We start from the raw sequence: 57,671 nt of genomic DNA, 5'->3' as shown, positions 1-57,671 counted from the left end.
ATGACCTGGAACGCCTCATCGGTAAACGTCCTTACGACGCCCACCGTGAACATAGGCCTATTAGTGATCTGACCGTGGACCCCGTAAGCCCGGCAGACCTGATCAATCCTCAGCCATCTAACGCTAACGCCTAATCGAACATGAACATATCTCCGGCAAAAGAAAACATTTTGAAGCGTGTCCGTAATGCGCTTAGCCAGTCTGTACAACTGCCGTTTCCCAACGCAGAAGGTAATAATTCTGTGTTTCAATTGGAGCACGATGGATTGGAAATGAAGTTTGCCGAAGAGTTTAGCAAGTTGCAGGGAAAGTTTATCTTTTGCTCAAGCAAAACGGAGCTGCTGGAAAACTTACAGGCCTTAGCCGAGCACAAATCCTGGAACCAGGTGCTGTGCCAGACACCGGCCTTGTTAAAGTTTCTGACGCCGGCAGGCATGCCTTTCCTGAACCGGGATGGCGGCAATGCCAGCGGCGAATTCCAGGCGGCGATCACGGATTGTGAATATCTGGTGGCTCGTACCGGCAGCATCATCATGAGTGCCGCACAGCCTTCCGGACGTGCCTTGCCGGTATATGCGCCGGTACACGTGGTGATTGCATATACTCACCAGCTTGTGTTTGACGTGAAAGATGGTCTTGCTAAAATGAAGGAAAAATACCCTGGTAAATTGCCTTCCATGATCAATTTTGCAACAGGGCCAAGCCGTACGGCAGATATAGAAAAAACGCTGGTTGTAGGTATTCATGGCCCCCGCGAAGTATATGTGTTCTTGCTGGACGAAGAAAAATAAATCTCCGGCTCTTAAGATAATGAACAGCGCATGAAGTAAATTCGTGCGCTGTTTTTTTATGACGTGAACCAATTTAATTACATGCACATAGAACTACCTACAGGCAAACGTATTTATTTTGTGTCCGACTTTCACCTGGGCGCCCCCGATGCGGCCACCAGTCGTATGCGGGAGCAGCGCATTATCCGCTTTCTGGACATGGCCGAAAAGGATGCCGCCCACATTTTTCTTGTGGGTGACCTGTTTGATTTCTGGTTCGAATATAAAAATGTGATCCCTAAAGGCTATACCCGTATCCTGGGCAAGCTGGCATCGCTCACAGACCGGGGCATTGGCGTATCTGCTTTTATTGGCAACCACGACATGTGGATGGATGGCTATTTTGAAGCAGAGTTGAACATACCCGTGTATTTTGAGCCGCAGACTTACGATATAGCCGGCAAGCAATTTTATATCGGCCATGGCGACGGTCTGGGGCCGGGCGACCATGGATACAAGATGCTGAAGAAAATATTCCGCAACCCCGTATGCCGCTGGCTGTTTTCCTGGATACACCCTGCGGTGGGGATTTCCATGGCCAATTACTTCAGCAATAAGAGCCGCTCCGCCACCGGCATGGAGCTGGAACATTTCCTGGGAGCAGAAAACGAATGGCTGGCTATTTATGCCAAGGAGGTACTAAAAAAGGAATACTTCGATTACTTCATCTTCGGCCACCGCCACTTACCGATAGACATGCCCGTGGGGCCTCACAGCCGTTACGTTAACCTGGGAGAATGGCTCAACTATAACTCCTATGCCGTATTTGACGGGCAGGAACTGAAACTGCATTACTTTGAAAATGAAAACGGGCCAAGGGGAACGATTATACGCTGATTATGCATCAAGTATCTCGTGCAGAATGGGGGGTGAATGCAGATCAGTAAATTCTGGCAGGTGTAATTTGTAGAAGTCGAGATAGGCGTACAGCAGCTTGCGGCGCTGATCTTTGTTCATGCTAACACCCATTATCCCGGCAATGTCTGTTGCATGCAGCAGTTGAGAAGTAAATTCACTGTTTTGCGCATCGAGGTGAAAAGGATGGTGGGGCGGCAGATCCTTAAAAACGCCTTCCTTCAGATCCAGGTAATGCGTATATTCTGAATACTGCCCGCTGATCTGAAAACCCATGTGGCTGCTGAGTTGCAGCGTAAAATACAAGGGAAGGTTACCCACTACGTTCATAGGTGCCTGGTCTAACAACTGCAACATATGCTCCGCGAAATAATACAACTCCGATTGTTGTTCCGGCTGGCGCAGGCACTTCTGCAGCAGCTCTATCATGTACATAGACACGGTGTTTTTTACTACGTTAAAGGATAGGCTGGAATAAATATAACCCAACTTAAATTCAGCAATACGTTGCATGTTCTTCTGTTCGTGATGGTATACCACCATATCGAGGATATTACCCGGCTGCAGAAGATTACCCTTTGTGGCTTTGGGCTTGGCAGAGCGGGCGCCGTTTACCATGTACGACTGCACGCCAAACAACTCTGTGAAGATGCTGACGATTAAACTAGTGTCGCCATACTTTACCTGGCGTAATACAATGCCGCGCGTTTTATGTAACATGATATAAGTGCAAGTTAGCCCTTTTGACAATAGTGGACGATGAGCGTACCTTGCACCGAACATATTGTAATATTTTGTATGTGTTTAAGGCCTGATTTTCATGCATGTGCTGGCCTGGCATTGTTTCGGTTACCCTACTTACAGTAAGTTTTCAGGCCATCCGGGCTGGTATGGTAAACCCGGTGCGCAGTTTTAACTATGACTAACGTAAACGGGTATACGATAATTAAAATACGGTAAGTGTACCCTGATTAATGAATGAAAATAATTTTAGTTACCAGGTGTTCACTACCATTGGCATTGCTGGCAAACACCAGGTACACGCCGCTTTGCGGGCGATGGCCGGTATAGTCTTGTCCATTCCAGGTGGCCTGGCCGCCGCTGGCCTTGGTTTCGTACACTAATTTGCCGCTGATGTCGGTAATCTTCACGGTGGCATTGGCAAAAAGGCCCCGCACTGCGATGATACCGGTGTAGCCGGGAGGCACGGGGTTGGGGAATGCCAGCACGCTGCTGGCTATTACATTGCTGGTTTCGGTGGCGGTACCCCGGTAGGAAATAATACCATTGTCCGTAGCAAAAAATACTTCCCCGCTCAGTGGGTCTATTGCAATCTTGTACACGATGTTGCTCAACAGGGGGCTATTGCTTTCATCGAAGTGCTGTAACACGGTATCGCCGCCTTCGGCCACTAGCCATACACCGTTGTTAGTGGCCACCCACTTACGGTTGGCCCCATCTATGGCTATCGCATTGATCTGTTCCTGCTGAAAAAGATAACCTGCAAAATTTCCTTCCTGAACAATGGGCAGGTAGGCCGGACAGCCCGCGCCAAACACTTCCTGTCCGCAGGCAATCACAGCAATGCCTTGGGCGGTGCCGATCCATATCCATCCATTTTTATCTTTAGCCAGGCAACGTACATCGTTGCTGGGCAGGTTGCCACTGTTAGCCCCTGTGCTGTATTGCAGCCATTTATCATCCGCAGCATTGTCGAGGGTCGCGCCGGTATTGAGTACGAATAAGCCGTTTTGCTGGGGCGATACAATCCATTTTTGATTGTAATCATCTACCAGCACCTGGCTTACCGCATTTTGTGCATGATAATAGGGAATTGAGAAAGTGAGCCATTGGCCGGAGGCTTTTTTTACCACTACATCGGTAGCGGCGCCATAGGCGGATATCCAGAGATTGCCGGCTGCGTCGGAGGTAAGCCCGCTCACATTATAAGCGCCATTGTTTTCTGAGGGCGGTAGTAAAGCATTTTTCTTATACACGGTGAAATGCCCGTCGGGACTCATCTGTAGCAGGCCGCCTCCAAAGGAGCCGGCGTATAACGTGTCGTGTAGCACGGTGGCGGTGATCAGGTCTGGGAGGGTATCAAGACCCGGTTGAAAGGTAGACCAGGTATCGTTGGCAAAGCGGTAAAAGCCGCTGTGATTGCCGGTGGGCGCCCATTGGCTGGTAACGCTGCCAGCCATGGCCCAGAGCGTATCATGGTTAAAAATAAGATCGCCGGTGGCAATGCCTTGCGGGGCATTGGGAGAAAGATTCTCAGATTGGCCGTCGTGATACCAAACAAGGCCGGCGGTGCTATCGGCTATCCAAAGTGTATTGTCTTGCAGAAGAGCGTCCGCAGGGGCGTTAATATTGTTGCTGGTGGCGGATAGCAGCGTACCGGCAGTATTGAGGGTAATAATGCGGCCAGGCGTTTCGCATACCAGTACCTGCTGATTGCTGGCGCGTATATGGGATATATGATTCCCAGGCGCGGTATACCAGGGCTGCCAGCGCGCATTGTTCCATTGGTATAGTGTGTCGCCCTGGCGGGCAATGAGTTGATTGTTTACCTCAATGATCTCCGCTACCGGCCCAGGTTGCAGGCCGTCGTTGCTGCTGGCCCAATTGTGATAATCGGCCAGGTTCACCCCTTGCAGCGGGGCGCGTTTTACCCCTGTTGCGGTGGCGGCGTACAGATAACCGGCGTTAGTAGCGCTGGCAATTACGCTTAGGTAATTACCGGTATCTCCTATCACATAGGTATCCGTGATCTCCAGCCGGTCCAGGTTTACGACAATGATACCCAGGCCAGACGCCAGCAGCGCCGTTTCGTTGTAGAAGCTGATGCTATGAATGCTTTTATCGCCTGCGATATTTTTTTGCAGGACATCGGGCAAATTATAAAATTGTTTGTCTTTGAGAATATCCAGGTTACCATTGCGGTAGGCGATCACCAATGCGCTGGCATTGGCGTTCATGCAACTAATGCCGGCATCGTGCAAACCATTTATTTTACTGTAAGTGGTAAAAGCGTGTTCATCGCTACTCACGGAGAACACGGTGTAAGGTGTGGCGCAATACAGCTCGCCATCCAAGAAGGCCAGGGCCAGTGTGGGCGAGGCCGGGAGGTGGCTGCGCCAATGCCCGATGGGTACGGGCTGTGCAGCCAGCCGCAGCGAAATAAGCAGCCAAAATAAAACGACGAACCGATGCATAGCGTAAAAGTAATATTTGATTATCTTTAGCGAATACCAAATCAGAAAAATCTTTTATGTGGCAACGTCTGGCAGGTTTTGTTCTCAAGTTTCGTTTACCACTACTGATCTTATTGCTGGGAAGCACTGCCTTAATGGGGTATTACGCCCAGAAAGTACAGCTGTCCTATGAATTTACCGGTGCTATTCCCACGGATAATCCTAAATTCCAGGAGTATTTACAATTCAAGCAAAAATTTGGGGAAGATGGCAATATGTTGGTCCTTGCCGTTCAAAATCCGCAATTTTTTTCCCTAAAACATTTTACTGCCTACCAGGCCCTTACCCGCGATCTGAAAACGGTGGAAGGGGTAGAGAACATTCTTAGTGTGGCTGGTGCGGTAAATCTCGTCAAAAACGACAGTACCCACAAACTGGCACCTGTGGCCATTTTCCCGGACCCTATCCGGGATGTTGCACAGTTAGACAGTGCTGTTACCTTGTTCAGATCATTGCCTTTTTACACCGGGCAATTATACAATCCTGCTGCAAACAGTTACCTGATGGCAGTGCGTATCAATAAAGATGTAATGAGTTCTGCCAAACGGAATATAGTGGTGCAGCGCATTACCAAGATCGCCACGGATTTTGGGAAGGGGCAGCAGGAAGAAGTTTACTTAAGCGGTCTGCCGCTCATCCGTACTACCATGGCTACCAAGGTGGCAGATGAGCTGAAATTTTTTCTGAAACTTTCTTTTGTACTCACCGCATTAATCTTATTTGCCTTTTTCCGCTCGGTAAGTTCCGTAATCATGTCGATGATCGTGGTGGCTATTGGCGTGATCTGGTCTGTGGCTACCATTGTGCTGTTAGGGTATAAGATCACTTTGCTCACCGGCATTATTCCGCCGCTGATCGTGGTGATTGGTATTCCTAATTGTGTGTATTTCCTCAATAAATACCACACCGAATATGCGAAGTGCAACAATAGGGAGGAGGCGCTGGTGCGTATGATACAGCGCATGGGCATCGTCACCTTATTTACCAACATTACGGCGGCCATTGGCTTTGGGGTATTTTATTTTACCAAAAGTTCCATCCTCAAGCAATTTGGCGTAGTGGCAGGTATAAACATCCTGTGGATCTTCGTGATCTCTTTCATATTCCTGCCGTCCGTACTTAGTTACCTGCCGCCGCCAAAGAACAGACATACTACCTACCTGGACAGCAAATTTTTCAATAAAATGCTGGGAGGTATTACCTATCTCGTCTTTCATTACCGCAAAGCGATATACGCAGTTACGATCGTGTTAGTAGGGCTTGCGCTGGTGGGCATGTCCAGGCTAAAGTCTGTTGGATTTATCGTAGATGATATCCCCCACACCGACAAGCTGTATACCGATCTGAAATTTTTCGAAAAGAATTTCAAGGGTGTGATGCCCTTGGAAATAGCCATTGATACGAAAAAGAAAAATGGGGTAATCAACCTTAACACACTGAATAAAATTGATACCTTATCTGCCCGCCTAGCAGCCTTGCCTGAATTTGCCAAGCCATTGTCTGTTGCGGAAGGTATTAAATTCGTAAAACAGGCTTACTACAATGGCGATAGTGCCAGTTATTCCATTCCCACCCAGTTTGACGTACCTTTTTTGTCGCCTTACCTGCGGATGAAAAATGCGGGTAGTGAAGCGGGCAGCGGTGGCAATACCATGTTCAGCAAGCTATTGTTGTCATTCATGGACAGTACCCGGCAGATAGCCCGGATAAGCGTAAGCATGGCCGATGTAGGCTCCCAGCGCCTGCCCCTGATCCTGGATTCTTTGCGTCCGCAGGTAAACCAGCTTTTCGACACCACCCAGTACAAAGTAAGTTTCACCGGTACCAGTATTATCTTCCTGGAAGGCAGCCGTTTCATCATCCATGGGCTGATAGACAGCATCCTGCTGGCTTTTATACTGATCATCTGCTGCATGTTTTATTTGTTCCGTTCCTGGCGTATGTTACTCATTTCCCTTGTTCCAAACCTGATCCCCTTGCTGGTTACGGCGGGGGTAATGGGGTGGCTGGGTATAGCCATCAAGCCTTCCACCGTATTAGTATTCAGTATTGCGCTCGGCATAGCCATAGACGTTACCATCCGTTTCCTTGTAAACTTTAAGCAGGAGCTGCCGCAGCACAATGGAAACATTAGTGAAACGGTGCGGCAAACCATCCGGGAAACAGGGTTGAGCATCATTTATACCTCACTAATCTTATTTGCCGGGTTCATGATCTTCAGTTTTTCAGAGTTTGGAGGTACCAAGGCCTTAGGCTGGCTTACTTCGCTTACGCTTGTGCTGGCTATGGTGACTAACCTCACCATCCTACCGGCTTTCCTGTTATGGATGGAAAAAACCTTATCGAAGAAGTCGCTGGAAGCGGAGTTGCACCGCGGAAAACCTGGCTTAGCGGAATAGCTATATCCCGCAGTTTATACCTAGCTGCTCATAGGTGAAAAATTATTGATTCAAAGTCTAAACTATTGGTACAGCAAGGGTTTCGTGTCTTTTTATAAAATAATCTTGTGGCTTTCGTTCGTCACTTACATAGTGCCGTTTGTAACAAAGGGAGGAGGATAGTAATAAAAAAGTATGATGTTTATTACGCCATTCTTAACCACAGATTAATGAAAAATAAGTACTCGAAAGGAGCGCACCTTTCTGAACGCAAGTTTAGAGAGTTGCTGAGCCTGTTTGCGGAAGATTTAACCGCAACACAGATCGCGGACATCAGTGCCGTGAGCAGGGTAACTGTAAATAGTTACCTGAAGAAGATTCGTCAGCGTATTGCGTTGCACAATGAATCTTTACTACAGCGGTCCATGCCTCACCGGGCATCCGCGCTGATATTGACTTCAGATTCTCCTGGCGACACCTCGCCACCACTCCCGCTGCGTAAGCCCGTTATTGTTGGTATTTTCAAAGTGGACGAACGTGTTCACACCGAGATCATTTCCGATGCCGGGCCTGCTTTGTTGCAGGGTTTGGGCAAGGGGCGTTTGCATCCGGACCATGCTGCCCTAGTGGAAGAGTTTGAAGGCATAGCGGACCTGAGCCAGTATAGGTTGTATAATGTACGCAAAGGTTTTACTGCGCCGGCTGTCCAAGCGTCGGAAGGAATAGAGGCTTTCTGGGGGCTTACCCGCCACCGGTTGGTGAAGTTCAAGGGGCTGAATTCTGGAACTGTATACCTGCATTTGAGAGAGTGCGAGTTTCGTTACAATCACCGGGAGGATGATTTATTCCCGATCTTGTTAACACTGCTAAAGGATCATCCGTTGCACTTGCTAACCGCTTAATCCTGCTTTCGCGTATATTTGCTAAATGTGTCTACCGGGCCGCATGGTCTGACAAGGTGAATTCGTATAGCCGGTGCCGGTAGCCGGCAAAAAGGTATATGTTAATAATGATATTTTAATATAAAGACTTTTCTTCTAAATCGAGAGATTTAGATTTTGGTTGATGAATTACGGGCGGCATTCCTGTTGCCCGTTTATTTTTTAAGATTATTTTACCTCAAAAAATTTCAGCACCTTTCCCCCTTTCCCCAAAAATAAATGCTAATCATTTGTTAAATAAAGGTGAAATTCCTATATTTGATTAGGATCAACAATCTAGCATAGTAAAAACTCCAAACAGAATTCTCTCGTTGAATTTACATTTAAGGAAGTTACGCAAATAAAAAAAGACTGCACTTATTTGTAAGTTAAAGGACTGTTTAGCATTTGTAAAATTTCAACATGTTTTAATTAGATGGTCATCGCTTAGATAGGACCTGAATAAGTATTTTAAATTAATATAAGTGTTACCAGTAAAATAGGGACGGATCACCCAAAATCGCCTTTATAAAATTTCATATTCTTTATAATGATAGGACTTCTAACAAATTACTGTCAGTAGATATTTCCATGCATTATGTAGTTCTTGTTTGTCGGATCAGTTAAGATTGAAAATAAAACCAAAAATCAACATCGCTTATGAAAAGAGCATTACTCTTGTGGGTGCTGGCAGTGTGTGGCATATTACATGCCAACGCCCAGTCGCAGACGGTTACAGGAAAGGTTACAGATGCCGTAGATGGCTCGCCTTTACCTGGAGTAACCATTACCCTAAAAGGCACTTCCAAGGGTGCCGTAACCAGCCCTGATGGCACATACCAATTGACTGCTGAACTCAATTCAACTTTAGTTTTTTCTTTTGTGGGTTATGAATCCAAAGAAATAAAACTTACCGAAGGTGGTAAGCTGAATGTTGCGTTGAAGACAGACAACAAAAAGCTGGATGAAGTGGTAGTAACTGCACTTGGTATTAAAAGGGATAAACGTATTCTGAGTTATACTACCCAGGAGGTGAAAGGTGATGTGCTGACACAATCCAAGGAAACCAACTTCCTCAATGGTTTGCAAGGCCATGTAGCTGGCGTACAGATTACCAACAATACGGGTATGGCTGGTAGTGGTGCCAGGATACTGATCCGTGGGGCGTCTTCCCTGACCGGTGAAAACCAACCCTTGTTTGTAATTGACGGTGTACCCATCGACAACAACCAGAATCCTGCCGGCACAGACGACCCATTGGAGGTGGGTGGTTCTACCCCCAACCGTGGTATTGATATTGATCCTAACATTATTGAAAGTATTAACATCCTGCGGGGTGCTTCTGCTACCGCTTTATATGGTTCTCATGCCGCCGGTGGCGCCGTAATCATAACAACAAAAAGTGGTTCGGGTGTAAAAGGTGGTAAAGGCGTTCGGGTAAGCATAGCCAGCAGTCTTTCTTTCGATGATCCTATACTACCTAAATTTCAGACGAAATATGCACAAGGTACAGGTGGCGTCTTCTATGATGGCAGCCTTGCTGAGCAAACCTCCCAGTCATGGGGTCCCAGAATAGATACACTGAAAGTGAACGGTGCCCCTGTGAAAACATATAACCCACGCAAAGACTTCTTCCAAACCGGTATTACTACCGATAATTCTATTAGTGCAGCAGGAAATACTGAAATGTCTAACTATCTGCTGTCTTTTTCCAGCCTGAAACAAAATGGTATCGTGCCGCACACAGATTACCTGCGTAATAGTTTCTATGCCAGTTTTACAACGAAGCTCACGGATAAGTTTACGGCTACGGTAAACATCAATTACATTAACTCCAGTAATAACCGCCTTCCGGAAGGAAATAATTCCGGTTATTTATGGGGCGTTTACAATGCGCCTGTTACATGGGATATTAAGCCTGTATTCGATTCACTGGGCAACCAACGTGTATTCAGGGCCGGCCTTAATAACCCCTTATGGTCTACCCAGAATAGTCGTTTAAAACTTGGGTTAGAACGTTTTATACCGAACGTAACATTGAATTACACACCGGTGAAATGGTTGACCCTGACAGAAAGAATTGGAGCGGATTACTACCAGGATACGAGGGACTATCATGAAGCCATTGGCTCTATCACCAGGACACAAGGGGCGCTGTATAATGAGCAATACACTTATAAAAGTATTAACCACGATTTCTTTGCCCAGTTTCACAAACAACTGGCTTCCAAGTTCGACCTTTCTGTAATGTTGGGTAATAATATACAGGCTATTTCTTCCCAGGATAATTTCCAGTCTGCCAATGGGTTGGATGTAGAAAACTTCTACAATATCAGCAACTCCGGCTCCATATCTAATAGTGCTAACGCTTTGCTCCGCAGAAGAGTGAGTGTGTATGGCCAGGCAGTATTGGATTACAACCGTATGCTGACCTTAACCGTTACCGGGCGTAACGACTGGTCATCTACGTTGCCCATTGCCAATCGTTCATTTTTCTACCCATCGGTATCTGGTGCATTTATATTTTCAGAGCTGAAAGGCCTGAAAGGAAGCAAGGCATTGACCTTCGGTAAACTAAGAGCGGCTTATACTGCTATTGGTAATGATGCAGGCGCTTACCAGACCAGTACAGTTTTTTATAAAGCCTCTGTTGGTGATGGGCTGGGAGGTACTATAACCGTTCCATTTAATAATAAAAATGCTTTTGCGATTAATAATGTAGAGGGTAAGTCTGACCTGAAGAGTGAAAGCATTAAAGAATTTGAGGTTGGCCTGGAAACCAAATGGCTTGATAATCGCATTGGCCTGGAAATAGATTATTATCGCAAGAAAAGTACTAACCTGATTTTCACGACGCCCGTTTCTGCATCTACCGGATTCAACTCTTCTATTATCAACGCTGGCGACATCCGTAATAATGGTGTGGAAGTAACCTTGGATCTCACGCCAATAAGAACTAAAGACTTTACCTGGAATATTCATGTGAACTGGGCTCAGAATAAAGGGGAAATTAAAGAATTGTATCCGGGAGTAAGTGAAATTCAGACCGGTGGTTTTGTATCTCCAGGTATTTACCTGATCCAAGGACATTCTTTCGGTTCTATTAAAGGAACTGCATTCGAACGTGATGCCAAGGGAAGAAAACTAGTAGATGAAAATGGTTATTACATCCCTAATCCAATTGATACCATTATTGGTGAAACTACGCCGAAATGGATAGGTGGGTTATCAACGGACCTAATCTATAAAAATTTCACATTGTCTGTTACGATGGACAAGCGGCAAGGGGGCGATATCATGAACCTGGACCAGTATTATATGACTACCGCTGGTGTAAGTCCGGTAACATTGAACCGTGAAGGTACTACCGTCCTGAAAGGGGTAACGGAAGATGGTAAGGAAAATACAAAGCCTATTGCTACTAATCAGGCATACTACAGAGGTAAGGGCGCTGGCGCATTTGAGACATTCGTACAGGATGGTTCTTTTTTTAAACTACGTAATGTGACGCTGGCGTATAGTTTTGGACAGAAAGTGCTGGGACATTCCCCGATTAAAAATGCCACTTTTTCGCTCACCGGCCGTAACCTTTATATTCATGCCCCCCACTTCACCGGTTCAGATCCTGAGCTTGGTCTGTATGGAGCTAGTAGCAATGCACAAGGTTTCTATAACTACGTTACGCCTAGCTCAAGATCATATAATGCAACCTTGAAGTTAACTTTCTAAATGTGAAACAATGATGAATAGATATATCAAAAATATTGGTCTGGCTGCCGGTATCAGTTCACTGGTTTTTATTACAGGCTGTAAGAAATTTCTGGATGTAAACGATAACCCTAATGGGGCAAATACTGTACAGGAATCACTATTGCTTTCCTACGCGGAATTAAACGGTGCATATAATATCACCGGTGGTTATCCTGCGCGCACCTGCGCTTTCTGGACGCAACAGATTGCGTACAACGCGGAAGGTCCTGATTGGGATTCTTATCAGGTATTACCCACAGACGTAAATAATACCTGGCAATACGACCTGTACCCTGGTATTTTAAAAAACCTAAAACTGCTGGAAACTGAAGCGCAGGAAAAAAGCCATTTTCATTACCTGGCCATCGCAAAAATTTTATTAGCTTATAACTTGGCGGTAACTACAGATCTTTGGGGTAATATTCCTTATTCTGATGCATTTAAAGGGATAGCCCATCCAAATCCTTCCTATGATACCCAGGAGCAGATTTATACTACGATAGGGACCTTGCTGGACGATGGGATTGCTAATGCGGCGCAACCCGTTAGTGGTACAGAGCCTGCAGACGATGACTTCCTTTATAATGGGGATATGGATCAGTGGACTAAATTTGCATACCTGCTAAAAGCACGCTATGCATTGCGCCTCAGTTATGCGCCGGGTAAAGATCCCAAAGTGCAGGCTCAGGCCGCGCTGGATGCATTAACACATAGCTTCACTGCAGCTAGCGATGCTGCCGCATTTCCCTTTTCCGATGCAGCCGGTAGCCAAAGTCCCTGGTATCAGCTATTGGTTAACTGGGGAAGCATTCTTACTTCTTCCACATTTATAGATCGCCTGAAAGCTAGTAGTGATCCTCGTTTGCCGTTGGTAGCCAAGCCGCTGAAGGATAGTTCGTATGTGGGCAGGGTAATTGGCTCCGCCAGTTCATTAGCAAATACTGTATCTGAGTTAGGTGATGCATTGACCACGGGTGGTTCTCCGGTATATTTTGCTACCTATGATGAAGCACTCTTCATTAAAGCGGAAGCTACCTACCTAATAGATGGTTTTGCTGCCGCCCAGCCAATCCTGAAAGATGCTGTAACCGAAGATATGATCCGCCTGGGTTTAAGTGCCACCAATCCCAAAATTGCCGTCTACCTGAACGCAAATACCAACCTTACTGCTGCTAATGCATATGAAACGATTATGAACGAAAAATACATTTCTAATTACCTCTCTTTGGAATCGTTCAATGACTGGCGCAGAACGGGTTTTCCTAAACTGAATTTAGTAATGAATCCATATAATAATTTGACAGCCATTCCCCGCCGATGGTACTATGCTTCTTCCGAGGTGCAGACCAATCCGCAGCCTGGCCAGGACGTAAAACTCACCGACCGCTTATGGTGGGACACTAAATGATAAACATTGCAACCAATACTTATCCCATAGCCGCTGCTCCTTCCGCAGCGGCTTTTTTGGGCCTTTATACCACTGTTTTTTATAGAAAACCCATTAAATGACTCTTATTTTGTTAATAATTTGTTAAAATGATCATAATTTTTCCACAAATTTTTCGCTATTAATTCTGTTAACGTAGTGTTAAGGAATTGCAGCAGGGGCAAGGGTTTTATAGTTATCATGTTCCATAGAACAATAGTATATTTACTCCATTCATTTGGTATACTGTCGAGCTAATCATAGGGTGCCTGTTGTTTTTGTTAACGTATTTTCCATAATTTGCTGCCGGTTAGAAAATGTATAACCATTGCCTAAATTCAATAAGAAAAAAGAAGTTTATTGTATAGCAAAACCAGATCAACATTGTATCAAAGGTCAACAATATAGGGTTACACAGCAATTTTACTAACGAGAAAAGGTCAACAAAACAGTAACGATCAACAAACGTTTATCAACACGCTTTTAGCAGAAGGGTGTTAGCGCCAAATTTCATTTTTCAGTCTTGGTTCCCAGATGTGACTGACCTCACCGGTTGTTTTAAACAGCAGGTTTGTCATTCTTTACCAAAATCTAATTTACAAAAAGCTTGTCCGTCCCAAACGGGCCTGGCATTGTACCGTTCAGTTATATAGTTAACACATAAATCAAAATCTAAACATGCTTATGAAGAAAGCATTATTTGTCTTTGTGCTTGCAGTGAATGCTATACTGCAGGCGGCAGCGCAAAACCGAACCGTTAGTGGTAAGGTTACGGATGCTAAAGATGGCTCCCCCATTCCCGGAGCATCTGTTGTTATCAAGGGCACGCACAAAGGTACCGTGGCTGGCCCGGATGGCAGTTATTCCCTCGTGGCGGATGCCAACGCTACACTCGTGATCTCTTTTGTAGGATTTAACCAGCAGGAAATACCTGTTAGTAAAGCCGGTAGCATTCAGCTTGCTGCCGATAACAAACAACTGGGCGAAGTATTGGTAACAGCCCTGGGTATTCAACGCTCCAAAAGAGCGCTGGGTTACTCTGTAGGCGAAGTGAAAGGTGCCGACCTGGTACAAGCGCCCACGCCCAATCTGGTAAACGCACTGGCCGGTAAAGTGGCCGGTTTGCAGGTTACTGAAAGTGGTGGAGCGCCAGGAGAGGCTTCCCGTATCGTACTTAGAGGTGGTGCCACTTCTTTACTGGGCGATAACCAGCCGCTGTTCGTAGTGGACGGTATTCCCATCAGTAACAGTAATGATGGCAACGGCGCTTCTACCACCAGCGGTGGACAGGCCACGCCAAATCGTGCGGCCGATATTAACCCTAACGATATTGAATCGATCTCCATACTGAAAGGTCCTGCTGCATCTACCCTCTATGGTATCCGCGCCGCAGCAGGCGCCATCATTATCACTACCAAATCTGGTAAGAGTGCTGCCAAGGCAGGACGCACTTTGGTAGACCTTAATTCTTCTTACTCCATTGATGGTGTACTGCGCCTGCCTGATTACCAGACCACGTATGCGCAAGGTAATAATGGCAATTTTTCCAGCGGTACATCTTCCTCCTGGGGGCCTAAAATTGAAGGCCAGACTGTTACTAACGTATTAGGTGAGCAGGATAAGCTAAAAGTGTACAATCCGCGTAAGCAATTCCTGCAACATGGTGGTAACCTCAATAACAATCTGAGTATCGCTACCTACAACGATAAAACAACCTACTATTTTTCCGCAGGTAATAATTATACAACTTCTTACATCCCTAACCAGGATTACAAGAAAACCTCCCTGCGCGCGAATGCGTCTACCAACTGGTCTAGCAAGTTTACGTCTTCCTTTAACCTAAACTATATCAATACCAATGGAAAGGTGCCTTTCTTGGGACAAGACGGTAATAATCCGCTCTTTGCCCTGATGCACACGCCTGTGAGCTATAACCTTAAAGGCCTGGGTTACCAGCGTCCCGATGGTACTGAAATCAACTTCCGGGGTGGTTCTTTCGATAACCCATACTGGAGCATTAACAATACCAGTTTTACGACTAACTTGGATCGTATGATTGGTTCCGGTCAGTTGTCTTATAAACCACTGAGCTGGATAGACGTGACCTATAGAATTGGTACAGACTTTTACAACGACTCCCGTAAAGAATTCCGCGACATACATACCGGTGGTAACGCAACCGGTTTCATTGCCAACGATAACATTTATCGTAAGGAAGTAAACTCCGATCTGTTAGTGACCTTAACACCTAAGATCGGCAAGGACTGGACTTCTACCATCATTGTTGGTAATAACGTGAACAACAGGGTGTACCGTGAAACTTATGCATCCGGCCAGGGCCTGATCCTGCCGGGTAAGGCAAATGCCAACATCAGCAACGCCGCCAGTCAATTTCCTTCTTCCGAATCAGACAGTAAACACCGCCTGGTGGGCGCTTTTTTAGATGCTAAATTTGCCTATAAAAACCTCCTGTTCCTGGGTGTATCCGCCAGAAACGACTGGTCTTCCACTCTGCCTAAAAACAATAACAGCTTCTTCTATCCCTCTGTGGATGCGGCCTTCGTATTCACCGACCTGTTGAAAATCGATAAAAAGATTCTGTCATTTGGTAAGATCCGCGCTAACGTGGCCCAGTTGGGTAAAGACGCCGATCCATATCAATTGGCTACTACTTATTCTACCGGCAGTGTCTCCGATGGTTTTACGGACGGTATTACCTTCCCCTTTGGTAGTAACCCCGGTAAAGTACTGAGCTCTTCCCGTGGAAATGCTAACATTGTTCCGGAAAAAACTACTTCCTACGAAGTGGGCGCAGAGCTGAAATTCCTGAACGACCGCATTGGGCTGGACTTCAGCTATTTCAATTCTAAGTCTAAAGACCAGATCATTCCCATCTCCGTGGCTAACTCCACTGGTTATAACACCGTAGTCGTAAATGCTGGTCAGCTCAATAAATCCGGTATAGAACTATCGCTAAATTTGGTGCCGGTGAAAACGCAGAATTTCCAATGGGACATGACGGTGAATTATTCCCGCATCCGTTCCAAAGTGGTATCACTTTATCCAGGTGTATCCCAGATTTACCTGGGTGGTTTCAGCGGCAGCCCTGCCGTGGAAGCGATTGCAGGACAGCGTTATGGATCCCTTTTTGGTACCAGCTTCCTGCGGGATGATAAAGGCAATATTGTTGTAGACGCCGACGGCAATCCAGAAACCGGTGATACCAAAAACCTTGGTTATACAGAACCAGACTGGATCGGTAGCGTACGTTCATCCTGGACTTACAAAAACCTTACCCTGAGTGTACTGTTTGACGGACGCTTTGGAGGTACCTACCTGAATGGTACGGAAGAATTGCTGGACTTCTATGGCGTAACCAAGATTACCGGTCAGACCCGCGATGCCGGTGCTAATTATATTTTCAAAGGTGTAACCGAAGACGGTAAAGTAAATACCACCCCGATTGCCCGCGACCAGAACTACTGGCAGAATGTGCTGAATAGTGTGGATGAAGCCTATGCAGTGAAAAACAACTGGGCCAAGTTCCGGGAAGTATCACTGACCTACCAACTGCCCGAGAGACTGTTTACCAACAGCAAGTTCTTCCGGGGAGTTGCCATATCCGCCATGGGGCACAACCTGGCGCTTTTTACCAAGATTCACCACATTGATCCGGAATCCAGCACCTGGGGTACCGGTAATGGTCAGGGCGCAGGTCGTATGGATTTACCTACCACCCGCTCTTATGGTTTAAATGTGCATGTTTCTTTCTAAGCATTAAATTGAAAATTGACGCCGCATGAAAAAAGTAAAACATATCGCACTCTACACCGCGCTGGGCGCTATGATGGCCGCCGGTTCGAGTTGCAAAAAATATTTGGACGTAAACACCAATCCCAATAATCCCACCGACGTACCGGTGGCTACCATCCTGAGTAACGCCGAGGTGATGATCACTTATACCACCGGTGGTAACGTAAGTCGCATGACCAGTTCCGTGGTGCAATACTACTCTGGACACCGCAACCAGCCGTATGATTATGATCGTTACAAAATCCTGCCTACGGACAACGATTATACCTGGAGTAATTTATATGCCGCAATGAAAAACCTGCGCGTGGCCCAGCAAAAAGGTTATGAAAGCCAAAGCTATGGATATGTGGGCATCAGCCAGGTGCTTACGGCTTATACCTTCTCCATACTTACTGATATGATGGGCGATATCCCGGTGAAGCAGGCGCTGCGCGACGATTCTACGCTAACGCCTGCCTACGATAAACAACAGGACATTTACCCTTATCTGCAAACGATGCTGGACAGTGGTATTGTGAACCTGGGCAAAACCTCCGTAGGCGTAGATCCCGCAGACGATGACCTGGTGTATGGCGGCGAAAAAGCCAACTGGATCAAACTGGCCAATTCCCTTAAATTGCGCCTATATAACCACATCAGCAAAATCGATGCAACGGCTGCTCAAAAATTCCTGGCCACCAGTCCTGCGCTGATCGAGCAGAATAGTGAAGGCGCTTATGTATATTACAAAGCCGGTGCCGGCAATCAGAATCCCATCTACCAGTTCGATGTACTTTCCGGTAGAACCGACGAAGCCATCAGCCAAACTTTCATAGACAAGCTCAATGCAGTGAACGATCCTCGCAAAACCTTGCTGCTGGCACCTGTACAGGATAATAGTAATGGCTTCAAAGGTCAGTATCGTGGCAAAGCACCCGGTGTAAATGAAGAAGATCCGAACCTGTCACTCTATTCGCGTGTAGGAAGTGCTTATGGTGATGCTACTGCCCCGGTAGTGATTATATCTGCATCAGAAGTAGATTTCATCAAGGCTGAAGTAGCCCTCCGCGCCGGCGATCCGGCGACCGCTGGTGTTGCTTACAATAAAGGCATCTCCGACGATTTCGATTTCCTGGGTATTTCTTCCTCCTTGTCTGCCTATGTAGCACAACCATCTGTAGCCTGGAACGGAACCCTGCAACAGCTCATCAACCAAAAGTATATCGCCATGTTTGGCACTAGTACAGAGGCTTGGGTAGACTGGAGAAAAACCGGTTTCCCTGCGCTCACACCAGCTATCGGCAACTTTACGGGCGATGTGATTCCCCGTAAATTCCCGGTGTCGCAAACGGAAGTAGACTTGAATGGCGCCCAACTGGCTGCTGGTCCTGGTATTCCTACGCCGTATGTGGAGCTGAAGAAACGGGTATGGTGGGATGTAGAATAAGTTTTGAACACTGAAAAGCCATAAAAAAAACGCCCCGGTTATGATTATAGCCGGGGTTATTTTTTAAAACTTGCATTCAATAATAAAGACCTGGCCATGCAGCCAGGTCTTTTGGTGCTTTGTATAAATGCGATTTATTATTGCAGCACAGATTTAAGTTTTTCCTGTAATGCGGGTCCTCTTAAATTAGAAGCCACCACCTTGCCTTGCGGGTCTAGCAGGAAGTTATAGGGAATGCCCTGAATGCCGTACAGCCCTACCACTTTAGAGTCCCAGAACTTCAGGTCGCTCACGTGGGTCCAGGTAAGGTGGTCATCGCTAATGGCTTTTTGCCAGGCGGCTTTGTCTTTATCCAGCGATACGCCAAGGATGGCGAAATTCTTGCCTTTAAATTCGTTGAAAGCCGCTACCACATTAGGGTTTTCGGCACGGCAGGGCTGGCACCAACTGGCCCAGAAATCTACCAGCACGTATTTGCCGCGCAGGGATTTCAGGCTAATGGATTTGCCGTCAGGCGTATCCAGTGTGAAGTCGGGGGCTTCCTGGCCGTCTTTTACGGAAGGCTGGTCGCCATCGGTAGCTTTCTTGGTGTTTTCCTGGTCGGCGGTTTCGTCTACTTTAGCAACAAGGCCTTTCAGCAAGGTATTGGTGGGAAATTTTTTACCGATAGCATCTATTTCCTGTTGGTGTTCGGCCAGTAGGCTCAAATTGGTATTGCCGAGGGCAAATGCGGCATTCACGGGCGAGCTGGTATTTTTTGCAAAATCCAGGAACCATTTAATAAAACTTTGGCGTTGGTCTTCGGCATCTTTAGACTTCACCTGGTACAAGCTGTCGGAGCCTTTTACATCTTTAAGGTTATTAGCTGCTTCAATACTGGCGTCCAGCGCCTGGCCTTTCTCGGTCATGGAGTGAATGAAGCCCTGCAATTCGGTGGTGGCTTCGGAGCCGGTCACGGTGATCTTATCCAGGTTGTTGTAATCACCTTTTATCTGCATATCGCCTGCATCTAGGGCCAGCAGGATGTCTTTGTCTTTTTCATTGCCAAAGTGAATGCGGTACAATCCCTGTTCGGGCACGATGCCTTTTAGGGTAAACTTGCCGCCAGGATCGCGCAGGGTCAGTGAGTCTACTACTTTAATATCTTCCATGCTCAGTTGCTCCAGCGAAATGTGGGTGAGCGGCGCATTATCCAGCTGTACATTTATTTTAAAATCGCCTTTTTCCGGGTGCTGGTTGCAGGCTGTCAGCAGCAGGCCCAGTCCCAGGGCGAGGTAAGTTTGCTTCATATAAGATAGTTGTGAACGTTGTTTTATTTCAGTTTTTCGGCCAATAGTGCGTTGGTAAGTTTAGGGTCTGCCTTTCCCTTAGAGCGTTTCATGACCTCGCCTACGAAAAGGGCCATTAGTCCTTTTTTGCCGGCTTTGAACTCGGCTACCTTGGCGGGCAGGGAGGCCAGCACTTCATCCACGATGGGGGCAATGCTGCCGGCGTCTTTTTCCTGTAAAATATTAAGCCGGGTAGCAATGTCCAGCGGTGCTTCCGTAGGATGTTGCAGCAATTCCGGGAAAATAGATTTAACGGCTACGGAGAAACTCACTTTGCCTTCATCTGCCAGTGTGATCAGCGATGCCAGGGCGATAGCGGGTATGGGGAATGCTGCCATGTCTCCACCATGCTCATTCAGCCAGGATTTTACCGGGCCCTGTAGCCAGTTGGCCGCTGCTTTATACAGTGGCGTGGCTTGTATAAGTTGTTCATAATAATCTGAGATGGACTTGTCATCACAAATCACGCGGGCATCATATTCAGAAAGGCCCAACTGGGTAGTGTAGTGGGCCATGAGCTCCTCCGGCAATGCTGGCAAGGTAGCACGGATACCTGCGATATAGGCTTCTGTGAAATGAAAAGGCGCCAGGTCTGGCTCGGGAAAATACCGGTAATCATTGGCCTCTTCCTTAGAGCGCAAAGAAAACGATCCGCCGGTGGCCGCATCAAAACTGCGGGTTTCCTGGATAAAAGTGCCACCACTTTCGATGATATCGATCTGGCGTTTTACTTCATATTCAATGGCCCGTTTTACGTTGCGGATAGAGTTCATATTTTTTACTTCCACCTTGGTACCCAAGGTGGTTTCTCCGTGAAGGCGTACGGAAATATTGGCGTCGCAGCGCATGCTGCCTTCTTCCATATTACCGTCGCACACGCCGAGGTAACGTACCAGGCGGCGCAATTCCGTGAGGTAGGCATAAGCTTCTTCCGCGCTGTGGATAACTGGTTCGGTAACAATCTCCACCAGTGGTACGCCTGCACGGTTAAAGTCTACCATTGTAAAGTGCTCATCCAGGTCGTGGATAGATTTACCGGCGTCTTCTTCCATGTGGATGCGGTTTAATTGCACGGCACCCTCGCCCTGTTCCGTTTGTATTTTCACATAACCTCCCACGCAGATGGGCGCGGTATGTTGCGACACCTGGTAACCTTTGGGTAGGTCGGGATAGAAGTAATTTTTACGGGCAAAATAATTATTGTGTTCAATGGTGCAATGACAGGCCAGGCCCAGTTTGATGGCATATTCCACGGCCTTTTTATTGAGCATGGGCAACGTCCCGGGATAGCCCAGGGTAATGGGGCTGATATGGGTATTGGGTGCGCCACCAAAGGCAGCGCTGTCGGCACAGAACAGTTTACTTTCGGTGAGCAGTTGCGCATGGACTTCCAGCCCGATCACCGTTTCATATTTTGAATAATCTACCATGGTTATAGATAAGATACGTACGTCGTGCAAAGATAAGCGGAAAGCCGAAAGCGGGGGAATATTGTTAAATTGCCCGGGCAGGCCAGGCGGCCTGTCATCCATCATCGCATTACCGCCGGCCTTTCCGGTTTATTGGTAAAAACTATGGAAAACACCATACCTATAGCTACGCGCTATACCCGCCAGCAGGCTTATTTCGACAGTGGTGCTACTTTATCGTATCGCTTTCGCCGTAATCAACTTAAACGGTTAGCCCAGGCCATTAAAAACCGGGAGGCTGCCTTGCTGGAGGCCCTGCATAAAGACCTGCATAAGTCGCCGCTGGAAGGTTTTACCAGCGATATTGGCGTGGTATACCAGGAAATTAAACATGTGCGGGAATATTTGCGCCGCTGGATGAAACCTGAAGCAGTGCCATCGCCTTTTATGTTTTACCCCAGTTACAGCAAGATATACAAAGTACCCCTTGGCCTTACCCTTATCATTGGTAGTTGGAATTATCCTATCCTGCTCTTGTTATCGCCCCTCATCGGGGCCATGGCCGGGGGCAACTGTGCCATCCTGAAACCCTCGGAGCTGGCCCCCCATTGCGCTGCGGTGCTGGAAGCCCTCATTACTGATACCTTTGATCCCGCCTACATCGATGTGGTACAGGGCGAGGGTGAGGAAGTAGTACCTGCCCTGCTGCAACACCGTTTTAACCATATATTTTTTACCGGCAGTGCGCCGGTAGGCCGGCTAGTCATGACTATGGCTGCCAAACACCCCACCCCGGTAACACTGGAACTGGGCGGTAAATCGCCCTGCTTGGTAGATGAAACGGCGGATATTACTGTGGCTGCGCGCCGCATCGTTTGGGGAAAGTATTGGAATGCCGGCCAGACCTGCGTAGCGCCAGACTATGTGCTGGTACATGAAAAGGTGAAAGACAAATTGGTGGCCTCCCTGAAGAAATACATCGTACAATTTTACGGTAACGATCCCTCCCAAAGTCCCGACCTGGCCCGGCTGGTGAACGAAAAACGTTTCAACGCCCTGCTGCCTTATCTGGAACAAGCCCCCATCCTGCATGGGGGGCAAACAGACCGCGCCACCCTTTTCATAGCGCCTACTTTGCTGGATTCTCCACCCCTTACTGCTACCGTAATGCAGGAAGAAATTTTTGGCCCCATTCTGCCTATCCTTTCCTATAACACACTGGAAGAGGCTATCGGCATTATCGCCCACAACCCTTATCCGCTGGCCATGTACATCTTCACCAGCAAAACCCGCCGGGAGTTGGAATTGATAGAAAGGGTGCGTTTTGGCGGCGGTTGTGTGAATAATACCATCATCCATTTTGCCAATACCGATCTGCCGGTGGGCGGCGTTGGACCCAGCGGCATAGGGCGCTATCATGGGCAGTATAGTTTTGAAACCTTCACGCATCGTAAAAGCATTATCAAAACAGGCACTTGGCTGGATGTGCCGGTTAAATACCCACCATTCAAAAGTAAATTGAGGTGGGTAAAAAAATTCTTCTGATTAAAAACTAACGGCCTCACAGTGGCAAGCCCTCACAAAAAAGCCCCGGTACGAGGCCGGGGCAACTGTATACTAACACTTAAATCTATTATCTGTTATAAGTCCACTCTGTTCAATTGTTTAGGCACCTGAATGGTCAGCGCTTTGGTTGAGCCATTACGTATAACCGTTACCGTTATAGCGCCTTTAGCCTTTTGCTGCGTATAAGCATCGGCAAAATCTTTTGCGGAGTTAATATTGATATCGCCCACTTTTGTAATGATATCGTCCGTATTAAAACCTGCGGTAGCGGCGGCAGAACCATCCATTACCTCCAATACCTTGGCTCCTTTTCCATCTTCGGTGTCCAGCACCGATAGGCCCAGGCGGGGGCGGTTGCGGAAGCCATCGGCATCATTAAATTGGGGTGGCAGATTAAAATTGCCGAAAGGATCATTATCATTGCTTGGCTCCAGGTTAAAGAGGTTGCCCAACTCTGCCTGGTGCTTGCCCAGGATAGCGCTCACCTTTTTTTCCATATTGTTGCGCAGGTAGGTTATGCTTACTTCATCTCCGGGATGATAACTGCCAATGGTTTCGAACAGGGTCTGCGGCTCGTCTATCTGGTGACCGTCTATGGCAGTAATCACATCACCCGTTTTAAGACCGGCTTTTTCTGCAGGGGTATCTTTGCCCACCTCGCGTACGGTTACACCTTTGGCCTTTGCCTTTTCGGTGATTACACCCAGCAAAGCCTGATTGGTGAGGGATTGCGGCGCACGGAAAAACTGTATGCCGCCCCGGGGCGGTAGCATGCTCAACGTGGCCTGGTTGCCGTCCACCGGGCGTACACTGCGCTGGCGAACGGAGAAATTGTTGCTGTTGTAAGTTTCCAGGGGTTGATTATCTACGTACACCTTGCCATCCTGCACTGCTATATTTATTTTCCCATCCTGCCCGTCTTTACGTTTGATGATGATCTCATCGTATTCACCCAGTTTTTTGTCTTTGTCTGTAGGGGTTTGGGCGTACACTGGTGATGCGGAAGCCAGTACCATGCAGCCGAAACCAGCCAGGGAGAGGGTTTGCCACATTTTGCTCATAACAAATTATATTTTTTAGTTTGGAGATATTTACAAAATTAAAGGGGGGAGATGGCAAGGAAAAGTTAAAAGTTAGCTGCAGAAAATCCGGGATGTCAAAAAAGGGCTGCGCCAGACAGTGCAGCCCTTGAAGATGGGAGAAATATTGCGGTTTATAATAACTCTTTTACCTTGGCTATTACGGCATCCAGCTTGCTTACATCTTGCCCGCCGGCGGAAGCCAGGTTAGGCTTGCCGCCTCCACCGCCCTGGATGAGGGGGGCCAGGTGTTCCTTGATGATCTGGGTGGCATTCCATTTTCTATCTGCCACCAGGTTGTCGGCAATCAGGAGGGTAACATGTGCTTTGCCGGCTACATTAGCCACCAGCGCAAACAAGTAGTTGCTATTGAATTGCGGCTTCAGCGCCAGGGCGATATTTTTCAGGGCCTCTGCATTGTTTACCTCCAGCACCGCGCCGATAAATTGCACGCCCTGAATATTGGACACCTGGCCAAGCAGTTGGGCGGAAATTTGTTTCACCTTCTCTTGTTCAAACACCTCGATTTGTTTTTCCAAAGCAGCTTTTTCAGCAACCAGTTGTTCCACGGCTTTCATCAGGTCTTTCGGATTTTTGAGCTGTACTTTCACGGCTTTCAGGGCGGTGAGTTGCTCATTTACCCAGGTTTCTGCCTGGGTGCCAGTAAGGGCTTCAATGCGGCGCACGCCGGCAGCCACAGCGCTTTCGCTGGTAAATTTAAACTGACCCAGCTCGCCGGTGTAGGCCACGTGGGTACCACCGCACAGCTCCACGGAATAGTTGGGATCCATCACCACCACGCGCACCACGTCTCCGTATTTCTCACCAAAAAGGGCCATGGCACCCATTTTTAGAGCTTCTTCCTTAGGCAGTTCCTCGATAACCACCGGTATATTTTCGCGGATTTTATCGTTTACAATATTTTCCACCTGGGACAGTTCTTCATCGGTTACCTTGGCAAAGTGGCTGAAGTCGAAACGGAGGTAATCCCCATTCACCAGCGAACCTTTTTGGGCTACGTGAGCACCCAGCACCTGGCGCAGTGCGGCGTGCAGCAGGTGGGTGGCAGAGTGGTTGCGGGCCGTGCTTTTACGGTTCACTACATCTACCCTTGCCACTACCGGTGCAGCGGGTTGGGCTGGCAGTACATCGGCGAAGTGTACGATCAGGTTGTTTTCTTTTTTGGTATCGGTAATGGCAATCACTTCGTCCCCAACTTCTATCACCCCGGTATCGCCCACCTGGCCGCCGCTTTCGGCGTAGAAGGGGGTGGTAGCCAGCACCAATTGGTATTGTTCTTTGCCCTTGGATTTGATCTTGCGGTATTTGGTAAGGTGGGTATTGGCGATCAGTTGGGTGTAGCCCACAAATTTCACGGCGGCATTTTCATCCAGCACTGTCCAGTCGTCCGTATCCAGGGCGGTGGCGGCGCGGGAGCGATCTTTTTGTTCTTTCAGGGCAATGTCGAAGCTGGCCTTATCTACCGAGAGACCTTTTTCCTGGGCTATCAGTTCGGTGAGGTCTAGGGGAAATCCGTAGGTGTCCGATAGTTCAAAGGCTATCTTACCATTGATCACGGTGGCAGCGCCCAGTTCTGCCACGGCGGCTTCTATCCTTTCCAGGCCTTGGCCCAGGGTACGCAGGAAATTATTTTCTTCTTCATACACCACTTTCTTCACGAAATCTACCTGCTGTTGCAATTCTGGGAATACGTGGGCAAACTGGGCGGCTAGTACGGGTACTAGTTCATGGAGCAGGGGTTTGCGAATGTCGAGGAAAGAGAAATAATAGCGCACTGCCCGGCGCAGGATGCGGCGAATCACATAACCCGCTTCATTACTGGCAGGAAGTTGTCCATCGGCAATGGTGAAGCAGATGGCGCGAATATGGTCTGCAATCACGCGGAAGGCTACATCCTTGCGGGTATCGCTGCCTTCGTAAGTTTTGCCGGTAAGTTTTTCCGTTTCATGGATAGTACCCATGAAAAGGTCGGTATCGTAATTGCTTTGTTTGCCTTGCAGTACGCGTACCAGGCGTTCCAGGCCCATGCCGGTATCTACATGTTTGGCCGGCAGGGGTTCCAGGCTTTTATCCTTCAGGCGGTTATACTGCATAAACACATTGTTCCATATCTCGATCACCTGGGGGTGGTCGGCATTCACCAATTTGGCACCATCTCCGCCGGCTCTTTCTGCCGGAGTACGGCAATCCACGTGGATCTCGGAGCAGGGGCCACAGGGGCCGGTATCGCCCATTTCCCAGAAGTTATCTTTTTTATTGCCCAGCAGAATGCGTGATTCGGGTACAAACTGCTTCCATAAATTATAGGCCTCCTCGTCTTTGGCCAGGTTTTCTTTGGCATCACCCTCGAACACAGTTACATATAACTGGTCTTTAGGAATTTTATATACTTCCGTAAGTAATTGCCAGCTCCATTCAATGGCTTCCTTTTTGAAATAATCGCCGAAGCTCCAGTTGCCCAGCATCTCAAACATGGTGTGATGGTAGGTATCGATGCCTACTTCCTCCAGGTCGTTGTGCTTGCCACTTACGCGCAGGCATTTCTGTGTGTCTGCCACGCGGGCGTGGTCGGGCTTTTTATTGCCCAGGAAATAATCTTTGAACTGGTTCATGCCTGCATTGGTGAACTTCAGGGTAGGATCGTTTTTTAAAACGATGGGTGCGGAGGGCACTATTATGTGGCCTTTTGCTGCAAAAAAGTCGAGAAATTGCTGTCTTATTTCGGAAGCTGTCATACAAGTATTTATGGAGCGCACCCGGCGGTGCATAATTTAAAAGTTTTTGCTGAGTTCCTTCAGCCTGAACGCATTAAGCAAGGAGTGCGGTGTCATGCAAAGTGTTAAATAGTATTGACATTTCCGTTAAAACCTTATGCCGGCTTGCGCCTAAGCGAAAATTCGCTTTAATTTGTATTTTGAACCCGGCTGATGCTCAGTAATTTATTTGCTGATAATCGCTTGCTACCGGCCCGGGCTTGCCCGGGGAGGTGCAAAAATATTGAAAGCTGCCAGATTATTCAAAAACACTATCTTTTGCCCTGCCAGTTGGAGGTTTTGTACACTGCACCTTAAAATAATCAGGGGCAGCATGCGTTAGGAACTGGTGCTGGCTACCGCACAACCCTTGCTAATGAAGAAGGTCAAGTACTTTTATAATACACAGACGCTCAAATATGAAAAGCTCGTAACATCTGTAAGGGTGAAGGCGCTTCGCATACTGGGCTTCCTGTCGGCGGCCATCGTCACCGGCATTTTGTTTCTTACCGTAGCCTACCGTTTCCTGGACTCACCTAAGGAAAAGACCCTGCGCCACGACCTGGAAAATATGAAAGAGCAGTATGAGGCCTTGCAGGGCAATATGAAAGACGTACGGGGCCAGCTCACCGAACTACAGCGCCGCGACAACGAAATATACCGTGTTATCTTTGAAGCTGCCCCCATTCCCGATAGTACCAGGGCCGGGGAGCAGCTTCAGCCTTTTTCCAATAGTGAAATTGTAAGCTCCACCGGAGTATTACTCAAAGAACTGATACACCGTATTAATACCCAGGAAAAATCCTACAAGGAAATCGACGACCTGATTAAGAATAAACAAAAAATGCTGGCTTCCATTCCCGCTATACAGCCGGTGTCCAATAAAGACCTTAAACGCATTGCCTCTGGATTTGGCTATCGCATTGATCCTATTTATAAAACAGTGAAATACCATAGTGGGTTGGATTTTGCAGCCCCTTCTGGTACGCCTATCTATGCCACCGGCGACGGTACAGTGGAAGACGCCAGCCAGGCCGCCGTAGGTTATGGAAATCATGTACTCATTAACCATGGCTACGGATATAAGACCATGTATGGGCATATGTTTAAGATTAAAGTACACGACGGCGAAGTGGTACACCGGGGTGAAGTAATAGGTTGGGTAGGCAGCACCGGCAAAAGTACCGGGCCACACTGCCACTATGAAGTGATCAAAAACGGGGATAAGGTAGATCCCGTGTATTTCTTCTTCAGCGACCTTACCCCCGACCAGTTCGATGCCATGCTGAAAATAGCCCGTTCCGGCAACCAGTCGTTCGACTAAGTCGTTAACGCCGGGTTTATCTGTACATTTGTTATTGGAACTCACACATAAATGCAATGTACCATGCACCAGTTGGATCTTTTTGCAGCAGACGCGCCACTACCTCAACCCGATCCGGTGGCCGGTGTGAAAGCGAAAGACGCCCTGGCTACCACGCCGGGCACGGCCTCGCCCAAAAAACGCGGACGTAAATCGCTGAAGGAATTGGCCGACGATCCACATGTGATCCGCGACCTGGATAAAGTAACGCTCGACAAGCAATATTATCCCATCAGCGAGGTGGCAGCCATGTTTAAAGTCAATGCATCCCTGGTACGTTACTGGGAAAATGAATTCGATATACTCCAGCCTAAAAAAAACAGGAAGGGCGATCGGCTGTTCCGCCAGGAAGACATTCATCACTTGAAACTCATCTATCACCTGCTCCGGGAACGCAAATACACCATTGAAGGAGCAAAGCAAAAACTGAAGGAAGATAAGAAACTGGCCGCCCGTAATTTCGAAATGGTACAAGCTTTGCTAAAGGTGAGGGGATTTCTGACAGAGCTGAAAGATCAGCTTTAATTACCTTTGCCCTTTTTATAGGACTATCTAACAATTCTAATTCATGTTTATGCGATTAAGCCAATTATTACTAGCCACGGGTTTACTGTTTTCCACCGTTTCTTTCGCGCAGAGCCAGGGCAGTTTCACGGAAAGCCGCACCGCAGACGGCGTAAAAGTGTTGAAAGGGAAAGTGCCCTTACAAACGTTAATGAACGATTCCGCTTTTCGTTGGTTCTATACCGGCGTTAATAAATACCAGCCAGGCAGCAGCGCTGCAGTGGATTTTATTAAATCCAAGCGCACCAAGTTTAATGTAGTAGCCATTGGTGGTACCTGGGATCCCGCTTCCCAGGATGCCTTGCCCAAATTGGTGAAGATCCTGATCCTGGCCAGTTACTCCACCGAAACTATCGATATTTATGGGGTAGACCAGAAAAACGATGCCGGTGTGAATGTGCCTTTCAAATTTAAAAGAATACCCACCTTCATCATCACCCGCGAGGGCAAGGAAGTAGGCCGCATCAACGGGAATCCGGAAGGCAGCAATATTGAAACGGAGCTTTCCCAAATTTTGCTGAAAGCCACCAAGAACGACAAGCCAGACCCTGCCCCAGAGCAGTAAAATAATTTGATAAAAAAAGGGTGCAGCGATGCACCCTTTTTTTATGCGCTATGGTCAATGACCACCGTCTTAGTAGCCGGTAATTTTACGCCTTCCTTTTCCAGCGCACGGATGATATACATATTTACCTCCTCCCTCAAAGCCAGAAAGGGCGCGGTATCAAGTATCATGGTAAGGTAAATGACCTGTATCACATAAGTATCTTTAGTAAATTCCTGCAGGTTCACCTGGAATCCTTCATTTACCCGCTCGTCTGTAACCAGTGAACCGCGCATGCGTTTCAACACTGCCAGTATTTTATCTGCCGGCGTTTCGCTGTCCAGCTCTAGCCGCAGTTCTACGCGGCGTTGCGTGCGCAGGGAAAGGTTATCTACAATACTATCTACCATCTGTTTATTAGGTACAGTTACATACGTTTTTTCTACGGTACGGATGCGGGTGCTGCGCAGCCCAATTTTTTCTACCTCTCCCTGATAGCCGTTTACTTTTACCGCGTCGCCCACCTGGAAAGGTTTGTCAAAAAAGATGATAAAGGAGCCGATCAGGTTTTCAATGCTTTCCTTGGCGGCCAGTGCCAGTGCGGCAGCGCCTATGCCCAAACCCGCCACCAGCTTCTCTACCAGCGATGCGCCAAACAATAGGCGTATCATCCAAATGCAGCCCAGTACCAGTAGAATGGCTTTAAAAAAATCTTTAAAGAAGATGACAAATTGCTCATCTGTTTTGTCGCGGCTAGCCTGGTGCTTTTGCTGAAGCACCAGCGAAATGAAGTCTACAAGACGCAGCAATATCCAGGTCACCGATATGGAAAAAGCAATGCTGAAAAGCAGGGAGAGGAATTGCTGTAGGGTAAATACATGCTCTACTCCTTCCTCCGATTCGCCCCGGTACAGCACAAAATTAAATTCCTGCGGGAAGTGAAAATGATTGACAGTAAGCAAGAATACCGATAGCACCAGGAAATATTCCAATGGCCGCAGCAAAAGGTCTACCAAGTCTTTCCTGTGCAGCAGGGTGGCCCATTTGCGGATGAAGTTAAAAAATAATGCTGCCAGCCATTTAGAAAGCAGCCGGCGTATGGCCAGTATAAACAGGAGGATGGCCAGCATTACTGTATAGTCACGGATGCTGTTGCCCAAAAACTGTCGCGAAAAAAATTCGTGCATAAGCGCTGGAGGATTAATATAATTTACGGGGAATATCTTCGGAAATCAGCACCACACCCGGCTTCTTGCCTTTATCAAAACTGCCGAACCGGTCGGCTATTTGCAATGCTTTGGCGCCATTAAGGGTTGCCCATTGTAAAATAGTCTCCAGTGGAATAGCGGGGTAAGCCTCGCGGATGGCGGCTATTTCGCTCCATACAGATAACTGATGGTTAGACGCCAGGCTGTCTGTTCCTATAGTAATGTCGCAGCCAGTGCGCAGCAGCAGGGGAATGTCTGGTACCTTGTTTTCAATATATAGATTGGCATTGGCGCATATGCACCAGTACAAGGTTTGCGATAGTTGCTGGGCAAAGCGTATATCCATTTCCGTAGTAAAGGTATTGTGAACCAGCAGTACCTGTGCCTGGTCGGCAAACCAGGGGAGGTAGCTTTGAAGACTGTTTTTGCCGGTAGGAGCAAAACCAGAAATGTCCATACCAAAATGCTCGTAAAAATCAATGAAAGCCCCGGTTTTGTTCAGGTAAAGACTGCTTTCTGCCAGGGTTTCCTGGTTGTGAATTGTTTGCAGGGTATTATCTGGCAGGGCGGCCATCAAGTCAAACAGGGGCCGGCTTACCGAATAAGGGGCGTGGGGTGCTATGCTGCTGCGGTGGTGGGCACCGTCTATGGACCTGAACTGATCCAGTACTTGTAAGGATTGCTCCAGCCGCTGCCGGGCCGATGCCGGGACGAAGCCCATGGTTTCCACGAAGGTGTGAAAATACAGGGGACTGTGCTGCTTTAGGGCCAGGGTGGCGGTACTATTGCTAATATCGCCTATCGCTACCACACCTTCGGCTATCATGCGGGCGGCAGCCAGGGTCATCGCTTTCAACGGGTCGGCGTTGCCGGCGCTGCGTTGTTCCATCACCGTTTGCAGGAACAGGGGCAGGCCCGTGCCCTCGGGTATTACACCCTGCATATGGGAAAGCTCCAGGTGGCAGTGGGTATTTACAAAGCCAGGGGTCAGCATGCCGATGACCCCGGTTATGTCCATGCCTGCATCGTCCGCATCCAGCAAGGCTTCCACGGTGCCATCTGCTTCCAGTACTAACACTTTGCCGTGATGCAGGTGCCGCCCATCGAAAATCCGGTCTGCTTTTAATTTTATCCAATCCGACATACTCCTGTTTATTTAAAACAATGATCTTAATTTTGCACGGGGAAAAAATGTGAGTCTTTCCCCGTCAAAGATAATTATGATAGACAAACTGGAAATTATAAAAGGCCGTTTTGACCAGGTATCTGTTGCGCTGACCAATCCTGAAATAGTGAAGGATAACAAACAGTTCAGCAAATTAAGCAAGGAATACCGGCAGCTCGAAAAAATCGTAAAAGCACACGATCAATACGTGAAGTTGCTGGATACGATTGCTTTTAACAAAGAAGTACTGGAAGGTGGCGACGAGGAAATGCGGGAGCTGGCCAAAGAAGAAACTGAGTCGCTGCAGCAACAGAAATTGGAACTGGAAGCCACCATCCGCAACCTGCTTATCCCCAAAGACCCCCAGGACGAGCGCAACGCCATCCTGGAAATCCGTGCAGGCACCGGCGGCGACGAAGCCAGCCTTTTTGCCGGCGATCTGTTTCGCATGTACCAGCGCTTTTGCGAAATCAAGGGTTGGAGTACCACCCTACTCAATGAAACGGCCGGTTCTGTAGGTGGTTATAAGGAAATCATCATGGAAGTAAATGGTGATGATGTATACGGCACTCTCAAGTTCGAGTCCGGCGTACATCGTGTGCAGCGCGTTCCGGCCACAGAAGCATCGGGCCGGGTGCATACTTCTGCCGCTACCGTGGCCATACTGCCGGAACCAGATGAGGTAGAGGTAGACGTGCGCGATGCCGATATTAAAATGGATACTTTCCGTTCTTCCGGCGCAGGCGGACAGCACGTAAATAAGACGGAGTCTGCCGTACGCCTTACCCATATCCCCACCGGCGTGGTGGTAGAATGCCAGGAAGGAAGAAGCCAGCACTCTAACCGCGATATTGCCATGAAGATGTTGCGTAGCCGTATTTACGAAGCGGCGGTGCGCAAACATGAAGAAGCCATTGCCTCTCAACGCAAATCTTTGGTAAGTACCGGCGACCGCTCCGCCAAGATCCGTACCTACAATTTTCCCCAGGGCCGTGTTACAGACCACCGCATCGGCATGACGGTGTACAACATGGACGCATTCCTGAACGGCGATATCCAGGACATGCTGGAAGCACTGCAATTTGCTGAAAATGCAGAAAAGCTGAACCAGGGCGGCATTTAATTGTTGTTACATTATAAAAAGATCAATATGGGAAAGCTGCCAACATACAGTTTTTTCGGTCTTTGTTATGTTATGATTATTAATAAATTATACACGGAACTGTACTTTGGCAGCATATTTGATTTGTCTTTGTTCTCCATTTTGGAACTTCATTTAAATTATATAACGATGTTGAAACTTAACACATTTAAGGGCGGCAATGTACTCGTAGCGTGGGCATTGGCCATATTGATGATCTCTGGTATTGGTTGTAAAGCCGTACAGAATGCAAATAATACTCAAAAGGGTGCTGCCATCGGGGTAGGTGGTGGTGCTGCTGCTGGTGCCATTATAGGTAAGGTAGCGGGCAATACCGCGCTGGGAGCCATTCTTGGTGCAGCCGTAGGCGGTACTGCTGGTGTGCTGATCGGTAAAAAAATGGATAAACAAGCACAGGAAATTAAAACAGAAGTACCCAATGCTTCTGTAGAACGTGTAGGTGAAGGGATAAACGTAACCTTTAGTTCCGGTGTATTGTTTGGATTCGATAAGTCTGATTTAACGCCTACTGCGCAGGAAAACATTAAACAATTGGCTCAGATTTTGAATAAATACCCCGACACTTACGTAAGGGTGGAAGGCCACACAGATAGCACCGGTACCGTAGCGTACAATATGGGCTTGTCTGAACGCCGTGCTAAAAATGTAGCCGCTTTCCTTGCACAGCAAAACGTTTCTTCCAGCCGCATTCAACCTTTCTGGTACGGTTCATCCCAACCTAAAGTGGATAACCTCACCGAAGAACATCGGGCGCAAAACAGGCGTGTAGAGTTTTCTATCTATGCAAATGATAAGCTGAAGAACGATGCTAAAATGGAAGCACAGCAGAAACAATAAACTGAACTAACTTTTTATTTCTCATAAGCAGTATATTTTGATAATCCCTCCGATTTCTCGGAGGGAATTTTTTTTGCCTACCCGATCCGGAAATGTAAGGGTATTTTTTGGGGAACATGTAACCCGGGATACAAATTACGTACACGTATTATAGGCTCAATATAGGCGCAAGGTAGGCTCATTCAAGGCGCAAAATAAGGTGAAGTGGATATTGGCATTCCAAAAAAAAAGCGACCGTACAGCATGTACAGTCGCTTAAAAAAAATATATAAACGCTTTATTTCCCCTTGCGGATATTGAAGAACCAGTTAAAAACAATAGCCCCGGCCAATGCGCCTAGCGAATCTGCCAAGGCATCGAAAAGGTCGAAGCTGCGATGGTCTGCCCAGTACTTTTGGATAAACTCGATGGCCAGGCCGTAAGCAGATGCGCCCAGTACCAGTAGCACCAGGTTTAACAGCGATACTCTTTTTTTGCGCCAGTAGTTACCCAGGGCAAATAAAAACACGGTCATTCCAAAGAGTCCGAAGTGTACTACCTTGTCCGGATGGAATTTTTCCCACCATCCCACACTGGGGATGTCTTTTCCGGGAAGAGTACACAGCCAAAGGATTAGTAACACCCAGGCAATAGCAGGTAAATAAAAGCGAATAGATTTCATGAGATATACTTACGGCCATTATTCACCTACCAGTGCCTGGTAAGCGGCGGCATCCAGCAAACCGGCTACCGCGGCGGTGTCGGCTACAGTTACTTTTACCATCCAACCTGCGCCATAAGGATCGGAGTTTACCAGCTCAGGCGAGCTTTCAAGTGCGGGGTTTACTTCGTTTATAGTAGCTGCTACCGGCAGGAATAAGTCCGATACGGTTTTCACGGCTTCTACGGTACCAAAAGTTTCTTCTGCCTGTAAAGACTTGCCAACAGTGGTAATGTCTACAAATACAATGTCGCCCAGTTCGTGTTGTGCAAATTCAGTGATACCGATGGTGGCAATGTTTCCGTCCAATGAAATCCACTCGTGGTCCTTGGTATAACGGAGGTGAGAAGGAAAAGTCATAATTAATGATTGATTTTGAGGAGTAAAATTAAAGTATTGTACGCATAAAAATTAATTTTCAGTAACAAGGCCTATTGGCGGGCTGTCATGGGATAAAATTTACCCATTGTAAAGTTGCCATACAAGTGAGTAAATTCCCTTAAAAAAACAGCCACTTCCGCTTAAGCCGCACTTGCATGGCCACATCCTTCAGGGGGCGGTTGTTCTTATCGGTGGGCAGGGCAGCGATCTTGTCGATAACAGGGAATCCTTTTTCTACAATGCCAAATACGGTATATTGCTGATCCAGTTGGGGTGTACCGCCTATGGTTTTATATAGGGCGCGCTGGTTGGCGGGAATCTTGCGGCCATGCAAGCGTTGCTGCTCAATGCTATCTAGCCCCGCGTCGGTAAAGACCTTGCCTTGTACCAGGTAAAACTGCGAAGCCGAAGAGGCCTTATCGGGCCGGTCGTCGCGGGCAGCGGCCAGTACACCCTTGCGGTGGAAAAGTTGTGGGCGGAACTCGGCGGGGATGGTGTAACCCAGGTCGCCGTTGCCCAGCTCCTGCCCGGGCGTGGCGTGTTTAGAATCGGGATCGCCGCCCTGTATCATGAATGTTTTAATGACGCGGTGAAACAGGGTACTGTCGAAGAAATGCCGGCGGACGAGCTGGATGAAATTGTTGCGGTGCAAAGGGGTTTCGTCGTACAGGCGTACAATGATGCGGCCATAGGGTGTAATAATCTTCACTTTGCGGTGTTTGGCAAAAGCGACCGTGCAAAGCAGCAGGCAGGCGCTAAGGAGTAGCAATAGCCTCATAAATCTACGTCCTCCTCGGCTTCAAAATAAGAGATCACGTGTTCCTTAATAAAAAATTCCTGCTCCAGCAGGCCATTCATGGGTGGCACGGGCTGTAGCAGTTTAAAATGGGGCCAGCCATCTTCATCTACGCCTTCGGGGGCATAATAACCGCTTTGTGCCAGCAGGGTACACATGGCTACGTGCATCAGGTCCTGTTTCTGTTCCTTGGTATATTTCTTTTTCAATTTGCCAATCTCGTTCACCCCGATGAGGAAGAGGATGGCCTCCATATTGGGCTTTTTGCCGAAACGCTCTATGAGCAGGGTCTCGACTTTATGCCAGCGTGCTACAAAATTATCGATCATGTGAGTAGTGTCGTGGTTAAAAAAAAGTGTTCCTGTTGCAAATTTATGTTTAAATATCGAGCGCCTTTACTAAATTGGCGCAGCCGCATGCCGGCCGGGACGCTTCTTTGCCGTGGTTCCGGAATGCCCGATACCTGAAAATCAGCCACAGTGCTACATTTAACAGCATTTTAACGGCGAAGGTTCTTTGGCCTGGGGCCGTTTTGTGGTCAAATCACCTATTTTAGCAAATCGAAATATAACCGCATGGAAAATACATCGACCGATATCAAACAATTAAATGAAAAGATCCACCAGGCCAGCGCTTTCGTAGACCTGCTGAACATGGAACTGGGAAAAGTAATTGTGGGACAAAAATACATGGTAGAGCGCCTGCTCATAGGCCTGCTGGCCCAGGGGCATGTGTTGCTGGAAGGCGTGCCGGGACTCGCTAAAACGCTGTCTATCAAATCGCTGTCTTCCGCCATCAACGCCAAGTTCAGTCGCATCCAGTTCACCCCGGACCTTTTGCCGGCAGACGTGGTGGGTACCATGATCTACAACCAGCAAAAGAATGAGTTTGTGGTGCGTCGGGGGCCTATTTTTGCCAATTTTATCCTGGCAGATGAAATTAACCGTGCCCCGGCCAAGGTGCAAAGCGCCCTGCTGGAAGCCATGCAGGAACGCCAGATCACCATTGGCGATTCAACGTTTAAATTGGAAGAGCCTTTCCTGGTATTGGCCACCCAAAACCCAATTGAGCAGGAAGGTACTTATACTTTGCCCGAAGCGCAGGTAGACCGTTTCATGCTGAAAGTAGTGATTGGCTATCCCACTAAAGAAGAGGAACGCCACATCATTCGCCAGAATCTGAATCCGGAAGGGCAGGAAAAGATTAATCCTGTGGTAGACCCGCAGGATATTCTCAACGCCCGTAAGCTGGTGCGCGAGGTGTACATGGATGAAAAAATAGAACGGTATATCCTGGACATCGTATTTGCCACGAGAAATCCGGAGGAATATAAACTCAACAAACTGAAGCCGCTGTTAGCCTATGGCGGATCGCCAAGGGCCAGCATTAACCTGGCCTGGGCTGCGAAAGCATATGCCTTTACCAAACGCCGGGGTTATGTAATCCCTGAAGATGTGCGCAATATTTGTTTCGATGTAATGCGTCACCGCGTGGGCCTCACCTATGAAGCGGAAGCAGAGAATGTTACGAGCGAAAACATCCTGAGTGAAATTCTGAATGCTGTAGAAGTACCATAGGCATTACCCTGCATTCATTTTCTTAACCATTGCCAGATAAATAATGGATACTTCTGATATACTCAAAAAGGTCAGGCGAATTGAAATTAAGACCAGGGGCCTTACCAATCATGTCTTTGCGGGCGAATACCATAGCGCCTTCAAGGGCCGGGGTATGTCGTTCAGTGAGGTAAGGGAATACCAGTTTGGCGACGACGTGCGGGCTATAGACTGGAATGTAACGGCGCGCTTTAACCACCCCTTCATAAAAGTGTTTGAAGAAGAGCGCGAGCTCACGGTAATGCTACTGGTAGACGTAAGTGAAAGTTCTTCCTTTGGTACCCAAAAGCAGCGGAAGCGCGACCTGATCACCGAGTTGTGCGCGGTGCTGGCCTTTTCGGCTATCAATAACAACGATAAGGTGGGAGTGGTTTTCTTTAGTGACGGGCTAGAAAAATATATTCCACCCAAAAAAGGGAAATCCCATATCCTGTTTATCATCCGCGAATTATTGAGCTATAAGCCGAAGAAAAAAGGCACCAACATTACCGAAACCCTGCGCTTTTTTAACAATGCGGCTAAAAAACGCAGTATTGTTTTTGTATTAAGTGATTTTTTGTCCGATAGTTACCAGGATGCCCTGAACATTGCGGCCAAGCGCCATGATGTGGTGGGCATGCACGTGTACGATCCGCGCGATAAGGAACTGCCGGCGGTGGGGCTTATCCAGGTAAAGGATGCCGAAACCGGCCTGCAGCAATGGATAGATACGAACGACAAACAAGTACGGGACTACTATAACCAGCAGTTCAGTCAGCATGCCCAGTACTGCCGCAATGCTTTTTTAAAGAGTGGCGCAGAACTGATCAGCATCCGCACGGACGAAGATTATGTGAAGGCATTACAAACGTTTTTCCTGAACAGAACTTAAAACCATAGCCCGCATCAGCAACATGAGCAACCAACGCATCCGATTTTTTTTCATGGTCATGGCAGCCTTTCTCGGGCTGTCTTTGCAGGTTTCAGCACAGCAGTTTTCCGTGCATGCTACGGCAGACACCAATCATATCCGTTTGGGCGAGCCGGTGAAGTTGCAGGTGGAAGTAAAGATACCCGCATCCCTCAAAGGCCAGTACCAACTAAGCATGGCCGTATTGCCTGATTCTTTTGAGCATTTTGAAGTAGTAGAACGTGCCAAGCTGGATACCTTGGCACCTACCGCCGATTTCTCCGGCATATTCCGGCAAACCACCACCCTTACCAGTTTTGATTCCGGTCAGTGGAATATTCCTCCCATTAAATACGAGCTGATAAAGCCCGACCAAACCGTGGATTCGGCTTTTACCGAACCGCTAGTGATCGATGTAAATACGGTGGCGGTAGATACCAGCAAAGCCTTTAAGCCGATCAAAAGCATTCGCGGAGTGGCCTGGAATTTCATGGATTACATCTGGTATTTTGTAATGGGGGGTGTAGCGGTATTGCTCATCGGCTTTGTGATCTGGTGGTTCTTCCTGCGCAAGAAAAAAGCACCGGTGGTAGTAGCGCCTCCCGCGCCCAAGGAAACTCCCTACCAGGTGGCTATGCGCGAGCTGCATACGCTGGAAACCGATCAGCCATGGCACCAGGATGTAAAGGCCTATTATACCACGCTCACCGACGTGTTGCGTAATTATTTTGAACAACAATTTAAGATTGCCGCCCTGGAGCAAACCAGTGCCGAACTGCTGCAAAATATAAAACCTGTAACCATCCTGAACCAGCAGCGCGATAAATTGCAGGCCATCCTCACGGTAGCCGACCTGGCCAAGTTTGCCAAGCTTCAGCCATCGCCGGAAGATCATGCGGAATGTTTGCAAAAGGCCATCGCCATCGTGGAATGGACGAAGCCCAAACCCGTTGCCGAAACGGCCGGGGAGAAAGCCGCCCCCACGAAAAGCGCGTTGTAAAGCGGCCCCACAGGAGGGGTCTGAGAAAGTGGTGAACAGGTAAATTGATTTTGGAACTTAACTGATATGGATTTTTCGATCTGGAAAAATATTGAATTTGGCTTCCCGGAGTTTTTCTGGTGGCTGTTGCTCATTCCCTTCATGATATTTTGGTACGTGAAGAAGCAGCGCAGCAAACAGGGCGTCATGTCTATCTCCTCCTTGCAGGGGCTTAAAAACCTGCCGGTGTCGTGGAAGGTACGCTTCCGGCCCTTACTGCTAGTACTGCGCATACTGGCCTTTGCCGCACTGGTAGTGGCACTGGCGCGTCCGCAAACCTCCAATACCTCCGAGAATATAGATAGTGAAGGAATAGACATAGTATTAAGCCTGGACATATCTGGCAGTATGCTGGCGCAGGATCTGCAGCCCAACCGAATTGAAGCTGCCAAAAAAGTAGCCATCGATTTTGTAGACCGCCGCATCAGCGATCGCATAGGCCTGGTAATCTTTTCGGGCGAAAGTTTTACCCAATGTCCCATAACCACCGATCATGCCGTGCTGAAAACGCAGATCGCGCAAGTGAAAAGCGGCATGCTGCAAGATGGTACCGCCATCGGCATGGGCCTGGCCACTTCCGTAGACCGCCTGCGCAGCAGTAAAGCCAAAAGCAAGGTGATTATCCTGCTCACAGACGGGGTAAATAATACCGGCCTGATAGACCCCCTCACGGCCCTGGACATAGCCAAAGCATTTAAAGTAAGGGTGTATACCATTGGCCTGGGTACCATTGGCAAAGCACCTTTCCCCGTAACCGGTCCCGATGGCACCGTACAAATGGTGATGCAGGATGTGCAGATAGATGAAGCCCTGATGAAAAAGATTGCGGCAGAAACCGGGGGCAAATATTACCGCGCTACTAATAATACCTCTTTGCAGGATATTTACGATACCATTGACAAACTGGAAAAAACCAAGGTAGAGATTACCTCGTACAAGCGATATGCGGAACATTTCTTCCCCTTTGCCATGCTGGCGCTGGTATGCCTGTTGCTGGAAGTAGTGTTGCGGTATACCGTGTTTAAAAGTTTGCCATAAGCGCCTTACGTGTGCCAGGATGATATGGACGAATGCGCTTGCTGTGGCAGGCGCATTCGTCGTATATGGCCCTGCTTTGCCGTATTACCTGTTTATGGGTAGGCCGTACCTTGTACAAAAAAATTACCTTTGCCGGCATGGAGGCAAGGATATATAAATCTACTGGTAGCTGGTATGTGGCCAAAGGGGCAGATGGGGTGGTGTACAAGGCCCGTATGAAAGGGCTGTTTAAACACGATAAGGGCATTACCTCCACCAATCCTGTTGCTGTAGGCGATTACGTGGACCTTGTAATAGAAAATGGCGATGCCATGATCTCTGTAATTCATGACCGGCGCAATTACATCGTGCGTGAATCGCCCCATGGGCGTGTGAAAAAACACATCGTGGCGGCCAATATGGACCAGGCCATTTTAGTAACTACGGTAGCTACGCCCCGCACCTCGCAGGGCTTCATGGACCGTTTCCTGGTTACGGCTGCCGCCTATCACATCCCCGTGATACTGCTATTTAATAAGAAGGATATTTTCCGGGAAAAGGATATTGAGCAATATGCTATATACGAAGACATGTATAGCGAGATAGGCTACACCGTGCGCCTGATCTCCGCTACAGATGCGACAGATATTGGCATGGTGCAGGAAATGCTGGCAGGAAAAACCACCCTGCTGAGCGGGCATTCCGGCGTTGGCAAATCTACCCTGATCAATGGATTGCTGCCCGCGTCGCACTTAAAAACCACCGCTGTAAGCGACTGGAGTGGTAAGGGACAGCATACCACCACCTTTGCAGAAATGTTTGACCTGGAAGATGGAGGAAGCCTCATCGATACCCCCGGCATCCGGGAACTAGGTATTGTAGATATTGAAAAAGTGGAGTTGTCGCATTATTTCCTGGAGATGCAACCCTACCTGCAGGCGTGCCGGTTTAATAGCTGTCTGCACCTGAATGAGCCGGGATGCGCCGTGAGAGCGGCGGTAGATGAGGGAAAGATCTATCCGGAGCGTTATATAAGTTATGTTACCATACTGGCCAGTATGGAAGAAAAATCACATTAGCGGGTAGTTCTTTTCCTTATTCATAAACGTATATGCCTTACCGTTAGCCGCAAACGGTATTCCACTTTAACCTTATCCTGCCTGGCCTGTGGCGTGGGTACTTTTTCCGCCTTTCTTTGGTTTACTCATTTCGTCCAGCACTTTCTCTGCACCCCATTGGCTGCGTGGCTGTGGACAGCCTACTTTGTTAGACCGGCAACTACAGGCTATGAAAATGTCCAGTCCCGCCAGTAAAATAATCACGATTGTTTTGCGCATAAATGTTAGAATAAGGTTTTCTGGCGTTGGGCCTTACGGCTTTGTACGCGGTCTTGTTTTGAGTAATAATTACTTCCGGGGCAGCCTGTTTTTGTGGAAGAACAAGACTCCGCCAATATAGCAACGAGCGCCAGGAGGGCCATTACTTTCTTCATAGGAGAGGATTTGCTTAGAACAAATATAGTAAATATTCTTAAAGTGATAAAGCAAATAAAAAGCCCGTCCCTGGCCTGTGTTACCTGGGCGGGCGCTATATAATAAGTTGATTTTTAAGGGAGTGCTTGCCTGCTTTTACACGTTGTCCAGCGCTTCCAGGAGGAGGGTACAGGCTTCGCGTATTTGATTTTCTGTGATAATCAGCGGCGGCGCTATGCGGAGGGCATCCGCGCAAAATAGAAACCAATCGGTGAGTAGCCCTCTTTCTATGCAATAATCAATTACTTTTTTATTGGTCGGGAAATCATCCAGTTGCACAGCCATCATCAGGCCGGCCGACCGTACTTCTTGAATGCGGGGATGCTGTAACAAGGTGTGAAACAACTGTTCTTTTGCTGGAATGGTAGCTATTACATCCGCATGCAACAGGGCTTCAAAGCCAGCCAGGCCGGCGGCGCAGCTTACCGGGTGGCCGCCAAAGGTGGTTATGTGGCCCAGCACCGGTGCATGGGTAAGGTCGTTCATAATGAGGCGGTCTGCCACGAAAGCGCCCAGGGGCATGCCGCCCCCCAGGGCTTTGCCCAGGGTAAGGATATCGGGCGTTATACCATATTGCTCAAAGGCCCAGAGGCTGCCGGTGCGGCCCAGGCCACATTGGTTTTCGTCTAATATCAGCAGGGTGCCGGTGTCTGTGCAGCGCTGGCGCAGTGCCTGCAACCATGCGCGGGTGGGCTTGCGTATGCCGGCTTCACCCATGACCGTTTCGGCCATCACAGCGGCCGTACGTTCGGTAATGTGTTGCAGGGCCGCTACTTCATTAAAGGCAATGTGGCGTATACCAGGAATTAAAGGGCGGTAAGCATTGCGCATACTTTCATCGCCAATGAGGCTTAACGCACCCTGGGTAGAGCCATGGTAGGCATTAGTAAAACCAATGATCTCCGTGCGGCCCGTGTGGCGCTTGGCCAGCTTCATGGCCCCTTCGGTTGCCTCTGCGCCAGAGTTGGTAAAGAATACGGAATTAAGGTGAGCGGGCAGGTGTTGGGTGAGTAGATGTGCATAAGCCACTTGTGGCGACTGCACCAGCTCTCCATACACCAGCAGGTGCATATAAGTGCCTGCCTGTTGTTGAATGGCTGCTACCACAGCAGGATGGCAATGGCCCATGTTGCATACGCTGATGCCGGCTATGAGATCCAGCAGGCGCTTACCATTGGCCTGGTACATATACATGCCTTCGGCGTGCGTGATTTCTAGTGCCAGTGGCGCATCGGAAGTCTGGGCCAGGTGCCGGAGAAAAAGTTGTCGGTTATTCATGATCTTTTTCAGGTAATTGCTGCAAAGGTAAGGCTATGCGGTGAGCCAGCAGCCAGCAATGTGGTAATGGCTCGTAACCTGCTATGGTGGCGGCCTGGCAGCAGGTCTGCGCACCCTCGGCAAATTGCATTATCTTGTACGGCAGAATCGAAAAACTACGTTATGGCCCTTATCTTACCCGTAAAAGGAATACTCCCCCAGCAGGGAAATAATTGTTTTATAGCGCCCAATGCCACCATCGTCGGCGACGTGGTAATGGGCGATGATTGCAGCGTGTGGTTTAATGCCGTGGTGCGGGGCGATGTAAACAGTATACGCCTGGGCAACAAAGTGAATGTGCAGGACGGCGCGGTCATTCATTGCACTTATGAAAAAACAAAAACCATTATTGGCAACAATGTATCCATTGGTCACAACGCCATTGTACACGGTTGCACCGTGGAAGACGATGTGCTGATAGGCATGGGCGCTATTGTGATGGATAATGTACACATTGGCAAAAATTCTATTATCGCGGCGGGTGCCGTAGTATTAGAAAATACGATGGTGGAAGCAGGCAGCATTTATGCAGGCGTACCCGCCAGAAAGGTGAAAAAAGTAAGCGAAGAATTGATGAACGGGGAGATAAAGCGTATTGCTAATAATTACCTGATGTATTCTGGCTGGTTTAAAGACGCCGAATAAAGTAAAAGGCCTGTTGCAACAGGCCTTTCATGCTCCCTATTAGAAGGAGAGTTTGAAACTGCCAAACACCCCAAACCGTTTACTATACGGCTCTTCAGGGGTAGGCAGCGGCGTTACGCGCCAAATGAAATCTACCCGCAAGAATTTAAAGATGTTCTCAATACCGGTACCCACTTCCAGGTAAGGATTGCCCTTCAGGGAGCGGAAAGGATAACCCTTGGAAAAATTCAATTCCCGGTTGGCTGGAGAAAGGTCGCCGATTAATCCCTTAGCGGTCCAGAACTGACGCCATTTTAATTTTTTGATCAGCGGAATATATCCCAGCAAACCGTTGCCTATAGTATGTTCCAGGTTTACGCCCACATATTTGTCGCTTATAAACTCAAAGCGGTTCATCATGTTGAACGAGTATTTGTCGTAGTAGTACAATTCGTTGCCCTTGGCTATTTCCAACTGGGTATAAGGCAGGGTGCCGAAGATCTTGCCGGCAAACACATTGTAATAAAACTTGCCCACCGGCGGTAGTTTCACGTAATCATATATCGACAAGGCTACGCGTTGGTAAGAATACTGGCTGCCCAGTACATTGGGTATGCCCTCCGAGAAGTCGGCTTCCACGATCGGGTATTTACTGCCTAAGCTGGTGCGGTAAAAATCGCCTTCCAGAAATTCTTCATGGAAAGCATAACGTAATTGCACCTTGGTTTCAAAATTGGTCAGGGGGTGGCCTTTCTGACCTTCTTTTGCATAATCATCTATCGTAGGCAGTGGCGCAAAAGGATGGTATGCTGCATGAATAACATTCAGGTGATACGAAAAGCCGCTCCAGAACTCTTGGAAATATTCCGCACGGTATTGTTCCGACATCAGGAACTTTTGCGGCACGCCGGGTTTACGTACGGCCACACTAAAGATATTGCCAGTACCTATTTCGTCGGAATAGGTGATGCCATTGTCCAGGTCTTTGGTATAAGAGCCGTACACATAAGTGCGCGGGTGGCGCTTAAAGAGGTAGAGCGCTGTAAGCTGGCCTTTGTACACGTGATCGGAGAAGCCATAACCGAGGTAACCGGTGAGATAAAGGTTTTTGTTGAATTGTTTGGTAGTGGCCAAATCCAGTTCTGCGCGGAAACCTTCCAGGTGGTTGGAGGTGAATATATTGTACCAGGGTCCGTATTTAATGGGTCCAAATGGTTTGTATCCTCCTGCAATGAACTTGATGGTGTTGTAATATTTATTGAACAGCGGCATGCGGTAGAGTGAGTCTACCATTTTGTAAACACCGGCTTCATTGCCATTGAGGCTATCTGGCCGGGTATGCAACCAAAAACTGTCTTTTTTCTGTTGTGCATCGGGCAGCAGGTTAATATTGGACGGGTAACGTTTGTCGTTAAAAATATTTGCCACCAGGGTATCATTCATCTCCACCTTATCGTAGGTGGTGGTTTTCCGGCCAATGAAGTTCAGCGTTTTGCCAGGGTTAGGACTGGGAGGCGCAAAGTCTACCACAAATTTGTCTTTGGACAGAAACCAACTGCTGTCGGGCAATTGGCGAAATTCCTGCACCATACTGATCTTCTTCACGAAGTTAATATTGGCGTCGCGGTTGGTGGTGAGGGTTACTTTCATCACGGCATACGTGGTGTCATGCACCCATATATCGCCGCTGAATACATTCATCCCTTTTCTCTTAGGCGTAAAGGCCAGTTTAATAAAACGCTGCTGGTTGATGTATTCTGTATCGGCAATGGAGTAGTCATAGTAAAGCTGCCCGTTGTTATTAATAGGGCTGGCAAACTGCTTGTCAAACACCGGGATAAAGTTGTCGTACACATTCACATTCTGGTACATGCCACCCATGAATCGCATCAGGCTGGCGTTATCAATGCCTGAAGTTTTAGACGCGTGTATTATTTCTTTAGTCTTATGCGGATCTTTCTGGTAATAATAGTCAGACAGGGTTTCGGTGAGGTAGAGCGGCAAAAAGGGCTGGTCTTCCGAAGTGCTATCGATATTATTGAGGATAAAAGTAAATGGCCGGGTCAGGAAGTTATGGGAAAACTTCTTCTTGTCGACGTTTTTAATATCGATCTCTATCTTATTATACAGCTCGTATTTATATGCAGGAATGCGGTCGAAATTATTTTCCGGTTTGTGTTTCACAATTTGCCGGAGCAGGATGAGGGCAAAATTTACATTAGCTTTCACCTCGTGTACTTTGAGGGAAAGATCGGAGCGGGTGATATCGAAATTAACCACCTGGTTTTGGAGATTGCGTTTTACGGGCATCACCAAAATTTGGTAGCCCATAACCCTTACCTGCAGGGAATCTCCAGGTATGGAAGGCAGGTCAAAGGTAAATTTGCCGTTTACGTCTGTTACCATACCAGTGTTGGTATGGGAAAACTGAAGGGTAGCAAATGGGATGATTTCTTCGGAGTGAGCATCCCGCACCACGCCGCTGATTTTATACTGCGCAAACAGGTTAACACCCCAAACTTGAAGACCAATTAATAAAGCTATTATTCTCGTCCAACCCGTCATAATTGCGGTAAAAATACTTGTTTTTTCTCCTTGAAAGTCATGTGGATGTCCAAATTGCATGAACTTTTGGCCGTAAACGGCCGGTACCGGCTACGGCTATCTGGGCTACCGCCGCAATAACGGCAGATCACCTTGTAAAGTAGGTGTGATGCAGCGTTTTATGCGCGTAGATTATCCAGTGTTGCTACTACAGGTGTCTCCAGGGTACAACATGCTACGTAACTGCTAAGTTACCGTAAAATGCCAATGCCCGGGAAAACAGGTTTTGGAAGCCGCTTACCAGCCGGTGATGCCAGGTCATCCGGGCGCAGGGCCAGGAAACTGGTGGCCGGCAATGGATACCTTTTTCGTGGAAAGTACTACAATTACCCTGCCTGATCAGTACGCAAAAATTATTTGACCCTCAGTGTTTTAAGTAATAATTGGCCGGCGGGCTAATAATTTGTTTGGAAATACAATTTTTAAATAGTTGCTTTGTATTGCAAAGTGCTTTAAAAAATGACTGAAGAACAATCCATCCAGGCATTACATGATATCAAGCGTATCATGGAGAGATCTACCCGTTTTTTATCGCTCAGTGGGCTGAGTGGAGTGGGCGCTGGTATTACTGCGCTGGCGGGGGCTTTTGTGGCGCAACAGCGCATTGATTATTACAAGGGGTTGGGCTTACGGAACCAGCTCGATGACAATGCCGTTCGCTGGGATCAGCTTCGCCTGGAGTTGCTGATCCTGGCGGGCGCTATTTTGATCATTGCCTTTAGCATTGGTTTTTATTTTACCTGGCGCAAGGCCAGCCGGGAAGGGGCTTCGCTGTGGGACAATACCTCCCGTAAGATGGCCATGAATATGGTGCTTTCCCTGGGTACGGGTGGTCTTTTTATACTGGGTAGTATTTATCATCAGTATGACCTCACCGTTGGGCCTGCCTGCCTGGTGTTTTACGGGCTGGCACTCATCAATGTAAGTAAGTATACGGTGCGTGATGTGCGCTACCTGGGCCTTTCCGAAATTGCATTAGGGTTGATCAATTTATTTTTCTTTGACGTGGTGGGTTATAGCCTGATGTTCTGGGCATTGGGCTTTGGCGTATGTCATATTTTATACGGTGGGCTGATGTGGTGGAAATATGAGCGCGCCCCGGCAAAGGTATAACCCGCAGGGGCAGCCGGTGGGAAGAAGTATACCAGTGGCCCCGGAATTGACGGTGGACTGCTTATCTTTGTGAGATTAACAGATTTATGGAATGGAAAATCCCATCCTGCATTTAAATAAGATTTTTGAAAGCCGCATACGGCTTGGCGTGATGAGCATCCTGATGGTAAATGATGCCGTGAACTTCAACGACCTGAAACAGATGCTGGAACTTACAGATGGCAACCTGGCCTCCCACCTCAGTACCCTCGAAGAAAGCGGGTATCTGAAGGTGCATAAGGGATTCATTGGCCGTAAAACCAATACCACCTACTCCATCACCAAAGCTGGCGAAAAGGCGTTTAAAAACCACCTGCTGGCGTTGGAAAACATGATCAAGTCCGTAAAATAATTTTTTTTGCCCTTATACTTTGAAATGCAAAGTACTTTAAAAAAATAAAAAATATGTCGGAAAAACAACCCATTAACATTTTCCAGCGCAATGTGCAGCCGTTAAAACTCCTGCTCATCCTCCTGCTTATTACCCTGCTGCTGATCCCGGCCACAATGGTACAGGGCATTATTGAAGAGCGCAGGGACCGCCAGCAAACGGCCATGGCCGCGGTGAACGATCAGTGGGGCAATGCCCAGGCGGTGACGGGGCCCGTGCTGGTGCTGCCTTATAAGCAGGTAACCCAGGTGAACAATGAAGCCCACACGGAGGTGCTGTACGCGTACCTGCTGCCAGACCAGTTGCAGGTGAGTGGTAAGCTACATCCCGAACTGCTCCGCCGGGGCATTTATAAAACAGCGGTGTACGATTCAGAACTTTCGCTGAAAGGCAGTTTTAAAACCACCGATCTTACCGCACTTGGACTGCGCCCGGAGAATATATTGCTGGATAAGGTGAGCCTGTCCATTGGACTCAGCGATCCACGCGGTATTAGTAGCGAGGTGAAAATGAACTGGGAGCATGGAAACTATAATTTTGTGCCGGGTGTAGTGAATAAAGATTTGTATGCCAGCGGTATACTCTCCAACGTACCCGTTACCATACAAGGAGATAACCTGGTGGCCAGCGATTTTAATATTGCTTTTTCCCTGAAAGGCTCGCAGCAACTTTATTTTTCGCCGGTAGGTAGTAATACCCAGGTAAGCCTGGAAAGCGATACCCTGGAACCCAGTTATGACGGGGCTTTCCTGCCCAATCACAAAACCGGCAGCAGGGCTAGCGAAGGCTTTTCCGCTACCTGGCAGGTGCTGCAACTGAACCGTAATTTTCCCCCCAGTTGGAAAGGGGATGCTTACCACATTCAACAATCCGATTTTGGCGTGCGGCTAATGACCCCCATCGATACTTACCAGCAAACCACGCGGTCTGCTAAATATGCCATTCTTATTATCGGGCTTACTTTTCTCGTGTTTTATTTTTTAGAACAGTTTCTGCAACAAGGTGTTCATCCCTTTCAGTATTGCCTGATCGGGCTGGCGCTGATTGTGTTTTATACCTTGTTGCTGTCTATTTCGGAACAAACTAATTTCGATGTGGCCTACCTGGTGGCGGCCATCATGACGGTGGGCCTGATCACTGCTTTTGCCGGCAGTTTGTTTAAACGTTTGGCGGCCACCATGGTGGTGGGTTCTGCGCTTACTTTTCTCTACGGGTTTATTTACGTAATCCTGCAATCCGAAGATAACGCCCTGATCATGGGCAGCCTGGGGCTATTTGTTATACTGGCCATCCTGATGTTCCTGAGCCGTAAAATGCGTTTTGACGCGCCAGGCACAAGAACTCCCGCCGCGATAGACACTCACCCTTCAATGTAAAAACAATGATCCTCACTCCCTGGTTTAAAAAATTTGGGTGGACGTATATACCACGCACCATAGGCGGTAGCCTGATCACCATTGCATGTATTGCACTTTGCGGCTGGTTGGTATTTACTTTCGACCGGACATCGCATAGTCTGCTGGATACAATAGCCCATTTTTTGCTTTATTTTACGGTAGTGGCGGGCTGGTGGAACTGGCTGGCCGCTAAAACCTCGGTAACGCATACACCTCATGAACGCATCCAATAATTACTGGCGCCGCCGCTATCAAAGCTTTCGCTACGCCTTCCGCGGCATTGCCGCTTTTATACGCAGTGAGCCACATGCCCGTATTCATGCCCTGGCTACCATCGTAGTGGTGGTTGCAGGGTTTTACGTACACCTGCCGGCAGTGCAATGGACCTTATTGCTGCTCGTCATAGGGCTAGTGTGGGTATCGGAAATGATCAATACCGTTATCGAAAAGATCATGGACCACCTGGCGCCGGAATGGCATGAGCGGGTGGGGTGGATAAAGGACGTGGCGGCAGGAGCGGTGCTGGTAAGCGCCATCATCGCGGTGGTGGCGGGTGCGCTTATTTTTTTACCCTTTTTACACCGATAGTTATGTCATTATCACGGTTACCTATATACGAAACTGCCGGCCGGCAGCTTGCGTTTTTAAAACGTGCGGCCATCTTCATTTTCCCAGTGGGCTTACTGCTTTTTCGCATGGCCTACACCGGGCAGCCCAATAACCGCGATATGGCCTGGAACCTGCTGCTGGCCTTTATTCCGCTGCTGCTCAGTACCTGGCTGCTGCGCAGTAAGGTACTGCAACGGTATGTATGGTTATGGGTGCCCCTGGCGGGATGCTGGTTATTGTTCCTGCCCAATGCACCTTATATGCTCACCGACCTGTATCATCTATATGATCATGACGATGTGCCACGCTGGTTCGATCTGATTTTGTTATTATCATTTGCCTGGGCCGGCCTGGTGTGGGGAAATATATCGCTACAGCAGATGGAAAAATTTTGGATGGAAAAATTTCCGCGTACCCGCCGGGGGGTGTTTGGGATCAGCATCCTTTTCCTTACGGGACTGGGCGTTTACATGGGACGCTACTGGCGGTGGAACAGTTGGTACCTAGTAACCCAGCCACTTCGTGTAGGTAAGGGTATTGCCGATCTTTTCCTGCATCCTTATGCCACCCGCGAAGCCTGGGCCTTTACCTTTTGCATGGCCGGCCTGCTATGGGTTATGCAGCCACTGCTGCGCAATGTGGCACCGTAAAAAGAAGGATGTATTATATGGATGAAGATTTGTTATAGCAAGATAAAAAAAACAGCAGGCCGTAAAGCCTGCTGTTCCTTTTTTAAAAGATGGGAAGGGGTTATTTAGAAGTCTACCCCCAGCCCGAAATAAATCATCGGGGAGCCCCGGAAGAAGCCAACCATAGGCCAGCCCGCATCCAGGCGCAGGAAATAACCAGCAATGGTAGAGCGTACGCCAAAGCCATAACCACCGGCAAATGGTCCCAGAAAACCTTCTTTGATCTTGGTGGTAACGCCAGATTCGTTGTTGTAATAATACGTGTAGTTGGCGTCTTTAAAAGAAAGTTTCTTATTCCAGGCCGTTCCGATATCCACGAAGGAGGTTACCTGGAAGTTGCGCACAAAGGCAGAACTGATCGGTTTCTGGAGGAAGGTAGCAAATACCGGCAACCGTAATTCCGTGTTAAACAACAGTACATTATTACCATTTTTCACATTCTGTTTGTAACCACGCAGGGGTACAGACAGGGTTTGGAAGGCATAACTTTCATTCGTGTTCACTGGCGTGTTGGTATTGATCTTCGGGAACATCCAGTTATCTGTGCCACCCAGGTAGTACAGTGTTTTCTGGCTACCCCACGACATATCGGCCGATACGCGGGTTGCCCAGATGAAGTTGCGGAATATGCTTTCATAATGACGGCCATCAAAACCCATATTATACATCAGGCCACCCTTACCAGGAATGGAGCCAAAGGCTTCTGAAAGATTACCACTTATGCGACTGTCTAATTCTCCGTATACTTTATACCGGTTGCCATGCCAGATGTTAATGGCCGGGTTAATAGTATTATCGTACACATATTCCAGGCGGCCAATAGCGTAGGTATTATGCAGATCTGGGCTTTTAAGGGTACCCTCATCGGAGGCCAATACTACCTCCTTATCGGTGCGGATGGCGCCGGTAAGGCGTATGCTGCGCACCTGGTCGAACGGATAGCGCACTTCACCCTGGAATAAATTGGTCTTCAGTTTGCCCGGCAGGTAAATGCCACTGGACGTTTCTATATTGTTTTTTTCCACCTTGCGGTAATAGGTGAATTTATAGTCGAAGCGGCGTTTTAGGTATTGACCGGTGAAGAAATATTCACTCCCGTTCAGGTCAAGTGGCAGGCGGAAACCTCCGTTAAACTTGATGTCTTCCATCAGGTCGCTCACCCCTATGCGGATCAGGCCATTAAAGGGATCGGTAAGCTGAATGGGGCTTTGCGGTGGCCCGGTGTAAGTTTGGTATCGGTTAATGATGATAGAGTTATCCAGTTGCAGCAGCAGGTAATCTGTTGCAAATTTTAATTTATAAGGGAAGAGCTGCGACTTTTTCAACACGGGCTCTTCAGGACGGAGATCATTGGTGGGCGATGGTGCAGCCGCCTCCATTTTCCGCGAGGTATCTGCTGGTTCATTACCAAATTCGTTCTGGAAGAAGTCATTATGTTTCACCGTATCGCGGTTGGGTACACTAACGGGAATACCTAAACGCAGGCTGTCTTCGTGCATTTGCGATTGCCGGTAGTGGGTGGGCCTGGCCGTAACATTACGGCGGCGCAGTGCGTTGGTATCTACTTTCAGTTTGTACAGCCGTTTGTAATCATATAACGCAATCACTTCCGACACCTGGCCCTGATCGCCGCCAATGGTGGATTCCTTAATGCCGTATTGGTAGTTGGTGATGGGGAAGGTGTAGGTAGAATCTTTAGTAAGGGTCACTACCTGCACTGAGTCTGGCCCGTCTGCACCGTAATCATGCAGAGCAGAATCCAACTCTTCCTTCTCGGGATTGTGCAATATTTCAGCCCCTACAAAGTACAACGTGTCTGCACCGGCACGTTCTGTCTTGAAGAAGCCGGCATACCGGTTACGGACACCATTTGCATCCGAAACGAAGGTGAAGTGGGTAGTATTGTACTGAACCGGCAGGCGGGCATCGCCATAGGCCATGTTGGTAAGTTGGGAAATTTGTTTTTCGGAAGTTTTGTTGAAGTTATCTACCAGGAACACGTTATAACGGCCATGGGGCAACGTAGTGTCACTGCCACGTGCCGTAGCAGACGGGCGGTTGCTGGAATAAATAATACCCTGCTTGCCGGGGAAGGCCACGAATGAGGGATCGAGGTCGTCGTACACATCGTTGGTGATCTGCTCGGACTTAAAATTGCTGATGCTGTAAGTGTAAATATCGGAATGCCCATTCTTTACTGCGGAAAGCAGTAGTGAATTGTCGTATTCCCACAGGTATTTCATATCTAGCACCCGGTCGTACTGTGGCAGCACCTGGTTAATAGTAATGTGGGTAATGAGGTCATAGATCATCAACCGGTTCTTACCTTCTTTTTCGTAAATGATAGCCAGGCGGTTGCCCTTCTGGTTCCAGGCTATGAGTGGGTAGTTAGGATCTAGTTGGTTTTTAAGTTGGCGTACGCCACTTTTCAAAAGCACTTTACGGGTTTCATCCCCCAGGCGGATCTCTACCCGGTACACGCCTTTTTTAAATTCCACTACAGCGTAGGTATTGTTCTTAGGATTGGGCTGGAAATGGAAGAAGTCTTCTTTGGTGGTTTCCAGCGCTACTACCGCGCGGCCTTTCACTACCTGGCGGCGGCGGCGGTTATCTTCCTGGAAGCGTTTCGTATTGAAAGCAAAGAAGTCTTGCAAGGCTGCTTTGGGCTCTTTGTTGAGCACCTGTTCAAATCCTTTTTTCATCCCGTGGCTGATGCGGGAAATATACATCAGGTAAGGCACTGCGTCCTTGCCGTATTTACTTTCTATAAAATACCAGAAAGCGTGGCCGGCCAGCAGCGGGTTGTCGTAGGCAAACTGGTTGAAGTTATTGTATTTGCCAGATTGTATGGCCACCTTCAACTGATCGTCCAGGTCGGGATTCCAGTGTTCGGCGGCGTAGGCGATAAAGCCATCGGTAAACCATTTGGGCAGGTCCAGCAGCACGGCATTGCCAGCAAATTCGCCCAGGTCTTCACCAAAGAGCAGGTTTTCCAGCATTACACGGGCAATGCCTTCGCGAATTAGTTTACGCAAATGTTCATGGTCGCCATCATAATACACGATCAGTTTGTTGCCCACCAGCTTGGCCACTCCACCCGTATTCTGCCATTCCACGCCAATGCCAATGTTAGACTGTTGCATCTCACCATACGTATTGTACACCACAATATTCACACGGTTGCGGAAGGTGAACTCCATGAACTGCTCCATGGAAGGCAGTTCCAGCTCGGCCATCTGGGCTACATATTTGCCGAGTTCTAATCCATTCTGGCTAAAATAAGTATTGAAGTGGCGGCTTTGGTAATAGCGCCATTTGAAGTGTTTAAATTGCACACGGTTTTGTCCGTACTCCACCGTGTTGGTTTGGGCTTGAGAAACAAACGTGCCAAGTATCAGCATTCCTGCAAATAAAAACCTGGTAATAAATCCGTTCATACTGAAAGTATTGATAATATTGTGTATCGATAAAATTAGACAAAAATCGGCGAAACAATGATCCAAATCCAACAATTCACCTTCAATCCTTTTTCGGAAAATACCTACCTCCTGATCAATGATCAAAAGGAATGTATTGTCATAGATCCCGGTTGTTATTACGAAGAAGAGCGTAAAGCATTGTTAGACTTTATAGCGCACGAAAAGTTACATGTCATCCAACTTTTAAATACGCATACCCATTTCGACCATATCTTCGGCAACTCCCTGATCGCAAAAACCTTTGGGCTGAAACCCGTGTTCCATGCGGCAGACCAGCCGGTATTCGACAAGGCTTCGGAGATGGGGGTGATGTATAATACACCCTTTGAGCCTTCTGTACCACCGGCCCGCTACCTGGAAGCCGGTGAACATATACCCTTTGGCGATGTGGAACTAGCGGTACTATTAACCCCCGGGCATTCACCCGGCAGCGTGGTGTTCTACTGCGCGCAGGAAAAATTTGCGATCGGTGGCGATGTACTGTTTTACAGGAGCATTGGCCGCACAGATCTGCCTTACGGCGATCATGAAACATTATTGGACAGTATCCGGCAACAGCTTTTCACATTGCCGGAAGAAGTGAAAGTATATCCCGGTCATGGCCAGCCTACTACTATCGGGTTCGAAAAGAAACATAATCCCTTTTTACAGGAATAACCGTGGCGGTGTTCCACACGTGGTGGATATGTATTTGCCTTCTGGCATCTAACGTATAATTAACAAAGTGCCATATGCAGCAGATCAAATATGAATTTTGTTAATATGTGTTCAGGGTATGGCGGTGGCTGGCCCGTTATTTTGCTACAGCTTATTTACATATTTTCCCACGAAGGGCAGTTTTACAAATTCTCTTTTTTCCATTTTCAGTACAAACCACAAGTAGCTGAAAAAGAACAAAAGCCCTACTGCCAGCGTGGAAGGTGTAAGGGCATAGGGCGCACCCGGCGAAAGCAGGTGGTTGGCCAGGAAACTAAAAACATAATATACCGCTACAGCACTCAGGATGTAAGCGAGGATGCGGGGCAGGTGGTAGGGTACCGGGTAGTATTTTTGTCCCAGTACATAACACACCACCATTTGGATGAAATAGCATACCATAGTGGCGAGTGCGGCGCCAAAATAACCCAAACGGGGAATCCACCATGCATTGAAGCCCCAGGCCAGTAGCGCCGTAAGGATGGTGATGGCCGCACCGGTACGGGTACGGTCGGTTATTTTAAACCAGATGGTAAGGTTGTAATAAATACCTAAGAATACATTGGCCAGCAGCAGCACTGGTACGATGAAGAGGCCTTGCTGGTAAAACGTGTTCTTCACCAGGAATATTTTCCAGATGTTGAGGAACAGGCTTACAAAAAGAAACATCACACAAAGCAGCACTACAAAGAGTTTCATAATGCGGGCATATACCTTTTGCGGGTGTTGGCCCTCGGCCTGCTTAAAGAAAAAGGGTTCGGCCCCCATCTTAAACGCCTGGATGAACATGGTAATGAAGATGGCCATTTTGTAGTTAGCGCTGTAAATAGAAAGAGCCTCCTGCTTATCATGCATAGACATATGCAGGTAAGTGGGCAAAAACCAGGCGCGGTCCAGGGTTTCATTGACCATACCCGCCAGCCCAAATACTACCAGCGGCAGGGAATAGGTGAGCAACTGCTTCCATAATGTCCAGTTGATCTTCCAGTTTATGCTTATGATCTGGGGCAAAAACAGGAGCAGCGTCATGCCGCTGCCCATCACATTGGCCAGGTATATAAAGCCAAGTTGGTCGCTGCCTGTGCGGGCATTGGGCATAAAATGCAGCCCGCTGGCATACAGCTTGGGCCCCAGCCACAGGAAAAATACGTTGAAGAAAAGAATGGTAAGGATGTTGGCGATGCGGATAATGGCATAGCGAATGGGCCGGCCCTCCAGGCGCAGTTGCGCATAGGGAATAGCCGTGATGGCGTCGAACACCAGTACCAGAACAATGTAGATGTAAAAATTAGGATGCCCGCTCAGGCCCGCCATAACACCCTGCGAAGAGTTAATGGCCGGCGTGCGCAACAGTACGAATACAATGAATGCGAAGGTAGAAGATACCAGCAGCGAAATCATTGACATGCTAAGTACAGCCTTTTCCTGGCCCTGTTTGGCAAAACGGAAAAAGGTAGTTTCCATGCCATAGGTAAGCAGCACGTTGATGAAGGTAATATAAGCATACACACTAGACATGGCCCCGAAAGACACCGTGTCCATTAACACGAGCAAATAAAATGGCGTGAGCAGTAGATTTAAAAACTTGCTAACGATATTGCTAACCCCGTAAAAAACTGTTTGTCCTGCCAGTTGTTTAATGCTCAATTCCCTTAAGTTTTTATCAAAGTTACTTATTCCCCAGGAAAGCCGCGCCGGTTCTGCTTTTTATCACTCAGGCGCTTCTTAAATTGCAGGCGTTTTTCCTTTACAGCCTTACTGGGGCGCGTGGCCACCCGTTTCTTTACCGGGGTCAGGGCCTGGCGCACCAGGCCATTTATTTTCCTGACTACGTTTTGCTTGTTGCCCAGTTGGGTGCGTTCTTCTTGCGATTTTACCTGCAATTGCCCATCGGCAGACAGCCGGTTTTCCAGCTTTTCCAGGAGCAGGGCTTTTTGTAGATCCGTTAACGTGGGGGAAGTACGGATATCGAAGTAACCCTCTACCATGGTTTCAACTTTGTTCACGTTCTGCCCGCCCTTGCCGCCGCTGCGCGCGGTGCGGAAGGTGATCTCGTCGGGCGATATGTGGGGTATCATATATTTTTAGTTTATAATATTATTTGTTGATATTTTCGGCAATATAAGTGTTATCTGCGGGCATTCCTTTATACCATTTTATCGATCTATGGAACGCTTTGCTGCCGGGCAAGGTAGGAGATTGAATTATGGTGATAGCTGCCCACGGGGTAGGGCAGTATGGATATACAAATGTTCCTGCATCTGGTACATAAATGCCGACAAGGTATGCCCTGCGGAAAGGATGGCATGCCTTTTTTTATTATCATTGCGCCATGCGGGCAGTTATTCAAAGAGTTACCCAGGCTTCTGTGGCGGTAAATGGTGCCCTCACCGGGCAAATAAGCACCGGCCTGCTGGTGCTGCTGGGCATTGAAGACAGCGATACGTTGGAAGATATTACCTGGCTCAGTAACAAGATCGTAAACCTGCGTATCTTCCAGGATGAAGCAGGGGTGATGAACTTGTCGGTAAAAGACAGAGAAGGAGATATTTTATTGGTAAGCCAGTTCACATTATTTGCCGCCACCAAGAAGGGCAACCGTCCTTCCTATATCCGTGCCAGTAAGCCTGCCATTGCCATTCCGCTGTATGAGCAAATGCAACAGGCGCTGACCACCGATCTGGGCAAACCCGTGGCCACCGGCATTTTTGGAGCAGATATGCAGGTACAGTTGCTCAACGATGGCCCGGTTACCATTATCATCGATACCAAAGCAAAAGAATAAAGCCCATGACTATCCAGGAGGCCCAAGACAAAATTGATCACTGGATCAATACCACCGGCGTACGCTATTTCAGTGAGTTGACTAATATGGCCATTCTCACGGAAGAAGTAGGCGAGGTGGCCCGCATCATTGCCCGCCAGTATGGTGACCAATCCAGCAAGGACAGTGATAAAAAGAAAGAGCTGGCAGACGAGCTGGCCGATGTGCTGTGGGTGGTACTTTGCCTGGCCAACCAAACCGGTATAGACATGACAGTGGCCCTGGAAAAGAATTTCGATAAAAAGAATATCCGCGATATTAACCGGCA

The 57,671-nt window shown here is 48.0% G+C and carries 49 protein-coding genes and 1 pseudogene (2 of these 50 running past the window's edge); 30 read left to right on the top strand and 20 right to left on the bottom strand.

Translation table 11 applies throughout. The annotated features are described in order from the left end of the window. The 3 genes from ftsH to GA0116948_RS11135 all read left to right on the top strand — a co-directional run. A protein-coding gene (gene ftsH, locus GA0116948_RS11145; protein ID WP_089712158.1) for an ATP-dependent zinc metalloprotease FtsH crosses the window boundary here: on the top strand, positions 1–134 show its final stretch. Its footprint begins 1,894 nt before the window's first position; only the last 134 of its 2,028 coding nucleotides appear in the window; its start codon lies beyond the left edge, outside the window; it ends in the stop codon at positions 132–134. A gap of 36 nt (positions 135–170) precedes the next feature. Then, complete coding sequence (locus GA0116948_RS11140; RefSeq protein ID WP_240619150.1) at positions 171–791, top strand: LutC/YkgG family protein; 621 nt, start codon at positions 171–173, stop codon at positions 789–791. An 81-nt stretch (positions 792–872) separates the two neighbouring features. Continuing rightward, the gene (locus GA0116948_RS11135; RefSeq protein ID WP_089712113.1) at positions 873–1,667 is read left to right on the top strand and encodes a UDP-2,3-diacylglucosamine diphosphatase; all 795 of its coding nucleotides are present in this window, start codon (positions 873–875) and stop codon (positions 1,665–1,667) included. Here GA0116948_RS11135 and recO read toward each other — a convergent pair whose 3' ends face one another. After that, the gene (recO, locus tag GA0116948_RS11130; RefSeq protein ID WP_089712112.1) at positions 1,668–2,405 is read right to left on the bottom strand and encodes a DNA repair protein RecO; all 738 of its coding nucleotides are present in this window, start codon (positions 2,403–2,405) and stop codon (positions 1,668–1,670) included. It lies immediately after the preceding gene. Positions 2,406–2,656: 251 nt separating this feature from the next. After that, entirely contained in the window at positions 2,657–4,900 is a 2,244-nt protein-coding gene (porZ, locus tag GA0116948_RS11125) for a type IX secretion system anionic LPS delivery protein PorZ (protein ID WP_089712110.1), read from the bottom strand. Between the two features lie 56 nt (positions 4,901–4,956). Here porZ and GA0116948_RS11120 point away from each other — a divergent pair, with 56 nt between their 5' ends. The 6 genes from GA0116948_RS11120 to GA0116948_RS11095 all read left to right on the top strand — a co-directional run bounded on the left by GA0116948_RS11120 (position 4,957) and on the right by GA0116948_RS11095 (position 18,652). Continuing rightward, positions 4,957–7,338 (top strand): efflux RND transporter permease subunit, encoded by a 2,382-nt coding sequence (locus GA0116948_RS11120; protein ID WP_089712108.1) that lies wholly within the window; start codon positions 4,957–4,959, stop codon positions 7,336–7,338. Positions 7,339–7,547: 209 nt separating this feature from the next. Further along, a complete protein-coding gene (locus GA0116948_RS11115) occupies positions 7,548–8,219 on the top strand; it encodes a LuxR C-terminal-related transcriptional regulator (protein ID WP_089712106.1) in 672 nt (223 codons plus the stop codon). 678 nt (positions 8,220–8,897) lie between these two features. After that, positions 8,898–11,966, top strand: coding sequence for a SusC/RagA family TonB-linked outer membrane protein (locus GA0116948_RS11110; RefSeq protein WP_089712104.1), 3,069 nt, complete (start codon positions 8,898–8,900; stop codon positions 11,964–11,966). A gap of 10 nt (positions 11,967–11,976) precedes the next feature. Then, positions 11,977–13,395, top strand: a complete 1,419-nt coding sequence (locus tag GA0116948_RS11105) for a SusD/RagB family nutrient-binding outer membrane lipoprotein (protein ID WP_089712101.1) — start codon at positions 11,977–11,979, stop codon at positions 13,393–13,395. Between the two features lie 702 nt (positions 13,396–14,097). Further along, complete coding sequence (locus GA0116948_RS11100) at positions 14,098–17,187, top strand: SusC/RagA family TonB-linked outer membrane protein (protein WP_165798350.1); 3,090 nt, start codon at positions 14,098–14,100, stop codon at positions 17,185–17,187. Between the two features lie 25 nt (positions 17,188–17,212). Next, a complete protein-coding gene (locus GA0116948_RS11095; RefSeq protein WP_089712098.1) occupies positions 17,213–18,652 on the top strand; it encodes a SusD/RagB family nutrient-binding outer membrane lipoprotein in 1,440 nt (479 codons plus the stop codon). 137 nt (positions 18,653–18,789) lie between these two features. Here the strand turns inward: GA0116948_RS11095 and GA0116948_RS11090 are convergent, their stop codons facing one another. Then, positions 18,790–19,941: a TlpA disulfide reductase family protein gene (locus GA0116948_RS11090; protein WP_089712096.1), complete on the bottom strand. Its 1,152-nt coding sequence runs from the start codon at positions 19,939–19,941 to the stop codon at positions 18,790–18,792. A 23-nt stretch (positions 19,942–19,964) separates the two neighbouring features. Beyond that, a complete protein-coding gene (gatB, locus tag GA0116948_RS11085; protein ID WP_240619149.1) occupies positions 19,965–21,515 on the bottom strand; it encodes an Asp-tRNA(Asn)/Glu-tRNA(Gln) amidotransferase subunit GatB in 1,551 nt (516 codons plus the stop codon). Between the two features lie 39 nt (positions 21,516–21,554). On the opposite strand from gatB, the gene GA0116948_RS11080 reads away from it, so the two are divergent. Then, positions 21,555–22,934, top strand: coding sequence for an aldehyde dehydrogenase (locus GA0116948_RS11080; RefSeq protein WP_089712094.1), 1,380 nt, complete (start codon positions 21,555–21,557; stop codon positions 22,932–22,934). A 95-nt stretch (positions 22,935–23,029) separates the two neighbouring features. On the opposite strand, the gene GA0116948_RS11075 is transcribed toward GA0116948_RS11080, so the two are convergent. Then, complete coding sequence (locus GA0116948_RS11075; RefSeq protein WP_089712092.1) at positions 23,030–24,016, bottom strand: PDZ domain-containing protein; 987 nt, start codon at positions 24,014–24,016, stop codon at positions 23,030–23,032. A gap of 152 nt (positions 24,017–24,168) precedes the next feature. Next, positions 24,169–26,790 carry an alanine--tRNA ligase gene (gene alaS, locus GA0116948_RS11070; RefSeq protein WP_089712090.1) on the bottom strand — a complete coding sequence of 874 codons (2,622 nt, stop codon included), beginning with the start codon at positions 26,788–26,790 and terminating at the stop codon, positions 24,169–24,171. Between the two features lie 394 nt (positions 26,791–27,184). Here alaS and GA0116948_RS11065 point away from each other — a divergent pair, with 394 nt between their 5' ends. Genes GA0116948_RS11065 through GA0116948_RS11055 form a run of 3 tightly spaced genes read left to right on the top strand, consistent with a single transcriptional unit; the run spans position 27,185 to position 29,300 of the window. Then, the gene (locus tag GA0116948_RS11065; protein WP_089712088.1) at positions 27,185–28,132 is read left to right on the top strand and encodes a M23 family metallopeptidase; all 948 of its coding nucleotides are present in this window, start codon (positions 27,185–27,187) and stop codon (positions 28,130–28,132) included. A gap of 51 nt (positions 28,133–28,183) precedes the next feature. Continuing rightward, on the top strand, positions 28,184–28,696 hold the full coding sequence (locus GA0116948_RS11060; RefSeq protein WP_249260569.1) for a MerR family transcriptional regulator: 513 nt from the start codon (positions 28,184–28,186) through the stop codon (positions 28,694–28,696). A 49-nt stretch (positions 28,697–28,745) separates the two neighbouring features. Beyond that, on the top strand, positions 28,746–29,300 hold the full coding sequence (locus tag GA0116948_RS11055; RefSeq protein ID WP_123891710.1) for a hypothetical protein: 555 nt from the start codon (positions 28,746–28,748) through the stop codon (positions 29,298–29,300). Positions 29,301–29,341: 41 nt separating this feature from the next. Here the strand turns inward: GA0116948_RS11055 and GA0116948_RS11050 are convergent, their stop codons facing one another. Both GA0116948_RS11050 and GA0116948_RS11045 read right to left on the bottom strand, forming a co-directional pair. Further along, positions 29,342–30,466, bottom strand: coding sequence for a mechanosensitive ion channel family protein (locus GA0116948_RS11050; protein ID WP_089712083.1), 1,125 nt, complete (start codon positions 30,464–30,466; stop codon positions 29,342–29,344). A gap of 13 nt (positions 30,467–30,479) precedes the next feature. Continuing rightward, a complete protein-coding gene (locus GA0116948_RS11045; protein ID WP_089712081.1) occupies positions 30,480–31,631 on the bottom strand; it encodes an amidohydrolase family protein in 1,152 nt (383 codons plus the stop codon). A 76-nt stretch (positions 31,632–31,707) separates the two neighbouring features. Between GA0116948_RS11045 and prfA the strand changes: the two genes are divergently transcribed. Continuing rightward, a complete protein-coding gene (gene prfA, locus GA0116948_RS11040) occupies positions 31,708–32,775 on the top strand; it encodes a peptide chain release factor 1 (RefSeq protein ID WP_089712079.1) in 1,068 nt (355 codons plus the stop codon). Between the two features lie 168 nt (positions 32,776–32,943). Continuing rightward, a complete protein-coding gene (locus tag GA0116948_RS11035) occupies positions 32,944–33,651 on the top strand; it encodes an OmpA family protein (protein WP_089712152.1) in 708 nt (235 codons plus the stop codon). 277 nt (positions 33,652–33,928) lie between these two features. On the opposite strand, the gene GA0116948_RS11030 is transcribed toward GA0116948_RS11035, so the two are convergent. The 4 genes from GA0116948_RS11030 to GA0116948_RS11015 all read right to left on the bottom strand — a co-directional run bounded on the left by GA0116948_RS11030 (position 33,929) and on the right by GA0116948_RS11015 (position 35,857). Further along, positions 33,929–34,312: a VanZ family protein gene (locus GA0116948_RS11030; RefSeq protein ID WP_089712077.1), complete on the bottom strand. Its 384-nt coding sequence runs from the start codon at positions 34,310–34,312 to the stop codon at positions 33,929–33,931. Between the two features lie 18 nt (positions 34,313–34,330). After that, a complete protein-coding gene (gene gcvH / locus GA0116948_RS11025; RefSeq protein WP_089712075.1) occupies positions 34,331–34,711 on the bottom strand; it encodes a glycine cleavage system protein GcvH in 381 nt (126 codons plus the stop codon). Between the two features lie 139 nt (positions 34,712–34,850). Further along, complete coding sequence (locus GA0116948_RS11020) at positions 34,851–35,441, bottom strand: peptidylprolyl isomerase (RefSeq protein ID WP_240619148.1); 591 nt, start codon at positions 35,439–35,441, stop codon at positions 34,851–34,853. A gap of 65 nt (positions 35,442–35,506) precedes the next feature. Then, positions 35,507–35,857, bottom strand: a complete 351-nt coding sequence (locus GA0116948_RS11015; RefSeq protein WP_089712071.1) for a hypothetical protein — start codon at positions 35,855–35,857, stop codon at positions 35,507–35,509. Positions 35,858–36,103: 246 nt separating this feature from the next. On the opposite strand from GA0116948_RS11015, the gene GA0116948_RS11010 reads away from it, so the two are divergent. The 5 genes from GA0116948_RS11010 (at position 36,104) to rsgA (ending at position 41,168) form a co-directional block, all read left to right on the top strand. After that, complete coding sequence (locus GA0116948_RS11010; protein ID WP_089712069.1) at positions 36,104–37,105, top strand: AAA family ATPase; 1,002 nt, start codon at positions 36,104–36,106, stop codon at positions 37,103–37,105. Positions 37,106–37,148: 43 nt separating this feature from the next. Further along, positions 37,149–38,015, top strand: coding sequence for a DUF58 domain-containing protein (locus GA0116948_RS11005; protein WP_089712067.1), 867 nt, complete (start codon positions 37,149–37,151; stop codon positions 38,013–38,015). Between the two features lie 58 nt (positions 38,016–38,073). Beyond that, positions 38,074–39,033, top strand: coding sequence for a hypothetical protein (locus GA0116948_RS11000; protein ID WP_089712065.1), 960 nt, complete (start codon positions 38,074–38,076; stop codon positions 39,031–39,033). A gap of 66 nt (positions 39,034–39,099) precedes the next feature. Continuing rightward, on the top strand, positions 39,100–40,110 hold the full coding sequence (locus GA0116948_RS10995) for a vWA domain-containing protein (RefSeq protein ID WP_089712063.1): 1,011 nt from the start codon (positions 39,100–39,102) through the stop codon (positions 40,108–40,110). Positions 40,111–40,247: 137 nt separating this feature from the next. Continuing rightward, a complete protein-coding gene (gene rsgA / locus GA0116948_RS10990; RefSeq protein ID WP_089712150.1) occupies positions 40,248–41,168 on the top strand; it encodes a ribosome small subunit-dependent GTPase A in 921 nt (306 codons plus the stop codon). Between the two features lie 72 nt (positions 41,169–41,240). Here rsgA and GA0116948_RS10985 read toward each other — a convergent pair whose 3' ends face one another. From GA0116948_RS10985 to GA0116948_RS21260, 4 genes are all read right to left on the bottom strand, one after another. Further along, the gene (locus GA0116948_RS10985) at positions 41,241–41,426 is read right to left on the bottom strand and encodes a hypothetical protein (protein ID WP_089712061.1); all 186 of its coding nucleotides are present in this window, start codon (positions 41,424–41,426) and stop codon (positions 41,241–41,243) included. Positions 41,427–41,431: 5 nt separating this feature from the next. Next, positions 41,432–41,581, bottom strand: a complete 150-nt coding sequence (locus GA0116948_RS21265) for a hypothetical protein (RefSeq protein ID WP_165798349.1) — start codon at positions 41,579–41,581, stop codon at positions 41,432–41,434. A gap of 136 nt (positions 41,582–41,717) precedes the next feature. Further along, positions 41,718–42,899: an aspartate aminotransferase family protein gene (locus GA0116948_RS10980; protein ID WP_089712059.1), complete on the bottom strand. Its 1,182-nt coding sequence runs from the start codon at positions 42,897–42,899 to the stop codon at positions 41,718–41,720. Beyond that, positions 42,892–43,029, bottom strand: coding sequence for a hypothetical protein (locus GA0116948_RS21260; protein WP_165798348.1), 138 nt, complete (start codon positions 43,027–43,029; stop codon positions 42,892–42,894). Before GA0116948_RS21260 ends, GA0116948_RS10980 begins: the two co-directional genes overlap by 8 nt. A gap of 32 nt (positions 43,030–43,061) precedes the next feature. Here GA0116948_RS21260 and GA0116948_RS10975 point away from each other — a divergent pair, with 32 nt between their 5' ends. Beyond that, positions 43,062–43,583 (top strand): gamma carbonic anhydrase family protein, encoded by a 522-nt coding sequence (locus tag GA0116948_RS10975; protein ID WP_089712057.1) that lies wholly within the window; start codon positions 43,062–43,064, stop codon positions 43,581–43,583. 39 nt (positions 43,584–43,622) lie between these two features. Here GA0116948_RS10975 and GA0116948_RS10970 read toward each other — a convergent pair whose 3' ends face one another. Then, a complete protein-coding gene (locus GA0116948_RS10970; RefSeq protein WP_089712055.1) occupies positions 43,623–46,187 on the bottom strand; it encodes a DUF5686 family protein in 2,565 nt (854 codons plus the stop codon). 438 nt (positions 46,188–46,625) lie between these two features. On the opposite strand from GA0116948_RS10970, the gene GA0116948_RS10965 reads away from it, so the two are divergent. From GA0116948_RS10965 to GA0116948_RS10940, 6 genes are all read left to right on the top strand, one after another. Next, positions 46,626–47,279, top strand: coding sequence for a hypothetical protein (locus GA0116948_RS10965; RefSeq protein WP_089712053.1), 654 nt, complete (start codon positions 46,626–46,628; stop codon positions 47,277–47,279). 91 nt (positions 47,280–47,370) lie between these two features. After that, positions 47,371–47,670, top strand: coding sequence for a winged helix-turn-helix domain-containing protein (locus tag GA0116948_RS10960; protein ID WP_089712052.1), 300 nt, complete (start codon positions 47,371–47,373; stop codon positions 47,668–47,670). 53 nt (positions 47,671–47,723) lie between these two features. Further along, entirely contained in the window at positions 47,724–49,085 is a 1,362-nt protein-coding gene (gene creD, locus GA0116948_RS10955) for a cell envelope integrity protein CreD (RefSeq protein ID WP_089712050.1), read from the top strand. A 5-nt stretch (positions 49,086–49,090) separates the two neighbouring features. After that, the gene (locus tag GA0116948_RS10950) at positions 49,091–49,339 is read left to right on the top strand and encodes a hypothetical protein (protein WP_089712048.1); all 249 of its coding nucleotides are present in this window, start codon (positions 49,091–49,093) and stop codon (positions 49,337–49,339) included. Next, the gene (locus GA0116948_RS10945) at positions 49,323–49,694 is read left to right on the top strand and encodes a diacylglycerol kinase family protein (RefSeq protein ID WP_089712046.1); all 372 of its coding nucleotides are present in this window, start codon (positions 49,323–49,325) and stop codon (positions 49,692–49,694) included. Before GA0116948_RS10950 ends, GA0116948_RS10945 begins: the two co-directional genes overlap by 17 nt. A gap of 2 nt (positions 49,695–49,696) precedes the next feature. Continuing rightward, a complete protein-coding gene (locus tag GA0116948_RS10940) occupies positions 49,697–50,365 on the top strand; it encodes a DUF1361 domain-containing protein (RefSeq protein ID WP_089712044.1) in 669 nt (222 codons plus the stop codon). Positions 50,366–50,469: 104 nt separating this feature from the next. On the opposite strand, the gene GA0116948_RS10935 is transcribed toward GA0116948_RS10940, so the two are convergent. Next, the gene (locus GA0116948_RS10935) at positions 50,470–53,841 is read right to left on the bottom strand and encodes a hypothetical protein (protein ID WP_240619147.1); all 3,372 of its coding nucleotides are present in this window, start codon (positions 53,839–53,841) and stop codon (positions 50,470–50,472) included. 57 nt (positions 53,842–53,898) lie between these two features. Here GA0116948_RS10935 and GA0116948_RS10930 point away from each other — a divergent pair, with 57 nt between their 5' ends. After that, the gene (locus GA0116948_RS10930; RefSeq protein ID WP_089712042.1) at positions 53,899–54,540 is read left to right on the top strand and encodes an MBL fold metallo-hydrolase; all 642 of its coding nucleotides are present in this window, start codon (positions 53,899–53,901) and stop codon (positions 54,538–54,540) included. A gap of 144 nt (positions 54,541–54,684) precedes the next feature. On the opposite strand, the gene GA0116948_RS10925 is transcribed toward GA0116948_RS10930, so the two are convergent. Then, positions 54,685–56,226, bottom strand: coding sequence for an MATE family efflux transporter (locus tag GA0116948_RS10925; RefSeq protein ID WP_123891709.1), 1,542 nt, complete (start codon positions 56,224–56,226; stop codon positions 54,685–54,687). Between the two features lie 26 nt (positions 56,227–56,252). After that, positions 56,253–56,645 (bottom strand): annotated as a pseudogene (gene arfB, locus GA0116948_RS10920) (alternative ribosome rescue aminoacyl-tRNA hydrolase ArfB); the annotation flags it as partial. A gap of 266 nt (positions 56,646–56,911) precedes the next feature. Between arfB and dtd the strand changes: the two are divergent. Both dtd and GA0116948_RS10910 read left to right on the top strand, forming a co-directional pair. Next, complete coding sequence (dtd, locus tag GA0116948_RS10915; protein ID WP_089712036.1) at positions 56,912–57,364, top strand: D-aminoacyl-tRNA deacylase; 453 nt, start codon at positions 56,912–56,914, stop codon at positions 57,362–57,364. Positions 57,365–57,369: 5 nt separating this feature from the next. Next, positions 57,370–57,671 carry the 5' portion of a nucleotide pyrophosphohydrolase gene (locus tag GA0116948_RS10910; RefSeq protein ID WP_089712035.1) on the top strand. The gene runs 28 nt beyond the window's last position, so only the first 302 of its 330 coding nucleotides appear in the window; it begins with the start codon at positions 57,370–57,372; the stop codon falls past the right edge of the window.

Source organism: Chitinophaga costaii, from assembly GCF_900094705.1.
In the GTDB taxonomy this organism is placed as follows: Bacteria; Bacteroidota; Bacteroidia; order Chitinophagales; family Chitinophagaceae; genus Chitinophaga; species Chitinophaga costaii.
Note: the sequence above shows the minus strand (reverse complement) of the source record. Positions and strands in the feature narration are given on the sequence as shown.

Coding starts and splice junctions, on each gene's coding strand:
- GA0116948_RS10985 (WP_089712061.1), bottom strand. CDS start 41,426: ATGCGCAAAACAATCGTGATTATTTTACTGGCGGGACTGGACATTTTC.
- GA0116948_RS10960 (WP_089712052.1), top strand. CDS start 47,371: ATGGAAAATCCCATCCTGCATTTAAATAAGATTTTTGAAAGCCGCATA.
- GA0116948_RS11010 (WP_089712069.1), top strand. CDS start 36,104: ATGGAAAATACATCGACCGATATCAAACAATTAAATGAAAAGATCCAC.
- creD (WP_089712050.1), top strand. CDS start 47,724: ATGTCGGAAAAACAACCCATTAACATTTTCCAGCGCAATGTGCAGCCG.
- GA0116948_RS10975 (WP_089712057.1), top strand. CDS start 43,062: ATGGCCCTTATCTTACCCGTAAAAGGAATACTCCCCCAGCAGGGAAAT.
- GA0116948_RS10980 (WP_089712059.1), bottom strand. CDS start 42,899: ATGAATAACCGACAACTTTTTCTCCGGCACCTGGCCCAGACTTCCGAT.
- GA0116948_RS11100 (WP_165798350.1), top strand. CDS start 14,098: ATGAAGAAAGCATTATTTGTCTTTGTGCTTGCAGTGAATGCTATACTG.
- GA0116948_RS11075 (WP_089712092.1), bottom strand. CDS start 24,016: ATGAGCAAAATGTGGCAAACCCTCTCCCTGGCTGGTTTCGGCTGCATG.
- prfA (WP_089712079.1), top strand. CDS start 31,708: ATGATAGACAAACTGGAAATTATAAAAGGCCGTTTTGACCAGGTATCT.
- GA0116948_RS11120 (WP_089712108.1), top strand. CDS start 4,957: ATGTGGCAACGTCTGGCAGGTTTTGTTCTCAAGTTTCGTTTACCACTA.
- gcvH (WP_089712075.1), bottom strand. CDS start 34,711: ATGACTTTTCCTTCTCACCTCCGTTATACCAAGGACCACGAGTGGATT.
- porZ (WP_089712110.1), bottom strand. CDS start 4,900: ATGCATCGGTTCGTCGTTTTATTTTGGCTGCTTATTTCGCTGCGGCTG.
- GA0116948_RS21265 (WP_165798349.1), bottom strand. CDS start 41,581: ATGAAGAAAGTAATGGCCCTCCTGGCGCTCGTTGCTATATTGGCGGAG.
- GA0116948_RS11050 (WP_089712083.1), bottom strand. CDS start 30,466: ATGCACGAATTTTTTTCGCGACAGTTTTTGGGCAACAGCATCCGTGAC.
- GA0116948_RS11105 (WP_089712101.1), top strand. CDS start 11,977: ATGATGAATAGATATATCAAAAATATTGGTCTGGCTGCCGGTATCAGT.
- GA0116948_RS10970 (WP_089712055.1), bottom strand. CDS start 46,187: ATGCAATTTGGACATCCACATGACTTTCAAGGAGAAAAAACAAGTATT.
- GA0116948_RS10935 (WP_240619147.1), bottom strand. CDS start 53,841: ATGAACGGATTTATTACCAGGTTTTTATTTGCAGGAATGCTGATACTT.
- GA0116948_RS11015 (WP_089712071.1), bottom strand. CDS start 35,857: ATGATCGATAATTTTGTAGCACGCTGGCATAAAGTCGAGACCCTGCTC.
- GA0116948_RS11065 (WP_089712088.1), top strand. CDS start 27,185: ATGAAGAAGGTCAAGTACTTTTATAATACACAGACGCTCAAATATGAA.
- dtd (WP_089712036.1), top strand. CDS start 56,912: ATGCGGGCAGTTATTCAAAGAGTTACCCAGGCTTCTGTGGCGGTAAAT.
- GA0116948_RS10945 (WP_089712046.1), top strand. CDS start 49,323: ATGAACGCATCCAATAATTACTGGCGCCGCCGCTATCAAAGCTTTCGC.
- gatB (WP_240619149.1), bottom strand. CDS start 21,515: ATGATGGATGACAGGCCGCCTGGCCTGCCCGGGCAATTTAACAATATT.
- GA0116948_RS11115 (WP_089712106.1), top strand. CDS start 7,548: ATGAAAAATAAGTACTCGAAAGGAGCGCACCTTTCTGAACGCAAGTTT.
- GA0116948_RS11090 (WP_089712096.1), bottom strand. CDS start 19,941: ATGAAGCAAACTTACCTCGCCCTGGGACTGGGCCTGCTGCTGACAGCC.
- GA0116948_RS11110 (WP_089712104.1), top strand. CDS start 8,898: ATGAAAAGAGCATTACTCTTGTGGGTGCTGGCAGTGTGTGGCATATTA.
- alaS (WP_089712090.1), bottom strand. CDS start 26,790: ATGACAGCTTCCGAAATAAGACAGCAATTTCTCGACTTTTTTGCAGCA.
- GA0116948_RS11045 (WP_089712081.1), bottom strand. CDS start 31,631: ATGTCGGATTGGATAAAATTAAAAGCAGACCGGATTTTCGATGGGCGG.
- GA0116948_RS11005 (WP_089712067.1), top strand. CDS start 37,149: ATGGATACTTCTGATATACTCAAAAAGGTCAGGCGAATTGAAATTAAG.
- rsgA (WP_089712150.1), top strand. CDS start 40,248: ATGGAGGCAAGGATATATAAATCTACTGGTAGCTGGTATGTGGCCAAA.
- recO (WP_089712112.1), bottom strand. CDS start 2,405: ATGTTACATAAAACGCGCGGCATTGTATTACGCCAGGTAAAGTATGGC.
- GA0116948_RS21260 (WP_165798348.1), bottom strand. CDS start 43,029: ATGCAATTTGCCGAGGGTGCGCAGACCTGCTGCCAGGCCGCCACCATA.
- GA0116948_RS10965 (WP_089712053.1), top strand. CDS start 46,626: ATGACTGAAGAACAATCCATCCAGGCATTACATGATATCAAGCGTATC.
- GA0116948_RS11000 (WP_089712065.1), top strand. CDS start 38,074: ATGGCAGCCTTTCTCGGGCTGTCTTTGCAGGTTTCAGCACAGCAGTTT.
- GA0116948_RS10950 (WP_089712048.1), top strand. CDS start 49,091: ATGATCCTCACTCCCTGGTTTAAAAAATTTGGGTGGACGTATATACCA.
- GA0116948_RS11035 (WP_089712152.1), top strand. CDS start 32,944: ATGTTGAAACTTAACACATTTAAGGGCGGCAATGTACTCGTAGCGTGG.
- GA0116948_RS11135 (WP_089712113.1), top strand. CDS start 873: ATGCACATAGAACTACCTACAGGCAAACGTATTTATTTTGTGTCCGAC.
- GA0116948_RS10995 (WP_089712063.1), top strand. CDS start 39,100: ATGGATTTTTCGATCTGGAAAAATATTGAATTTGGCTTCCCGGAGTTT.
- GA0116948_RS10930 (WP_089712042.1), top strand. CDS start 53,899: ATGATCCAAATCCAACAATTCACCTTCAATCCTTTTTCGGAAAATACC.
- GA0116948_RS11060 (WP_249260569.1), top strand. CDS start 28,184: ATGCAATGTACCATGCACCAGTTGGATCTTTTTGCAGCAGACGCGCCA.
- GA0116948_RS11030 (WP_089712077.1), bottom strand. CDS start 34,312: ATGAAATCTATTCGCTTTTATTTACCTGCTATTGCCTGGGTGTTACTA.
- GA0116948_RS11055 (WP_123891710.1), top strand. CDS start 28,746: ATGCGATTAAGCCAATTATTACTAGCCACGGGTTTACTGTTTTCCACC.
- GA0116948_RS10940 (WP_089712044.1), top strand. CDS start 49,697: ATGTCATTATCACGGTTACCTATATACGAAACTGCCGGCCGGCAGCTT.
- GA0116948_RS11080 (WP_089712094.1), top strand. CDS start 21,555: ATGGAAAACACCATACCTATAGCTACGCGCTATACCCGCCAGCAGGCT.
- GA0116948_RS11095 (WP_089712098.1), top strand. CDS start 17,213: ATGAAAAAAGTAAAACATATCGCACTCTACACCGCGCTGGGCGCTATG.